This window comes from Burkholderia cenocepacia (assembly GCF_900446215.1).
GTDB lineage: Bacteria > Pseudomonadota > Gammaproteobacteria > Burkholderiales > Burkholderiaceae > Burkholderia > Burkholderia cenocepacia.
On sequence record NZ_UAQZ01000014.1, the window covers coordinates 109,303 to 166,973 of the forward strand.

51 protein-coding genes, 3 tRNA genes and 1 pseudogene (2 of these 55 only partly in view) are annotated in these 57,671 nt (G+C 65.9%); 29 read left to right on the plus strand and 26 right to left on the minus strand.

Annotation, left to right across the window (positions count from 1 at the left end; genetic code table 11):
• The 11 genes from DTA15_RS27210 to DTA15_RS27260 all read left to right on the plus strand — a co-directional run.
• Positions 1-24, plus strand: partial view of a phage tail assembly protein gene (locus DTA15_RS27210; RefSeq protein WP_006484197.1) — the end only. Its footprint begins 531 nt before the window's first position; only the last 24 of its 555 coding nucleotides appear in the window; its start codon lies beyond the left edge, outside the window; the stop codon is at positions 22-24.
• Positions 25-72: 48 nt separating this feature from the next.
• Positions 73-2,508: a phage tail tape measure protein gene (locus DTA15_RS27215; protein ID WP_006484120.1), complete on the plus strand. Its 2,436-nt coding sequence runs from the start codon at positions 73-75 to the stop codon at positions 2,506-2,508.
• Entirely contained in the window at positions 2,508-3,878 is a 1,371-nt protein-coding gene (locus DTA15_RS27220; RefSeq protein WP_012492576.1) for a DNA circularization protein, read from the plus strand. The genes DTA15_RS27215 and DTA15_RS27220 overlap by 1 nt, the downstream gene beginning before the upstream one ends.
• 5 nt (positions 3,879-3,883) lie before the next feature.
• Complete coding sequence (locus tag DTA15_RS27225; protein WP_006484189.1) at positions 3,884-5,041, plus strand: phage baseplate assembly protein; 1,158 nt, start codon at positions 3,884-3,886, stop codon at positions 5,039-5,041.
• Complete coding sequence (locus tag DTA15_RS27230; RefSeq protein WP_006484159.1) at positions 5,041-5,562, plus strand: phage baseplate assembly protein domain-containing protein; 522 nt, start codon at positions 5,041-5,043, stop codon at positions 5,560-5,562. Before DTA15_RS27225 ends, DTA15_RS27230 begins: the two co-directional genes overlap by 1 nt.
• Before the next feature lie 84 nt (positions 5,563-5,646).
• Positions 5,647-6,228 (plus strand): phage GP46 family protein, encoded by a 582-nt coding sequence (locus DTA15_RS27235; RefSeq protein WP_006484137.1) that lies wholly within the window; start codon positions 5,647-5,649, stop codon positions 6,226-6,228.
• On the plus strand, positions 6,225-7,346 hold the full coding sequence (locus DTA15_RS27240; protein ID WP_006484194.1) for a baseplate J/gp47 family protein: 1,122 nt from the start codon (positions 6,225-6,227) through the stop codon (positions 7,344-7,346). Before DTA15_RS27235 ends, DTA15_RS27240 begins: the two co-directional genes overlap by 4 nt.
• Positions 7,347-7,348: 2 nt before the next feature.
• A complete protein-coding gene (locus DTA15_RS27245) occupies positions 7,349-7,948 on the plus strand; it encodes a putative phage tail protein (protein ID WP_012492575.1) in 600 nt (199 codons plus the stop codon).
• The gene (locus DTA15_RS27250) at positions 7,948-8,925 is read left to right on the plus strand and encodes a hypothetical protein (protein ID WP_006484169.1); all 978 of its coding nucleotides are present in this window, start codon (positions 7,948-7,950) and stop codon (positions 8,923-8,925) included. The genes DTA15_RS27245 and DTA15_RS27250 overlap by 1 nt, the downstream gene beginning before the upstream one ends.
• Before the next feature lie 7 nt (positions 8,926-8,932).
• Positions 8,933-11,161, plus strand: coding sequence for a hypothetical protein (locus DTA15_RS27255; RefSeq protein ID WP_006484129.1), 2,229 nt, complete (start codon positions 8,933-8,935; stop codon positions 11,159-11,161).
• A gap of 19 nt (positions 11,162-11,180) precedes the next feature.
• Complete coding sequence (locus DTA15_RS27260; protein WP_015992885.1) at positions 11,181-11,945, plus strand: hypothetical protein; 765 nt, start codon at positions 11,181-11,183, stop codon at positions 11,943-11,945.
• 161 nt (positions 11,946-12,106) lie between these two features.
• Here DTA15_RS27260 and DTA15_RS27265 read toward each other — a convergent pair.
• The 6 genes and pseudogenes from DTA15_RS27265 to rnr all read right to left on the minus strand — a co-directional run.
• Positions 12,107-12,772 (minus strand): annotated as a pseudogene (locus tag DTA15_RS27265) (Gfo/Idh/MocA family protein); the annotation flags it as partial.
• Positions 12,773-12,876: 104 nt separating this feature from the next.
• Entirely contained in the window at positions 12,877-13,593 is a 717-nt protein-coding gene (locus DTA15_RS27270; RefSeq protein ID WP_006484155.1) for a FadR/GntR family transcriptional regulator, read from the minus strand.
• A gap of 282 nt (positions 13,594-13,875) precedes the next feature.
• Positions 13,876-14,571 (minus strand): ribose-5-phosphate isomerase RpiA, encoded by a 696-nt coding sequence (rpiA, locus tag DTA15_RS27275; RefSeq protein ID WP_006484224.1) that lies wholly within the window; start codon positions 14,569-14,571, stop codon positions 13,876-13,878.
• Between the two features lie 92 nt (positions 14,572-14,663).
• Positions 14,664-15,536 (minus strand): N-acetylmuramoyl-L-alanine amidase, encoded by an 873-nt coding sequence (locus tag DTA15_RS27280; protein ID WP_006484228.1) that lies wholly within the window; start codon positions 15,534-15,536, stop codon positions 14,664-14,666.
• A 109-nt stretch (positions 15,537-15,645) separates the two neighbouring features.
• Positions 15,646-16,389 (minus strand): 23S rRNA (guanosine(2251)-2'-O)-methyltransferase RlmB, encoded by a 744-nt coding sequence (rlmB, locus tag DTA15_RS27285; protein WP_006484150.1) that lies wholly within the window; start codon positions 16,387-16,389, stop codon positions 15,646-15,648.
• Between the two features lie 148 nt (positions 16,390-16,537).
• Positions 16,538-19,012, minus strand: coding sequence for a ribonuclease R (rnr, locus tag DTA15_RS27290; RefSeq protein ID WP_006484152.1), 2,475 nt, complete (start codon positions 19,010-19,012; stop codon positions 16,538-16,540).
• Positions 19,013-19,261: 249 nt separating this feature from the next.
• On the opposite strand from rnr, the gene DTA15_RS27295 reads away from it, so the two are divergent.
• The 9 genes from DTA15_RS27295 (at position 19,262) to DTA15_RS27335 (ending at position 27,331) form a co-directional block, all read left to right on the plus strand.
• Positions 19,262-19,348 (plus strand) — tRNA-Leu (locus DTA15_RS27295).
• A gap of 187 nt (positions 19,349-19,535) precedes the next feature.
• A complete protein-coding gene (locus DTA15_RS27300; protein WP_006484154.1) occupies positions 19,536-20,525 on the plus strand; it encodes an aliphatic sulfonate ABC transporter substrate-binding protein in 990 nt (329 codons plus the stop codon).
• A 111-nt stretch (positions 20,526-20,636) separates the two neighbouring features.
• Positions 20,637-20,723, plus strand: a tRNA-Leu gene (locus DTA15_RS27305).
• Between the two features lie 246 nt (positions 20,724-20,969).
• Positions 20,970-21,056 (plus strand) — tRNA-Leu (locus tag DTA15_RS27310).
• 292 nt (positions 21,057-21,348) lie between these two features.
• The gene (locus tag DTA15_RS27315) at positions 21,349-22,596 is read left to right on the plus strand and encodes an ROK family protein (RefSeq protein ID WP_006491498.1); all 1,248 of its coding nucleotides are present in this window, start codon (positions 21,349-21,351) and stop codon (positions 22,594-22,596) included.
• Complete coding sequence (locus DTA15_RS27320; protein WP_006485287.1) at positions 22,583-24,136, plus strand: sugar ABC transporter ATP-binding protein; 1,554 nt, start codon at positions 22,583-22,585, stop codon at positions 24,134-24,136. Before DTA15_RS27315 ends, DTA15_RS27320 begins: the two co-directional genes overlap by 14 nt.
• A gap of 42 nt (positions 24,137-24,178) precedes the next feature.
• Positions 24,179-25,216, plus strand: coding sequence for an ABC transporter permease subunit (locus DTA15_RS27325; protein WP_006485281.1), 1,038 nt, complete (start codon positions 24,179-24,181; stop codon positions 25,214-25,216).
• A gap of 100 nt (positions 25,217-25,316) precedes the next feature.
• Complete coding sequence (locus DTA15_RS27330; protein ID WP_006485275.1) at positions 25,317-26,261, plus strand: ABC transporter substrate-binding protein; 945 nt, start codon at positions 25,317-25,319, stop codon at positions 26,259-26,261.
• A 134-nt stretch (positions 26,262-26,395) separates the two neighbouring features.
• The gene (locus DTA15_RS27335; protein ID WP_006485285.1) at positions 26,396-27,331 is read left to right on the plus strand and encodes a carbohydrate kinase family protein; all 936 of its coding nucleotides are present in this window, start codon (positions 26,396-26,398) and stop codon (positions 27,329-27,331) included.
• A 33-nt stretch (positions 27,332-27,364) separates the two neighbouring features.
• On the opposite strand, the gene DTA15_RS27340 is transcribed toward DTA15_RS27335, so the two are convergent.
• From DTA15_RS27340 to DTA15_RS27350, 3 genes are all read right to left on the minus strand, one after another.
• Positions 27,365-29,095 carry a SulP family inorganic anion transporter gene (locus tag DTA15_RS27340; RefSeq protein ID WP_006485288.1) on the minus strand — a complete coding sequence of 577 codons (1,731 nt, stop codon included), beginning with the start codon at positions 29,093-29,095 and terminating at the stop codon, positions 27,365-27,367.
• A gap of 25 nt (positions 29,096-29,120) precedes the next feature.
• Entirely contained in the window at positions 29,121-29,747 is a 627-nt protein-coding gene (locus DTA15_RS27345) for a ParB-like protein (RefSeq protein WP_006485279.1), read from the minus strand.
• Between the two features lie 125 nt (positions 29,748-29,872).
• Positions 29,873-30,415, minus strand: a complete 543-nt coding sequence (locus tag DTA15_RS27350) for a GNAT family N-acetyltransferase (RefSeq protein WP_006485286.1) — start codon at positions 30,413-30,415, stop codon at positions 29,873-29,875.
• A 281-nt stretch (positions 30,416-30,696) separates the two neighbouring features.
• Here DTA15_RS27350 and DTA15_RS27355 point away from each other — a divergent pair, with 281 nt between their 5' ends.
• From DTA15_RS27355 to DTA15_RS27370, 4 genes are all read left to right on the plus strand, one after another.
• Positions 30,697-31,917 (plus strand): MFS transporter, encoded by a 1,221-nt coding sequence (locus DTA15_RS27355; RefSeq protein WP_006495319.1) that lies wholly within the window; start codon positions 30,697-30,699, stop codon positions 31,915-31,917.
• Positions 31,918-32,132: 215 nt separating this feature from the next.
• Positions 32,133-32,954 carry a TetR/AcrR family transcriptional regulator gene (locus tag DTA15_RS27360; protein ID WP_006485289.1) on the plus strand — a complete coding sequence of 274 codons (822 nt, stop codon included), beginning with the start codon at positions 32,133-32,135 and terminating at the stop codon, positions 32,952-32,954.
• Between the two features lie 157 nt (positions 32,955-33,111).
• Positions 33,112-34,866, plus strand: a complete 1,755-nt coding sequence (locus DTA15_RS27365; protein ID WP_006485283.1) for an AMP-binding protein — start codon at positions 33,112-33,114, stop codon at positions 34,864-34,866.
• Between the two features lie 29 nt (positions 34,867-34,895).
• Positions 34,896-35,813 (plus strand): DUF1571 domain-containing protein, encoded by a 918-nt coding sequence (locus DTA15_RS27370; RefSeq protein WP_006485282.1) that lies wholly within the window; start codon positions 34,896-34,898, stop codon positions 35,811-35,813.
• Between the two features lie 27 nt (positions 35,814-35,840).
• Here DTA15_RS27370 and DTA15_RS27375 read toward each other — a convergent pair whose 3' ends face one another.
• Complete coding sequence (locus DTA15_RS27375) at positions 35,841-36,125, minus strand: hypothetical protein (RefSeq protein WP_012492571.1); 285 nt, start codon at positions 36,123-36,125, stop codon at positions 35,841-35,843.
• 295 nt (positions 36,126-36,420) lie between these two features.
• Here DTA15_RS27375 and hfq point away from each other — a divergent pair, with 295 nt between their 5' ends.
• Complete coding sequence (hfq, locus tag DTA15_RS27380) at positions 36,421-36,987, plus strand: RNA chaperone Hfq (protein ID WP_012492570.1); 567 nt, start codon at positions 36,421-36,423, stop codon at positions 36,985-36,987.
• Positions 36,988-37,068: 81 nt separating this feature from the next.
• Here hfq and DTA15_RS27385 read toward each other — a convergent pair whose 3' ends face one another.
• From DTA15_RS27385 to DTA15_RS27450, 14 genes are all read right to left on the minus strand, one after another.
• Positions 37,069-37,776, minus strand: coding sequence for a DUF2968 domain-containing protein (locus DTA15_RS27385; protein WP_034178628.1), 708 nt, complete (start codon positions 37,774-37,776; stop codon positions 37,069-37,071).
• Positions 37,777-37,830: 54 nt separating this feature from the next.
• Complete coding sequence (locus DTA15_RS27390) at positions 37,831-39,222, minus strand: sigma 54-interacting transcriptional regulator (RefSeq protein ID WP_006483492.1); 1,392 nt, start codon at positions 39,220-39,222, stop codon at positions 37,831-37,833.
• 13 nt (positions 39,223-39,235) lie between these two features.
• On the minus strand, positions 39,236-41,047 hold the full coding sequence (locus DTA15_RS27395; RefSeq protein WP_006483498.1) for a TadG family pilus assembly protein: 1,812 nt from the start codon (positions 41,045-41,047) through the stop codon (positions 39,236-39,238).
• A 12-nt stretch (positions 41,048-41,059) separates the two neighbouring features.
• Positions 41,060-41,389 carry a DUF3613 domain-containing protein gene (locus DTA15_RS27400; protein ID WP_006483481.1) on the minus strand — a complete coding sequence of 110 codons (330 nt, stop codon included), beginning with the start codon at positions 41,387-41,389 and terminating at the stop codon, positions 41,060-41,062.
• A 23-nt stretch (positions 41,390-41,412) separates the two neighbouring features.
• Positions 41,413-42,240 carry a tetratricopeptide repeat protein gene (locus DTA15_RS27405; RefSeq protein ID WP_006483480.1) on the minus strand — a complete coding sequence of 276 codons (828 nt, stop codon included), beginning with the start codon at positions 42,238-42,240 and terminating at the stop codon, positions 41,413-41,415.
• A 29-nt stretch (positions 42,241-42,269) separates the two neighbouring features.
• The gene (locus DTA15_RS27410) at positions 42,270-43,268 is read right to left on the minus strand and encodes a type II secretion system F family protein (RefSeq protein WP_006483478.1); all 999 of its coding nucleotides are present in this window, start codon (positions 43,266-43,268) and stop codon (positions 42,270-42,272) included.
• 4 nt (positions 43,269-43,272) lie between these two features.
• On the minus strand, positions 43,273-44,253 hold the full coding sequence (locus tag DTA15_RS27415; protein WP_012492566.1) for a type II secretion system F family protein: 981 nt from the start codon (positions 44,251-44,253) through the stop codon (positions 43,273-43,275).
• Entirely contained in the window at positions 44,246-45,598 is a 1,353-nt protein-coding gene (locus DTA15_RS27420) for a TadA family conjugal transfer-associated ATPase (protein ID WP_006483500.1), read from the minus strand. Before DTA15_RS27420 ends, DTA15_RS27415 begins: the two co-directional genes overlap by 8 nt.
• A gap of 3 nt (positions 45,599-45,601) precedes the next feature.
• Positions 45,602-46,840, minus strand: a complete 1,239-nt coding sequence (locus tag DTA15_RS27425; protein ID WP_006483491.1) for a fimbrial protein — start codon at positions 46,838-46,840, stop codon at positions 45,602-45,604.
• A gap of 75 nt (positions 46,841-46,915) precedes the next feature.
• Complete coding sequence (locus tag DTA15_RS27430) at positions 46,916-48,247, minus strand: type II and III secretion system protein family protein (RefSeq protein ID WP_006483494.1); 1,332 nt, start codon at positions 48,245-48,247, stop codon at positions 46,916-46,918.
• Positions 48,248-48,269: 22 nt separating this feature from the next.
• Complete coding sequence (cpaB, locus tag DTA15_RS27435; RefSeq protein WP_006483496.1) at positions 48,270-49,175, minus strand: Flp pilus assembly protein CpaB; 906 nt, start codon at positions 49,173-49,175, stop codon at positions 48,270-48,272.
• Positions 49,176-49,269: 94 nt separating this feature from the next.
• Complete coding sequence (locus DTA15_RS27440; RefSeq protein WP_006483477.1) at positions 49,270-49,764, minus strand: TadE/TadG family type IV pilus assembly protein; 495 nt, start codon at positions 49,762-49,764, stop codon at positions 49,270-49,272.
• Positions 49,761-50,255 (minus strand): A24 family peptidase, encoded by a 495-nt coding sequence (locus DTA15_RS27445; RefSeq protein ID WP_006483488.1) that lies wholly within the window; start codon positions 50,253-50,255, stop codon positions 49,761-49,763. The genes DTA15_RS27440 and DTA15_RS27445 overlap by 4 nt, the downstream gene beginning before the upstream one ends.
• Positions 50,256-50,342: 87 nt before the next feature.
• Entirely contained in the window at positions 50,343-50,513 is a 171-nt protein-coding gene (locus DTA15_RS27450; RefSeq protein ID WP_006483497.1) for a Flp family type IVb pilin, read from the minus strand.
• 677 nt (positions 50,514-51,190) lie between these two features.
• Between DTA15_RS27450 and DTA15_RS27460 the strand changes: the two genes are divergently transcribed.
• From DTA15_RS27460 to DTA15_RS27475, 4 genes are all read left to right on the plus strand, one after another.
• Positions 51,191-52,864: a collagen-like triple helix repeat-containing protein gene (locus tag DTA15_RS27460; protein WP_012492565.1), complete on the plus strand. Its 1,674-nt coding sequence runs from the start codon at positions 51,191-51,193 to the stop codon at positions 52,862-52,864.
• A gap of 40 nt (positions 52,865-52,904) precedes the next feature.
• On the plus strand, positions 52,905-54,329 hold the full coding sequence (locus tag DTA15_RS27465; RefSeq protein WP_012492564.1) for a collagen-like triple helix repeat-containing protein: 1,425 nt from the start codon (positions 52,905-52,907) through the stop codon (positions 54,327-54,329).
• A 144-nt stretch (positions 54,330-54,473) separates the two neighbouring features.
• Positions 54,474-56,159, plus strand: a complete 1,686-nt coding sequence (locus DTA15_RS27470) for a ShlB/FhaC/HecB family hemolysin secretion/activation protein (RefSeq protein ID WP_006483487.1) — start codon at positions 54,474-54,476, stop codon at positions 56,157-56,159.
• 174 nt (positions 56,160-56,333) lie between these two features.
• Complete coding sequence (locus tag DTA15_RS27475; RefSeq protein ID WP_006483501.1) at positions 56,334-56,795, plus strand: DUF2147 domain-containing protein; 462 nt, start codon at positions 56,334-56,336, stop codon at positions 56,793-56,795.
• A 101-nt stretch (positions 56,796-56,896) separates the two neighbouring features.
• On the opposite strand, the gene DTA15_RS27480 is transcribed toward DTA15_RS27475, so the two are convergent.
• Both DTA15_RS27480 and zapE read right to left on the minus strand, forming a co-directional pair.
• The gene (locus DTA15_RS27480; protein ID WP_172547091.1) at positions 56,897-57,289 is read right to left on the minus strand and encodes a transposase; all 393 of its coding nucleotides are present in this window, start codon (positions 57,287-57,289) and stop codon (positions 56,897-56,899) included.
• 166 nt (positions 57,290-57,455) lie between these two features.
• Positions 57,456-57,671, minus strand: partial view of a cell division protein ZapE gene (zapE, locus tag DTA15_RS27485; RefSeq protein ID WP_012492563.1) — the 3' end only. Its footprint extends 882 nt past the window's final position; only the last 216 of its 1,098 coding nucleotides appear in the window; its start codon lies off the right edge, out of view; it ends in the stop codon at positions 57,456-57,458.

The following is a 57,671-nucleotide window of genomic DNA, read 5'->3' on the forward strand; positions in this document are numbered from 1 at the left end:
GCAGCTGATGGCGCAAGCCGCTGACCTGGAACGACTGCATAAGGCCCAGCGCGCTGAAGCGAGGAAGAGACGATGAGCAGCATGACTCTGCGGTACATCATCAACCTGACCGGCGATTTGAAGCGGCGCGCGGCCGAGAATGCGCGCGCCGTCGAGCAGGCCAGCAAGCGTCAGACGACCGCACTGACGAACACGGACAAGGCAGCGCAGAAGACCGAGAAGTCCATCGAGAAAATCGGTGCGAAGACCAACGCCAGCAAGGTCGACGCGGATGCGCGCAAGATGCAGTCCGGATTGAACAACGTGACGACCGCGGCGAATCGAACCACCGGGGCGCTCGGCAGCGTTACAGCGGCAACGCAGCGTGCCGACAGCGCACTCGCCCGGTTGGGCAGCTCGTCGTCGCTCGACCGAACGTTTCGCTACCTGGGGAGCGTGGCGCGCCGGATGAACGATATCCGCCGCGATGCCGATCGCATGGCGGCGGTGTTGGCGCGCGCCGGGCAGACGGCCGGCACGATTGCGGCCGGGACGGCTGCAGGTGGTGCAGCTGCTGTCGCTACGCTGAAACGTCCGGTCGAGTTCGACATGCGGCTGGCCAACATGGCCAACGTCGCGTATGGCGATCGCAACCTTGCTGGCCGAATGCTCGGCATGAAAGAGCTGGAAGCAACGATTAACGATGCTGTGCGACGCGGTGGCGGCACTCGTGACACAACTGCCGAAGCACTAAACAAGGTCATTTCTTCCGGCGTCGTCAAAATCGACGCGGCGAAGGCGATGCTGCCCGATCTGCAGCGCGGGGCGACCGCTGGAGACGCAGATGTCACTGATATCGGGAACATCGCGATTGCTGGCTTGCGCAACTACGGGCTTACCGAATCAAACATCGGTCAAGCGATTTCGAAGGCCGTTGTCGCGGGCCAGGAAGGCGGCTTCGAGCTGAAGGACATGGCACGTTGGCTTCCGGAACTCATGGCGGCATCGAGCGATAAGCTCGGCATGCGCGGTATGGGTGACTTCGAACGGCTCGTGTCATATGCACAGGCGTCGATGATGACCGCAGGCAGCACGGATGCTGCCGGAAACAACCTGAAGAACCTGATCCTCAAAATCAACTCGGCAGATACCGAGAAAGATTTTGCTCGCCTCGGTGTCAATTTACCGAAATCGCTCGCGCGTGCCCGTGAGCGGGGCATCGACGGTATTGCTGCGTTCGTTGATTTTTCTGAGCAGATCGCCGCCAAGGATAAGAGTTTCGTTTCGCTCCGCAATCGCGCAGCGTCCGAGCAAGGTGAACAGAAAAAGGCGACGCTTCAGGCGATGGCTTCGATTCTTCAGGGCTCTGCGATCGGCCAGGTAATTCAGGATCGCGAGGCACTGATGGCACTCGTCGGCGTCATGCAAAACAAGGCGTACGTGAAGGATGTATTGGGGAAGGTGCATGCCGATACCGGACAGGCTGTCGACTCGAACTTCGCTGGCATCTCGAATCGCGCAGGTTACAAAGCACAGCAAGTGGCCAACGAAGCCGACATGTCGCGTAGTCGCGTGTTCGAGCAGATCGATGGTCCGCTGAAGTCGGTGCTGACCAGCGCGACGCAACTGGCACAAGCATTCCCCGCCGTGACGACGGCGTTGACTGGTTTCGGCCAGGCTGTAGGCGTCGCAACGGCGGCCGGCGCTGGCGGCGCACTCGCCGCATTCCTGCTGAATCGTGGCCGCGCGGGTGCGCCAGGCGCGCCAGGTGGTGGCGGTCTCGGCGGTTTCGGGGCCGGCCCGGTGCCCGTCTATGTCGTGAACAAGGTTCCGGGCTGGACCGCGCCGACTCCCGGCGGCGGCGCTGCTGGCGCAGCCGCAGGAGGCGCAGCAGCGGCTGGCGCTGGGCGCGGGTTGATGAGCCGGCTCGGCGCGAGCGCCCCGTGGATGATCACGGCCGGCCTTGCCGCATATGACCTGCTGCCCACGCTGCTCGACAGCAGCAAGACGCCCACCGAGAAGGTGAACGCGGCCGGCCGTGCGGCCGCAGGCGTGGCAGGTGGCTGGGCCGGCGCTCAGGCCGGCGCGGCGCTCGGTGCATTCGGTGGTCCGTTCGCGCCCGTTACGGTGCCGCTCGGCGGTGCGATCGGTGGCGCGGTGGGCTACTTGGGCGCCACGTGGGCCGGGGACACTCTGTCGCGGATGAACATGCTGCCGTCGCAACGGGCCGGCTTGCTGTCCAGCGCGTCGGGTGGCCAGGTGCAGGTGCCGCAGGACATGCAGGACCGTCTGAGCATTCTGCGAACCACGCCCGCGTACATGACGAATCCGCTGATGCAGCCGACTGCCGGTCTGGACATGCTGAAGCGCATGCAGTCCGAGCCGCAGCGCGTCGAAATCGGCAACGGCCTGCTCGGCATCAACATCTCGGTTCACGACGATCGCGTGTTGACCAGCACGCAGGTGCTGCAACAACCGAGCGCGCTGCGGCTCGATCCGGGCGCGACGAATCCTGGAGGAACGAACTGATGGCGATCATCGACGACAAGGGCCGTTCCGACTGGCTCAGCCAGCTTCGCACCGCGTCGTGGCGCGACGTGCCGTTCCAGGTTGATTCGATCGAATGGTCGGCCGGCGAGAACACGGTGCTGCGGGAATACCCGTTCCAGGACTTGCCGACCGTCTTTTCGATGGGCGCGGGCGCTGACGAAATCAAGTTCTCCGCGTACGTGATCGGTGACGACTACCTCGACCAGCTCGACAAGCTGCGGGCCGTCCTGAAAGGCGATGGCGTGCTGATCCACCCCACGGCCGGCAGCATGCGCTGCTGGCTGCACGGCAAATACACGGTTCGCGAGGCACCGACCAGCATGGGCGGCGTCGCGCGCCTCGACCTGACGTTCGTTCGCGCCGAGGCACGCCGATATCCGGCAGGCGCGACCAGCACGTCGGACCAGGTGGCGAGCGCGGCGGACACGGCCGAGAAGTCGCTCATCGACTCGCTCGCCGCGAATTTCAGTCTGTCGGACCTCGCCGGGTGGGCGCACGACAACGTGCTCGACCGGATGCGCTCGGGCCTCGATGTGCTGTGGGACGGGATTTCCTACGTGAATCGGGCATTGGACACGTACAACTCGCTGGTGAGCCAGTACGTGACGTTTCCGCTGACCGAGCTGGCCGCGATTCCTGGTCAGCTCGGCAGTCGAATCGCCGATCTGCTCGCGATCCCGGAAACGCTCACGTCCAACCAGGCATGGGATGCGTTCTCTGCCGCGCGGAATCTCTGGAAGGCGCCGTCGACGAGCAGCCTGACGGTCGACGCCGGCAGCGCGCCGCAGGCCATCGCCCCGTCGATTGCAGCAGCGTACGCATCAGCTGGCTTCGTGCCGAACAACAACCAGGCGAAGCTCGCCGAAGCATTCACGCCCGATCCCAGCCCGTACGAGACGGCCACGCGCACGCAGGTCGCGCAGGCGCTGAAGACGCTGGAAGGCTTCTTCAATGGCGTGGTGACGATCATGGCCGTGCGCGCCGTCGCGCAGATCGAGCTGGAGAACTATGACCAGGCGGTCGCGCTGCGCTCGGACCTGAACCAGCAGATCAACGAACTGCTGATCGCGAGCGCGGCCGAGCCGGTCGGTGGCGTCGGCGATGTCACCACGCACGACGCGCTGGTCGCCCTGCAGACCGCTGTTCTGACCGATCTGCAGTCGCGGTCGCGCGACCTTGCGCGCTTGACCACGTACACGCCGGAATCGTGGCAACCGGCGATCTACATCAGCTATCGCATGTTCGGCACCGTGAGCTGGGCCGACGAAATCCTTGCGATGAACCCGTCTATCCGTCACCCGCTGCTCGTGCCACCTGGTATCGCGCTGCGCGTCATCAAGCACGACTGACCCCTATGGCCGAGAAATTCACCAAAGACGACGCCAAGATTTTCGTGACCGTCAACGGCCGCGATTACCAGGGCTGGCTTACCTCTTCCGTCGAGCGCTCGCTCGAAACGCTCGCGAGCCGCTTCTCTATCCCGGTGTCGCTCATTCCGGGCAACCCGCCAGACATCAAGCGCCAGGACACGATCCGCGTGCGTATCAACGACACGCTCGTGCTGAGTGGCGTCGTGCTCGCGGCCGAGCCCTTCTATCGCCGCGACGATTGCGGCATGAAGATCGAGGGGCGCAGCCACAGCGGCGATCTGGTGTCGTGCTCGGCGATCCACCAGGGAGGCCAGTGGCGCAACGCTCGGCTCGACACCATCGCGCGCGACATCTGCAAACCGTTCGGCATCGAGGTGAAGGTCGAAACCGACATCGGCGAGCCGATCCAGGATTTCAAGATTCAGCACGGCGAGAAGGCGGTCGCGGTGCTGGCGCGCGCGGCGCGGCTCCGTGGCGTGTTGGTCACGACGGATGCCGAGGGGCGTGTCGTCATCACGCGGGCCGGGCTAAAGAAGAGCCACGGCTCCATCGTGCGCGGCGTCAACGTCATCAGCATGGAGAGCGTTGGCACGGATGCCGATCGGTTCTCGGACTACTTCTGCTACGGGCAAAGCAATGTCGTCCACAAGAAAAGCCTGATCGAGCTGGAGGTTGGCGGCAGCATCGGTGATGTGCACAAGGCATTCAGCCGCGCGACCCAGCAGAAGGCGCAGGCGCGCGACCCCGAAATGAAGCGGTATTTGCCCCTGGTCATCAATGCGGACGGGAACAACGCGCCGGCCGACATGCATCGGTTGGTCGATCACACGATGCGCGTGCGGCGCGGCATGGCCTACGGTCTGAAATACGTTGTCGAGGGCTGGACGTGGAAGGGCTTGCCGTGGGAGGTCAATACGCGGGTGCCGATCTATGACGACATCGCCGGCCTGGACGGAACCGAGTGGCTGATCTGCGAGGCCAAGGCGACCGTCGACGTTCGTGAAGGTGACGTGACCGAGCTGGTCGTGCGCCCGGTCGAGTCGTACGACACGGTGCCGTTGAAAACGAAGCTGAAGCACGGCAAGGCAAAGAACAAGCGCGGCAAGGATGGTGCCGTGCTCGAAGTGACTGGAGCAAACTGATGGATCTGTTGAATCTGCTGCGGCGGGCACTGTTTCGCAATCTCCGCGAAGGCCCGGTGCAGACCGTGAGCGTTCGCGTGTTCGATACGAATGCGCGCGACGATGCAGAGCGGCACCAGGATTACGGTTTCGCCGGCAATCCGGTCGACGGCCAAGGGATCGTGATCGAGGCCGGCGGCCACACTGTCGTGCTGCGCATGGATCGTATTGACAGCCGCCCGCGCCTCGAAGCGTACGAGGTCGCCGTATGGCACAAGGATGGCCACAAGATTTTGCTGAGCGACAACGGCAAGATTTCAGTGACCTGCACCGATTTCGACGTCACCGCTGACAACATCACGCTGAACGGCAAGAACGGCGTGGCCGTCACGACGCCGAAGATGTCGACGAGCGAAGCGCTGCAGGTCGGCACCCGCGCCGAGATCGGCGAGTCGATGAAGATCGGCAACCAGGAGTTCGTCGACCACCAACATGATGCCGTGCAACGCGGCAACGATCTGTCCGGAGGCGTCGCTGGCTGACGCAAAACGGTCGATTATGAAATGCTTCACAACGATTTAAACCCGCTTTAAACCGATCATGAGGGCCTACAGACGCAGGCCATCATGATCGACATCCTGACCACCGCCCGAGCATCAGCAGACACCGGCATCCCGTTTGACTGGAGCGTGATTGCAGCTGGCCGCGTCAACGGCGCCGCGTGGCATGACTTCACCAATCCTTGCGCTGCGCCCGCCCACTTCGTTGAGGCGCTGGAGGTGCGCGCGCTGGAAATGGACGACTCGCTTTGCACGGCGGTCATCCTGTCTCTGTTCTCCGATCGGCGTGCTGACGCCGACACCATCCTGCCTCACAACCAGACCGACCGGCGCGGCTGGTGCGGCGACGAGTTCGTCAACGCCAGCACCGACGCCCCGCGCGACGTTACCGACCAGTGGGGATCGCACCTGTGGCTCTGCTACGTGACGAAGAGCACGGTCGACGTCCTGGAACGTGCGCGATTCGCGGCATACGAGTCACTGCAGTGGATGTTACGCACGGAAATCGCCAGCCGGCTCGAAGTCGATGCGAGCTGGTCGGGCGAGAACGCCGACCGCCTCGCGTTGCGCCCGCGTATCTGGCAATCCGACTCGACCCGCCCCGTATACGACGTGCTCTGGGGCACAACCCTGCGGAAAACATCATGAGCACGCCCATCCAAGTCACTATTCCCTCCATCCAGGAGGCGAAGGACAACGCCCGCCGTCAGCTCCAGCAGGCGCTGGTCGACGCGGCGTTGTCGGCCGGCACGACCTTGACCGCCGCCGACATCGAGCTGGCGCGATCGAACGTCGAGGCGATGGCATTCGTCCAGGGCGTCGGCGTGCATGGCGCCTATCGATATCTGCGTGATTTCGTTGCGAAGCAAGCGATCCCGACCAAGGCCGTCGACGAGTATCTCGACGACTGGCTGACTGCGTACGGCATCCCGCGTAAGGAAGCGAGCGTGTCACAGGGCGCGCTGGTTGGCTCGGGCGACGTCGGGCAAATCCTGAAGGCCGGCACGGCGCTGCAAAGCGATACCGGACTCGAATTCACGGTGCTCGTCGACGCTGTGGTCGCGGCCGACAAGACGCTGGCCCCAACCGTGGTTTGTACGACGCCAGGCGCGGCCGGCAATCTCGCGGCCGGCGCTGCGCTGTCGCTCATCGCGACGGTCGACGGGATCGACGCGGACTTCAGGGTCGGTGCGAACGGACTGAGCGGCGGCACAGAGCGGGAGACGGACCCCGAGGCGGTTTATCGGTTGAGCCAGCGTCTGGCGAATCCGCCGCGCGGAAGCGCGCCGACCGATTACGAGCGCTGGGCATTGTCCGTTCCGGGCATCACGCGCGCGTGGGGTGTTCGCACGCCTGGTGGCCCCGGCTCGGCCGGCGTCATCATCATGGCCGACAACAACGAATACGGCCTGCCGACCGCTGCCCAGCGTGATGCCGTCTATGCCTACATCCGCGACTCGCGGCGCGGGCCGCCCGACGAGCTGTTCGTGATCATTCCGGAACCTGTCTTCGTCGACGTCGTGCTGCAGATCGATCCCGACACGCTGGCCGTGCGGCAAGCGGTGACGCTGGAGCTGAAAGACCTGTTCTTTCGCGAGGCTACGCCGGCCGGTCGAATCGTTCACTCCCACCTGACCGAAGCCGTGTCCGCTGCGCCTGGCGAGTTCGATCACAAGTTCATTTCGCCGGTTGTGACATCGGGCGGGTTCCTTGTCGCAGGCACGAACCAGATTCTCGTGCTGCGTTCCGTCGCCTTCCAGGAGTGACCGTGGATCGCTTCTGGCAAGCCCTGACGCATCTACTGCCCCCTGGCTTTGCGTTTCCGCGCAATCGGCGCTCGGCCGTCATGGCGTGGCTTGGCGCGTGGGCAGCGGTGCTTCGCGAGCATCACGATTTCGTCGACCGTGCGATCCGACAGTGGATGCCGCATCGCACCTGTTCCCGCCTGGAGGAATGGGAGGAAGCGCTTGGCCTTCCGGATTCGTGCGTCGCGCGCGAGCTGGACGAAGAGGAACGACGCACGGCCATGCTGGCGCGCTTGCGCGGCGACCTCGACCTGACGTTCGCGGACAGCTCGGCCGACAGCATCGGTGCGATGACGAACTACCTCGCGGCGGCCGGCTACGAGTGCGAAATCTGGGTGAATTACCCGTTCCGGGTCGGCCAGAACCGGGTCGGCGACCGGCTCGGCCGCAACGGCATTTTGTATGTGTACCCGGTTGGACTGTGCCGCAAGGCACGTGTCGGCAAGGCCCGCGTCGGCGATCGCCTGGTCGCTTGCCAGCCGGAGGTGGACGACCTGTATTGCCTGCTCAAGCGGATCGTCCCGTCACGCTTTGAAATCGAACTTGTCCCGGACATCGACTGATGGATTACACGAAGAGCAACAGCTATTCGATTGCCGACAACGGCAATCGGATGCATGACGACCGCAAGCCCGTCCCAACTGCAGTTGAGGACACGGACATGAACATGGTGATCTGGAGCCTGATGCAGGTCATCAAGGCCGCAGCGCTGGAAGGTAAGTCGTTTGACCCGGCGTCGGAGGAAACCTACAGCGTGTTCCTGAATGCGCTGAAGCAGCTGTTTCCGCTTCGCGAAGACATGACAGGCGCGGTTCGCTATTACGCGGCGGTGCCGGCCCAGCGGGCCGAGCCGGTGATCTATGTGCCCGCATTCGGCCTGATGGAATGGCTTGCCGATCGGAACTATTACCGATCACTCGATTGTGGCCAGCTCGTGTTGAGCGGATCGGCCGCGCGGCGCGGAACAGTGGCGGCCGACGGCTCGGCCAAGTCGAAGACCGATCTGCGCGGACTGTACGACTGGGCGGGTGAGAACGGGCTCATCGTCGCGGCCGCCAACTGGTCACCTGGTGTCTACGCGTTCTGCGACATCGACGCCAATCAGTTCCGGTTGCCGGACGTCCGTGGTGAAGGGCTACGTCTGTGGGACAACGGCCGCGGCGTCGACCAGGCACGCACTCTTGGCTCTTGGCAAGGCGGTGCCATCGAGTCTCACGGGCACGCGGCAAACAGCGGTGACGCGGGCGCGGTTGCGGATCGTCGAACTGGCTCCGGTGGCGGCCACAACCACAATAACGGCATTTTCACGCGCCTGTTGAGGGCGCCCTACGTAGGTTCGATCACAGGCAGCGACACCACAAACAGCGGAGACGAGCAGGCCGTTGGGGGTGGTGATTCGGCTGACATTGCGGCGGTCGGAGATCACGACCACCTCATTCCGGGCGTAGGACCACACCGTCACGACATCTCGATCTCCGCGACCGGCGGCAACGAAACGCGGATGCGCAACGTCGCCGTCGCAGCGCTCATCAAAATCTGAGGCACGCATGGATTACACCACCAGTCCCGACTACGGCGTCGCTGCGAACGGCCAGCGACTGCATCAGGACGCGAAAAGCCCAGCGACGGTTATCAGCCGACGCGATTTGAACATGCTGATCTGGTCGCTGATGGAGGTGCTGAAAGCTGCCGGCATCAGCGGCAAGGAGTTCAGCCCTGGCGATCCCGACTCCTATCAGCGCTTCCTGCGCTCGCTTCGCCGGCTGTTCGCCGATGCACCGGCCACAGCCGCTGCAATCGAGGCGCTGACCGATGGGCAGGTCGCGGGCCTGATCGGCTTTCCGACGCGCGCCGAAATGGACGCCAATCTGGCGTATCCCGACAACACTATCGCCTTGGTTACGAACGACGCCGATCCCGCGAACAACTCGTATTTTCGCAAGGTCGGCGAAAGCGGCACCGGTAGTTGGGTCATGTCGGACTACCCGTCACAGGCCACGATCGAGGATTTGCAGAATCGGCTGGCGACAGCCGAGAGTCAAACAGTCGTGCTGCAGGTCGCGGACGTCGACGGCTTTGTGTTTGTGCAGATGTTGCAAGACGGAACGCTGGAGACGCCGGGACTGCGCCTTGGCCCGCGCGTACTGGCCAATGACACCTTTGGAATGGAGTCCGGCACCGAAGCTGCGTTGCGTATGGTCGACGCGGATGGTTTCTGGATCGACGTTGTTGGCGATGACGGCAAACTGCCTGGTGCACTAGAAACCGGGCGGGCTGACGGCGTGCGGGTAGTCGACTCGGAGGGCTTCTATGTCGAATTGCTTGACCCGGCTGGCAATGCGATCGGACATGGACGTGTCGACCGAGACAACGAAGTGTACGGTGCACGCAACAGCCGAAATCTGGCGTTGAGCGCGGCCGTGAAGTCCACGCTCAATTCGATTGTTTGCCCGTGGGCATGGGATTACAACCACATCGCCTTTTACGGCCAGAGTCTCGAGGCGTCGTACGAGACATGGCCCGCGCTGTCGCGCGTGAGTCGATACGCAAGCAATGTCATGGTTGGTGGCTCTGTTCGGCCCGTCACGGATACCGGTGCTTTTGACCCGGTGGGGGGCAATCCAGCGTTCCAGCCGCTCATTGCCGTTGTTCAAGATGAGTCGACCGGCGCATTGTTGTCGGATGCCCAGGTCGCAGCGCTGCCGCGTGGAAATATGGCCCGTGGGGAGTCGCCGGCCGTGGGTGCCGTCAATTTTGCGAAGCGCTTGCACAATCAGCGTGTCGGCAAGCTGGACGATGCCAGCCGGTACTTCGTCGCGACGTCTTCTGGTGTTGGCGGCCGTACCATCGAGGCGCTTTCGAAAGGCGCAGAACCGGATCTGTGGCGGCGCCTGGTCGGTGCCGTCCAGCTGGCGCGTGACAATGCGACGGCCGCTGGCAAGACCTACGGGATCGGCGCATTCGTCTGGATTCAAGGCGAGTGGAACTACGATCCGGCTATCGGGGGGGACACGACGAAAGAGGGCTACAAAGCAAAGCTGGCGCAACTCCGAAGAGATTTCCAAGCCGATTGCGTGGCCGGGATCGCTGCTCAGAATGTGCAGCCTACGTTCATTACGTATCAGACTGGCGCTGGCTATACCCGCGACGAAAATGACCTTGCCATCGGTATGGCCCAATGGGAGTTCAGTCTGGAGAATCCAGGGTGCTATCTCGCTACGCCCGTGTATCCATTCACCGATAAGAACGGCCATCTGGACTCAAACGGATCGCGCTGGTTCGGGCTCCAGCTCGGAAAGGTCATGCATCGGATCGTCGAGATGCGGCAAGACTGGCGGCCGCTATCTCCGCGTCGTGCGATCGTAACTGGCCGCGTCGTCTCGATCGATTTCCACGTTCCGGAGCCACCTCTGCGATTTTCCCTCCCGTACGTGGTGTCGGCGGCACAGGACTATGCAGACAAAGGCTTCACCGTGCTCGACGACAACGGTCGCGTGCCGATTTCGGAGGCGCGCATCGTACTCGACACTATCGTGGAACTCGTATGCACCCGCGATTTCGTCGGGCAGGTCAAGGTTCGCTACGCCGACAAGACTTATCACTGGGGCAACGGATGCTTGTGCGACTCCGATGCGACGATTGCCCCTGACAACTACGAGTACGAGGCCGGACGTGGCTTCTATCCCGAAGCCAACGTGCAGGCGCTTGTCGGCAAGCCATACCCGCTGAGCAACTGGTGTGTCGCATTCAGCATCACGCCTGATACAACCTACTAACGAACTGATCGAGGTACAAATGGGCATTCTTCTTCGTGACGACCAAGCATCCTACCGAGCCAACGCTAAAGGGATGATTTTTCCAATTTCGGACGCTGGCCTTGAGTTCGTCGGCGTATTCGGGGGCGATCTGACGGCGAGCAGCCGAAATTTCGCGGCCAACAAGCCGGCACTCGCTCCAGTCGGATCGCCGACCGTGAACGAGGACAGCATCGTCCTGACTGGTTCCAGCGCATTTCTGCAGACCGAGATGGCCGACTCGATCGACCTGACGTTTATCGCGATCGCTCGGCCGCTGGAAATGGTAGGCCACGTGCTCATCTCGAACTATCGATCGGTGTCCCTTGCCCATTCCGGCACGACGATCGGTGCGAGCTTGTATACCGTGCCCGAACCGGGGCCTGACAACGATGGGCTGAAGACCGTCGTTTTCGAGCGAGCAGTGACGGACGGGAACGCGTCAATTTTCGCGGGCGTGAGCCTCGAAAACGATCAGGGACTTGGTGTCTACCAGTTCCTCTGTGGGCGGTTCGACTCGTCGGCCAAGGCGCATCGTGTGAACAACCTCACGACCGGCCATTCATTCACATCGGGTCCGGAACCCCGCGCCCTCGATCTCGGCGGAACCTTTCGCATTGGAGCGGGCTACGCTGCCGGCGAGTGGGAAGGCAAGTCTGAGTTTGTCTCTGCGATCGGGATGTCCCGCTGCATTACCGATCATGAGCTGACGACCCTGTACCAGTTCTGGAAAGGGTACTGCTCGCGGCGAGGGATCGTGATCTGAGTTTTGGGGCCCCTCAAACTGGTTTTGAGGGTGCTTCAAAGCGGTGTTGCAGGCCGGTTGGAGGTTTCCCCCCCGGCCGGTTGTCTTTCCGGGATTTTTCCCCGGAAATTGCTGGGTCAAATTAAACGTCGGCGCGGGTCAAATTAAACGGCGCGCTACTCGCCGTTCGCATGCACGCTGTTCAGGCTCGCGAACAGGTCGACGCCGGTCGCGCCGACGCGGCCGAGCGTCTGCACGTCGCGCGCCGCGCCGAGCCAGTCGACGGCCAGGAACGCCTCGTAGATGCCGATATCGAGCAATGCGCCGCCCGCACGATCCAGGCGATAGACGGAATGATCCTCCGGCACCGACGACGATGCGCAGCCCGCCCGCACGAGCCGGATCTCGCCGATCGGATCGTCGCGCAGATGCGCACGTAGCTGACGGTACAGCGGGAAGAACGGCGGCTTCATCGCCTCCATGAAGAGCAGCCCGGCATCGCGCGCCGCGTGCAGCACCGTGTCGAGTTGCGCGGCGTTCAGCGCCGCGGGTTTCTCGCACAGCACGGCCTTGCCGGCGGCCAATGCGGCCAGCGTGTACTGCGCGTGACTGTCATGGAGCGTCGCGATGTAGACGGCGTCGAGATCGCTCGCGAGGAGCGCGTCGGGGCTCGCGGCAGGCGTGCCGCCGTATGTCTCGCAGAAGGCGGCCGTTGCGTCGGCGCGGCGGGCCCAGGCACCGGCCAGCATGGCGCCCGGCACGTACGCGAGGCTTTGCGCGAAGCGGCGCGCAATGCTGCCTGCACCGACGATGCCGAAGCGCACCGGGCGATGGTCGTTGTCGTTCATCCTGATCTTCCGTGTCGGTCGTATGACGGTAGCCGGCACGCTGCCGGCCGGACGTCATGATAAACGGCCCGGCGGCACCAGGATGAGCAACGACACGCGCCGCGTCAGGCACGCACCGGCACGTCGACCGAGAAATCGCGCGAAATCTCGTCCGCGCTGAAGTCGATCAGCGCGAGCGAGGCCGCTTCGGCTTCGCGCGGGTCGCGCCGCTCGATCGCATCGACGACGCGCGCATGCGCCTTCACTGCGATGTCGTGCGCGCCTTCCTTCTGCACGACGCGCGGATTCACGAGACGCACGGCCCCGCGCACGATCGCCGCCATCTGCTGGAAGAACTGGTTGCCGCTCGCCTGGACGATCCGCGTGTGCAGCAACTCGTCCGCCGTGTCGTAGCCGGGGTCGCCGGGCTGCAGCACCTTGAACGCGTCGAACGCTTCGCGAATGCCGGCGATATCGGCCGCCGTCGCACGCACCGCCGCCTGCGCGGTCGCACGTGGTTCGATCAGCATCCGGAATTCGATGACGTCGCGCATGAACTGCGGATCGGGCTTTGCCCGAAAGCGCCAGCTCACGACGTCTTCGTCGATCATCCGCCAGTCGCGCATCGGCCGCACGCGCGTACCGACTTTCGGACGCACGTCGAGCATGTCGCGCGCAAGCAACATCGACAACGCTTCCCGCATCACCGTGCGGCTCACATCGAACTCTTTCGACAGCACGTCCTGCGGCGGCAAGATGCCGCCATACTTGTCTTCGACGATACCCGAGACAAGCCCATCCATCACTTTGGCGACCAGTGACCGGTCTTTGCCCTGCTCCATGACACCTCCCCGTGCGTCGATTTGCGAACACCTGCTCCGCAGTTCCGCCGGCCCTGGTTACTACTCTGTTCTTATGATCTATAAGTTGATGAGTTCGAGGATATTTCGCTATCTGGTAAACACCTGACAGGGTTATCCCTCTTTTGAACGGGGTAGATTTATACGGCTAAAAAAAAGGCCCGGGAAGCGCGTCGCGCCTGCCGGACCCCGGTTTACACAAGATTTAAACATTCAATCCATGACGGCGCTACCGCGCCATTACGGACTGCTTCTCATTCAGATTCAAGCAGCCGGATAAACGATCGTTTCAACGCCGTTTTCCGTGCCGAGCAAGCACAGATTCGCGCCGCGCTCGGCGAACAGGCCGACCGTCACGACGCCCGGCCATGCGTTCACCCGCGCTTCGAAACCGCGCGGATCGGCAATCTGCAGGCCCTTCACGTCGATGATCTCGTTGCCGTTGTCGGTAATGTACGGTGCGCCGTCCTTCGTCACGCGCAGCACGGGCACGCCGCCGAGCGCGGTCACGCGCCGGCCGATCGCCGTACGCGCCATCGGCACGACCTCGATCGGCAGCGGGAACGCGCCGAGCACCGGCACGCGCTTGCTGCCGTCCGCGATGCAGACGAACGTATCGGCCACCGACGCGACGATCTTCTCGCGCGTGAGCGCGCCGCCGCCGCCCTTGATCATCGCGCCGCCGGCGTCGATCTCGTCGGCGCCGTCGACGTACACCTGCAGCGCGTCGATCTCGTTCAGGTCGAACACCTTGATGCCGTGCGATTTCAGGCGTTCGGTCGTGGCGACCGAGCTCGACACGGCGCCGCGATAGCGCGACTTGACGGCGGCGAGTGCGTCGATGAAGCAGTTGGCGGTCGAGCCGGTGCCGACGCCGATCACGGCGCCTTCCGGCACGTTCTGGATCACGTAATCGGCGGCGGCCTGGCCGACGAGGCGTTTGAGTTCGTCTTGAGTCATGGCGTGGTAATGCTGCGGGATTGCGGAAAACCGCCAGTTTACCGGAGTCGGCGGACGCCCCCGCGTTTTTCGGCGTGCGGGGCGTCGCGTATTCAGCGCGTATCGGCCGCCGGCGCGTGGTCCGCCGCTTGCGTGCCGGGGAAGTACTTGTCGAGCAGCGCCTGCGCGATCGCGTCGCTTTCGGCATCCGGATTGCCCGCGTAATCGGACGGCCGGAAATGCATCTGGAACGCCGCGAACACGCGCCGCGTGCGCGCGTCGAGCACGCCGTCGGTCGGCACGTCGTAGCCGTAGCGCGCGAGCTTGAGCTGCAGGTCGCGCACGTCGACCGGCGCATGCGGGTCGCGGCCGCCGAGCCGCGCGGCGACGGTCGCGTCGTCCGGCCATGCGCCCACGCCGGCTTGCGCGAGCGCATGCCATGGGAACAGCGGGCCGGGATCGATCTTGCGTTGCGGCGCGATGTCGCTGTGCCCGACCACGCGCGTCGGCGCAATCCCGTAGCGCGCGACGATGTCCTTCGCCAGGCGGGTCAGCGCGTCGACCTGTTCGGGCGAATACGGCTGCCAGGTGCGATGCTGCGGATCGAGCGGGCCGCGGTTCACGTTCTCGATGCCGATCGACACCGCGTTCAGCTCGGTCGTGCCCTGCCACTCGCTGATGCCCGCGTGCCACGCACGCTGCGCCTCCGGAACGAGCTGGTAGACGACGGGCATGCCACGCTCGGTGCGCGGCTGCGGCGGGACGACGTAATGCACGCTGACCGAATCGCCGGTCAGCGTGCGCAGCGATTTCGTCTCGTCGCTTTCGGTGTAATGCATCACGAGAAAGCGGATCCGCGAATCCGCGCCGCGCGCATGCAGGCTCGTATCGGCGTAGTAGGTGCCGCGTTCGACGAGCGACGGCGACGTGCAGGCCGCCAGCAGGCCGAGCACGGTGCAGGAGACGCCAACGCGGAACAGGGTCATCGGTCGCGGGTTCCGGAGAACCGCGTGCCGCCTTGCGTCGCGGCACGCGTCGTTCGGGTCATTCGACGCCCGCGCATCGCGCGCGGGACGGGTCGGGTCGGCCCCGAGATCAGCCCTTCACGCGCCGCTGGCGCACGGCTTCGTACAGGCACACGCCGCTCGCGACCGACACGTTCAGGCTTTCGACGCTGCCGGCCATCGGGATGCTCATCACTTCGTCGCAGGTGTCGCGCGTGAGCCGGCGCATCCCTTCGCCTTCCGCGCCCATCACGAGCGCGACCGGGCCGTCGAGCTTCGTTTCGTAGAGCGTCGCCGGCGCCTCGTCCGACGTGCCGATGATCCACACGCCGGCTTCCTTCAGCTCGCGCAGTGCGCGGGCGAGGTTCGTCACCGTGATGTACGGCACCGTATCGGCCGCACCGCTCGCCACCTTGGCGGCGGTCGCGTTCAGCCCGACCGCCCGGTCGCGCGGCGCAATCACCGCGTGCGCGCCGGCCGAATCGGCCACCCGCAGGCACGCGCCGAGGTTGTGCGGATCGGTGACGCCGTCGAGCACGAGCAGCAGCGCGGGCCCGTTGATGCCGTCGAGCAGCTCGGACAGGTTCTGTGCAAGCGGCATGTCCTCGACGCGCGCGACGACGCCCTGGTGACGCTCGGTGTGCGCGAGGCCCCACAGGCGCGTTTCGTCGGCTGCGATCAGCCGCACGCCCGCTTCCTTCGCGGCGTGCAGGAACTCCTGCATGCGGCGGTCGCGGCGCGTCTGGTCGTACAGCACCTCCGCAACCGTCGATGCATCGTGCCGCAAACGTGCGGTCACCGCATGAAAACCGTAAAGAACCTTCAGACGTGACATGACTGGAACAACCTTCGATCAAACGTGCGGTCGCGCGACGTGCGCAGCCGCGATCCATGGAAAAGGAAAGCGCCGCGTGGCCGGCCGATGACCGGTGACGCGGCGTCTCTCGATACTGCAGGGCGTGCGCGTACGCCGCCCCGAACGCTCAATACTTCTTGCGGGCGCGGGTCTTCTTCGCGGTCGGCTTCGCCGGCGCGCCACCACCGCCCTTCTTCTTCGCGGCGCCACGCGCGGCGCGCGCTTCCTGCACCGCGACGCTCGGCGCGCTCGCGGCCTTCTTGCGACGCGGCACGGTTTCCTCGACCGGCGGCAGCGCGCGCACGCGCGGGCCATTGCCGTTGCCGTTGCGATCGACGCCGGCAGCCGGCGCGGGCGACGGACGCGGCGCCTTCACCGGCGTATCGCGCACGAGGCGGAAATCGATCTTGCGCGCATCGAGATCGACGCGGCTCACCTGCACGCGCACGCGATCCGACAGACGATAGCGGATGCCCGTGCGTTCGCCGCGCAGCTCGTTCTTGATCTCGTCGTACTGGAAATAGTCCGAGCCGAGTTCCGTCACGTGCACGAGGCCTTCGATGAACAGCGTGTCGAGCTGCACGAAGATGCCGAACGACGTCACGCCGTTCACCATCCCGCCGTACTCCTCGCCGAGCTTGTCGCGCATGAAGTAGCACTTGAGCCACGCCTCGACGTCGCGCGACGCTTCGTCCGCACGGCGCTCGTTCGCCGAGCAGTGCAGGCCGAGCTCTTCCCAGATCGCGGTGTTCGAGCGCGAGCGGCCGCGCGCTTCGTCGTCGGCCTGCTGCATCGCGCGGGCGCGCGGCGACAACGCGGTGTTCAACTCGAAGCCTTCCGGCGCCTTCGGCGTGTACTTCTTGCCCGACAGGATCGCGTAGATCGCGCGGTGCGTGAGCAGGTCCGGATAGCGACGGATCGGGCTCGTGAAGTGCGCGTATGCCTCGTACGCCAGGCCGAAGTGGCCGATGTTGTCCGGGCTGTAGACGGCCTGCTGCATCGAGCGCAGCAGCATCGGCTGCAGCATCTGCGCGTCCGGGCGGTCGCGGATCTGCGCCATCAGCGCCGCGTAGTCGCTCGCGTGCGGCTTGTCGCCGCCGCCGAGCGACAGGCCCATGCCGCGCAGGAACGCCCGCAGGTTCTCGAGCTTCTCCGGCGTCGGCCCCGCGTGCACGCGGTACAGGCCCGGATGCTTGTTGCGCTTCAGGAAATCGGCCGCGCAGACGTTCGCGGCCAGCATGCATTCCTCGATCAGCTTGTGCGCGTCGTTACGCTGGCGCGGCACGATCTGCTCGATCTTGCCCTGCGAGTTGCAGACGATGTAGGTCTCGGTCGTGTCGAAGTCGATCGCGCCGCGCTTCTGACGGGCGGCGAACAGCGACTTGTAGACGCCGTACAGGTCCTGCAGGTGCGGCAGCAGGTCCGCGCGGCGCGCGGCCTCCGGCCCCTTCGTGTTCGACAGCACGGCCGCGACTTCGGTGTACGTGAGGCGCGCCGCCGAATGGATCACGGCCGGGTAGAACTGGTAGGCCTTGATCTCGCCGCGCGCGGTGATCACCATGTCGCATGCGAGCACGCAGCGATCGACCTGCGGATTCAGCGAGCAGAGACCGTTCGACAGCTTCTCCGGCAGCATCGGGATCACGCGGCGCGGGAAGTAGACCGATGTGCTGCGCTCGAGCGCGTCAGCGTCGAGCCCGGTACCCGGCTGGACGTAGTGCGACACGTCGGCGATCGCGACGATCAGCCGGAAGCCGTCGCCGCGGCCGACCTTGACCGGCTCGCAGTAGACGGCGTCGTCGAAGTCGCGCGCGTCCTCGCCGTCGATCGTCACGAGCGGCACGTCGCGCAGGTCGACGCGGAAACGCAGGTCGGCCGGCCGCACCTTGTCGGGCAGCGCGGCGGCTTCGTCGAGCGCCGGCTGGCTGAATTCGTGCGGCACGCCGTACTTGCGCACCGCGATTTCGATTTCCATGCCCGGATCGTCGATATCGCCGAGCACTTCGACGACACGGCCGAGCGGCTGCGAATGGCGGCTCGGGAAATCGGTCAGCTCGACGACGACGACCTGCCCGACCTTCGCCTTCTTCACGTTCTGCGTGATCAGGATGTCGTGGCCGATGCGCTTGTCTTCCGGCGCGACGATCAGCGCGCCGTTCTCGTTCAGCAGACGGCCGATCACGCGCTTGTTCGCGCGGTCCGTGACTTCGACGACATGCCCTTCCGGCCGGCCGCGGCGATCGTAGCCGACGATCCGCGCGAGCACGCGGTCGTTGTGCATCACTTTCTGCATTTCGCCGTTCGGCAAGAACAGGTCGTCCTGGCCGTCGTCGCGGATCACGAACCCGTAGCCGTCGCGATGCCCCTGCACGCGCCCGGCGACGAAATTCGACGGATGGGTCAACTGGTAGTGGCCACGCTTGTCGAGGCGGATCTGGCCGTCGCGCTCCATCGCGGCGACACGCCGGAAGAACCCCTCGCGCTCCTGACGCTTGATCGACAGTGCTTCGGCGATGTCGTTGGCGGCCAGCGGCGCGTCGCTCGTACGCAGCACGCCGAGAATCTCTTCACGGCTCGGAATGGGGTACGGATATTTGCTCAAGGGTTTGTCGATGATTGTTCTCGTTGCGTTGACTGATGGTGCACGGCATCAACATAGAGGTGTCCGTCAGACAGTTCTATATTGACGGCGGCGGGTCATTCTATCACCCGCCTGTGTCGCCAAAAGACGGGAATGCCGCCAGCACGCGCGGCGACGGCCTGTTTGCGGCGCATCGCAAAAAAGTGTTGACAGGAATAATTGGGGCGCTATAATTTCGCTTCTTTGCAGCAAGCAGCTACTGCAAAACGTGCCCAGGTGGCGGAATTGGTAGACGCACTAGGTTCAGGTCCTAGCGGTGGCAACATCGTGGAGGTTCGAGTCCTCTCCTGGGCACCACTTGATTTATAAAAAAGGTCGGCTTTTGCCGGCCTTTTTTCATTTCCGCGCTTGCGTCGCGAGCGTCCGTCCCCTGCCCTTATGTCGGCCGCTCCGATCGATAGCAGAATTTATCGGTTATCAATCGTCGTCCCCGTTGTTACGTTAGCCGCCTCGCTTTCAACGCATCCAACGAGGAGCCCCCTTCATGACGTCGATGAACCGCCGCGCATTCGCGCGCGCGATGTTGGCCGCGGGCCTCACTGCCGCCGGCGTCCGCGCGCACGCCGAGAACGCGCCGGCCACCCTGCGCATCGGTTACCAGAAGTCGTCGACGCTGATCACGCTACTCAAGACGCGCGGCACGCTCGAGCAGGCGCTGACGCCGCTCGGCCTGCGCGTGTCATGGCACGAATTCGCGAGCGGATTGCCGCTGACCGAAGCGCTCAACGTCGGCGCCGTCGACTTCAGCGCCGACGTGGCCGATACGGTCCCGGTCTTCGCGCAGGCCGCGCATGCGCGTTTCGTGTACATCGCGCAGGAGGCGCCCTCGCCGAAGGCGCAGGCAATCGTCGTCAAGCAGGACAGCCCGCTGCGCACGCTTGCCGATCTCAAGGGCCGACGCATCGCGGTCACGAAGGCAGCCGGCAGCCACTACTTGCTGCTTGCCGCGCTCGCCCGCGCGAAGCTCGCGCCTGCCGACGTGGCGATCCATTACCTGACGCCCGCTGACGGCCGCGCCGCATTCGAGCGCGGCAGCGTGGACGCATGGATCACGTGGGATCCCTATGTCGCGTCAGTCGACCGGAATTCCGACGTGCGGATTCTGGCCGACGGCAACGGACTCGCGTCGTACCAGCGCTATTACCTCGCATCGAGCAGCTTTGCCGCGGCGCGCCCCGACGTCGTCCAGATCCTGTTCGACCAGTTGTCGCTGGCCGGTACGTGGCTGCGCGACCATCCGCAGGAAGCCGCGACCACGCTCGCACCGATCTGGGGACTCGATGCCACGACGATCGCACGTGCGAATGCGCGACGCAGCTACGTCGTCCGCGCGGTGGCCCCGCAAAACTTCGGCGAACAACAGAAGATCGCGGACACGTTTCTGGCGGCCGGACTGCTACCCGCTCGCGTCGATACGGACCAGGCGCAGCGCTGGAATTTTGCGACGAAGCGCGCGGAGCCGATCGGCGGGTGACGGTCGGTTCCGCAAGGTGCGCAGTATTTTTAGCGTGCCGGATGAAATTGTGTTGACAGACTTCGTCAGCACGCTACAATAGCGGTCTTCGCACTGCAGTAAGCGAAACGTGCCCAGGTGGCGGAATTGGTAGACGCACTAGGTTCAGGTCCTAGCGGTGGCAACATCGTGGAGGTTCGAGTCCTCTCCTGGGCACCACTCGATTTGTAAAAAAGGTCGGCTTTTGCCGGCCTTTTTTCATTTCCGGCGCTCAAATAAATATCTGCGCTCGCGTCGACGTATCGCCTCCCAACATCACACTCGGAGGTCGTCGCGGCTCGCACGCCCTCCCGCGCGGGACAATCACGCCGCCAGATTAATATTTTCGTCCGCCCCTCAAATTCTATTGACAGATTCTCCCGGCACGCTAGAATAGCGGTCTTCGCACTGCAGCAAGCGAAACGTGCCCAGGTGGCGGAATTGGTAGACGCACTAGGTTCAGGTCCTAGCGGTGGCAACATCGTGGAGGTTCGAGTCCTCTCCTGGGCACCACTCGATTTATAAAAAAGGTCGGCTTTTGCCGACCTTTTTTCATTTCCGGCGCCCAGCACCGGGCGCGCTTACGGAATCTCCGTATCGCGTATCTTCCCTCTCCCCGCCTCACGTACCGTCGATCGGCACACGACTGCATTCGGCCCCTTCACATCACTCCGCCCCACGCGAACCCTCCGTCGTAGAAAAACCGGGATTTCCCTAGGCTGACAGGCCGTCCCTCACGCGGTTAAATAAATCAACGTGATTTATTTAATGCGCCGCCGAGCGGTGCGACATGGAAGGAGACGCCATGAGAAGCCCGCACTTCGGCCAGGGAAGCAATTCGGCCAACGTGCGCCGTTACAACGAGCGCCTGCTGCTGAAGACGCTGCGCCGCGCCGGCAGCGCGTCGAAGGCCGACCTCGCGCGTCTCGCGAACATGACGGGCACGGCGGTCGGCAGCATCATCGGGGCGCTCGCCGACGCGAAGCTGATCGAATTCGCGGGTCGCACCGAAGGCCAGCGCGGCCAACCCGCTTCGCTGATCCGCCTCGATCCGCGCGGTGCATTCGGCATCGGCGTCCATCTCGACCGGATGCGCATCGAGACGGCGCTCGTCAATTTCGCGGGCGACGTGCTCGGCCGCCGCTCTCACGACACGCTGCTGCCGCCGCCCGCCGACGTGCTCGAGATCGTCCGTCACGACATCGACGCAATGCAGGCCCTGCTCCCCGACCATGAACGCGCGCGTCTGACCGGCATCGGCGTCGCGCAGCCGTACAACCTCGGCGCGTGGATGCGCGAACTCGGCCTCGCACCCGACACGTTCCGCGCGTGGGAAGACGTCGACTTCGCGGCCGACCTCGGCCGCACGCTGTCGCTGCCCGTGTTCGGCGAAAACGACGGCAACGCGGCCGCGATCGCCGAACTGTTCTACGGATATGGCCGGCAGTGCGACGACTTCGTCTACCTGTTCATCGGGCCGGCGATCGGCGGCGGCATCGCGATCGACGGCGACTGCCTGCGCGGCGTGACCGGCAATGCGGGCGACATCGCGGTGATTCCGGTGCCGCCGAGCCGGCTGGCCTCCGCGCCGCCGCCGCGCGGCCCGTGGGACATCCTGCTCGCGCGCGCCTCGCTGCATGCGCTCGTGCGCCACCTGCGCCATCACGGCGAGACGGTCGAGAACCGCGCCGATCTCGAAGCCTGCATCGCGCGCGGCCTGCCGGCCGTCGACGAATGGATCGACGACTGCGTCGACGCGCTCGCACCGGCGTTGCGCGCGGTGCTGTGCGTGATCGACGCGCCGGTGGTCGTGCTCGACGCCGACACCGACGCGGGCCTGCTCGACGCGGTCACGAGCCGCCTGCGCGCGGCGCTCGTGGCGACTGCACCCGAAGCGCGCGGCACGCCCGTGCTCGTACGCGGCACGTTCGGCGCCGACGCCGGCGCGATCGGCGCCGCCACGCTGCCGATGTTTTTCAACTTCTCCCCGCGGGCCGGCATCCTCAAGGGCGCCCGCACCGACTCGCAGGAGGTCAACCATGTCGCGATCTGAGTCGCCCCGTCCGTTGCTCGAGATGCGCGGGATCAGCAAGACGTTCCCGGCCGTCCGCGCGCTCGACAACGTCAGCCTGACCGTCTATCCGGGCGAGATCCATTCGCTGATGGGCGAGAACGGCGCGGGCAAATCGACGCTGATGAAGATTCTGTCGGGCGCGTACCGCGCCGACGCCGGCGGCGAGATCCTGATCGACTGTCAACGCATCGACATCGACGGCCCGCTCGCCGCGCGCGATGCCGGCGTCGCGGTGATCTACCAGGAGCTGTGCCTGTCGCCGAACCTGACCGTCGCGGAAAACATCTACGTCGGCCGCGAACTGCGCCGCGGCAACCGGCGCTGGGGCACGATCGACCGCGCGGCGATGGCGCGCGGCTGCCAGGACGTGCTCGCGCGCCTGGGCGCGCCGTTCGGGCCCGACACGCTCGTCGACACGCTGTCGATCGCCGAACAGCAGCTCGTCGAAATCGCGCGCGCCGTGCACACCCGCGCCCGCATCCTCGTGATGGACGAGCCGACCACGCCGCTGTCGTCGCGCGAAACCGAGCACCTGTTCCGCCTGATCCGCCAGTTGCGCGAGGAAGGTCTCGCGATCATCTACATCAGCCACCGGATGGCGGAGATCTACGAGCTGTCCGACCGCGTATCGGTGCTACGCGACGGCACGTACGTCGGCACGCTCGAACGCGCGGCGCTGTCGGCCGAGCGGCTCGTCGCGATGATGGTCGGGCGCGACATCTCCGGTTTCTACAAGAAGGAACACGCGCCGTACGACCCCGGCCACCTGCTGCTGTCGGTCCGCGACGTCGCCGACGGCGCGCGCGTACGCGGCTGCAGCTTCGATCTGCATGCCGGCGAAGTGCTCGGCATCGCCGGCCTCGTCGGCGCGGGCCGCACCGAACTCGCGCGGCTGATCTTCGGGGCCGAGCCGCGCGTGCGTGGCGACGTGAAGCTGGGCGAGCGCACGTTCGGCGCGCACTCGCCGCGCGACGCGATCGACGCGGGCCTCGTCTACCTGACCGAGGACCGCAAGCGCCAGGGCCTGTTCCTCGACATGAGCGTGCGCGACAACATCAACATCTCGGTGTGCAACCGCGATGCGCGGCTCGGCGCGCTCGACCTCGCGCGCGGCGCCGAACGGGCGCGCGACGCGATCGCGTCGCTGTCGATCCGCGTGCCGCACGCCAACGTCAACGTCGGCGCGCTGTCGGGCGGCAACCAGCAAAAAGTGCTGCTGTCGCGCCTGCTCGAGACGAAGCCGCGCGTGCTGATCCTCGATGAACCGACACGCGGCGTCGACATCGGCGCGAAATCCGAGATCTACCGGATCATCAACGAATTGGCCCGTGCCGGCGTGGGCGTGATCGTGATCTCGAGCGAACTGCCGGAAATCATCGGCGTCGCCGATCGCGTGCTCGTGATGCGCGAGGGCGAGATCGCGGGTGAACTCGGCGGACACACGCATACGCCGATCACGCAGGAAGCGATCATCGCGCTCGCCACCGGCTCGCAGGCCGAACTGGCCGACGCGCACTGAGCCCCGCCCTTTTCATTTCACTCTCACTTTCAGGTTACCGAAATGATCAACCCGACCAAGCAGCGGAACCTCGCTTCCGCGACCGCCCATCCGGTCGCCAACCGCACGCCCCTGATGCGCGGCGCCGATCATCGCGCCCGCATGCAATCGCTGATCCGCACGGCCGGCATGCTGCCGGTGCTGCTGGTCCTGTGCGTCGGCTTCGGCTTCCTGACCGATGGCTTCTTCACGTTGCAGAACCTGTCGATCGTCACGCAGCAGGCGTCGATCAACATCGTGCTCGCCGCCGGCATGACGTTCGTGATCCTGACGGGCGGCATCGACCTGTCGGTCGGCTCGGTGCTCGCCGCCGCGGCCGTCGCGGCGCTCATCGCGTCGACCCTTCCCGGCTGGGGCTGGCTCGGCGTGCCGTTCGCGCTCGCGGTCGGCCTCGTGTTCGGCGCGATCAACGGCGGACTGATCTCGTTCCTGCGCCTGCCGCCGTTCATCGTCACGCTCGGCGCGATGACAGCCGTGCGCGGCGTCGCGCGCCTGATCGGCAACGACACGACCGTGTTCAACCCGCAACTGCCGTTCGCGTTCATCGGCAACGGCTCGATCCTCGGCGTGCCGTGGCTCGTCGTGATCGCGTGCGCGGTGATCGCGATCTCGTGGTTCATCCTGCGCCGCACGGTGCTCGGGATGCGGATCTATTCGGTCGGCGGCAACCCGGAAGCCGCACGGCTGTCGGGCATCAACGTACGGGCGATCCAGATGTTCGTATATGCGGCGTCGGGCCTGCTCGCCGGCCTCGGCGCGGTGATGTCGGCCGCGCGCCTGTATGCGGCCAACGGCCTGCAGCTCGGCCAGTCGTACGAGCTCGACGCGATCGCCGCGGTGATCCTCGGCGGCACGAGCTTCGTCGGCGGCGTCGGGTCGATCGTCGGCACGCTGATCGGCGCGCTGATCATCGCGGTGCTGACCAACGGCCTCGTGCTGCTCGGCGTGTCCGACATCTGGCAGTACATCATCAAGGGGCTCGTGATCATCGGCGCGGTCGCGCTCGACCGCTATCGCCAGCGCGACTCGGCCCGTACCTGACACCGTTCCCTCACCGCGCATTCCTGACCATTCAACCATCGGCGCGCAGGCAGGTCCTCCTGCGCGCGTTCGCCAACAGACCTCACGGAGACACAACGACATGTTCAAGCACACCGCCGCCCTGACCGCCGTCGCCTGCGCACTCGCGTTCGGCGCCGCCGCCGCCCACGCAGCCGACAAGCCGCTGAAATCGATCGGCGTCACGGTCGGGTCGCTCGGCAACCCGTACTTCGTCACGATCGTGAAAGGCGCCGAAGCGCGCGCGAAGCAGCTCAACCCGAATGCGAAGGTCACGGCCGTCTCGGCCGACTACGACCTGAACAAGCAGTTCACGCAGATCGACAACTTCATCTCCGCGCACGTCGACATGATCCTGCTCAACGCGACCGACCCGAAGGCGATCGAGCCGGCGGTGAAGAAGGCGCAGGCGGCCGGCATCACGGTCGTCGCGGTGGACGTCGCGGCGGCCGGCGCGAACGCGACCGTGCAGACCAACAACGTGAAGGCCGGCGAGCTCGCGTGCGACTACCTCGCGAAGAAGCTGAACGGCAAGGGCAACGTGATCATCGAGAACGGCCCGCAGGTGTCGGCCGTGATCGATCGCGTGAACGGCTGCAAGGCCGTACTCGCGAAAAACGCCGGCATCAAGCTGCTGTCGAGCGACCAGGACGGCAAGGGCTCGCGCGAAGGCGGGATGAACGCGATGCAGGGCTACCTGACGCGCTTTCCGAAGCTCGACGGCGTGTTCACGATCAACGACCCGCAGGCGATCGGCAGCGATCTCGCGGCGAAACAGCTGAACCGCCCGAACATCGTGATCACGTCGGTCGACGGCGCGCCCGACATCGAGGTCGCGCTCAAGTCGAACACGCTCGTGCAGGCGTCGTCGAGCCAGGATCCGTGGGCGATGGCGCAGCAGGCGGTCAACGTCGGCTACGGGATCATGAACGGCCAGAAGCCGGCCAATCCGATGATCCTGATCGAGCCGACGCTCGTCACGCGCGACAACGTGAAGACCTACAAGGGCTGGAGCTCCCCGCGCTGATCGCGCCGAGCGCGCCGCCCGTCTGCGAGCCGAGCGGCGCCGGGCCGCGTCGCCGCGCGCGACGGCCGGTACTGCCGCCTGTTCAGATCAACCACTGTACGGCCGCGCGCGACGCCGCGGCACAAGGTTTCCACATGACGACGACGTTTCCCCGCCTGATCGTTTTCGGCGAAGCGCTGACCGATTTCATCCGCGACGACGCACAGCACTGGCACAGCGTCGCCGGCGGCTCGTGCTGGAACGTCGCGCGCGTCGGGGCGCGACTCGGCGTGCCGACGGCCTTCGCCGGCACGGTCAGCCGCGACACTTTCGGCGACGAGCTGATGCGCAAGAGCGCCGATGCGGGGCTCGACATGCGCTTCATCCGGCAGGTCGACCGCGCGCCGCTCCTCGCGATGGTCGTATCGAAGCAGCCGCCCCACTATTTCTTCATCGGCGAAAACAGCGCCGATCTCGCGTTCGATCCGGCCGACTTGCCGGCCGGCGCGTTCGACGCGGCCGAGATCGTGCACGTCGGCTCGCTCGGCGTCGTGCGCGAGCCGCTCGCAGCGCGCCTGATCGAACTCGCGCAAGCCGCGCGGGCGGCCGGCAAGCGGATCTCGTTCGACCCGAACTTCCGCGCACCGATGGCCGCGCCGTCGTATCGCGACACGCTGCGCCGCCTGACCGCGCTGGCCGACTGGATCAAGGTCTCCGACGAGGATCTGCGCGGGCTGTTTCCCGAGCTCGACGAAGCGGCCGCGCTCGCGCAACTGCGCGCGTGGGCGCCCGCCGCGACGATGCTCGTCACGCGCGGCGCAGCCGGCATGCAACTGCTGCATCGCGATACCGAGCTGTTCCAGCCCGCGCTCCCGACCGAGGTCGCCGACACGGTCGGCTGCGGCGATGCGAGCATCGGTGGCTGGCTCGCGAGCCAGCTTGCTCGGCCCGATGCGTCGGCCGCCGAGCATCTGCGTTACGCGGCCGCGTGCGCGGCCGTCGCCTGCGCGCATGCGGGCGCCTATGCGCCGACGGCCGCGGAAGTGGCCGACATGATCGGTCGCACCGCCAGCGCCACGCTGTCGCACTAGACGGCGCCGACGCGCCGCGCCGTCATGCAGCCCTCACGCGGCGGCCGTGCCGTCGCTGCCGTCCGGCGGACGGCCGGCCTGCAGCAGTTGCAGGCTCTCGTCGACGCTCAGTTCCGACATCGCATCGTCGTGCAGCGTGCCGTCCGCCGCGCGGCGCAGTGCATGCAGCGCGTGCGTCTTGAGCCGGACGAGCGCGAGCCGCAGCCCGCGCGCCGCGCATTCGGCCGCGAACGTGCGCAACGATTCGATCGTCGTGCCGTCGACATCCGGCGTTTCCTCGAGGCTCAACATCACGGTATGCGTGTCCGGTGCAGCCTTCATCAGCGCCCGCACGCGATTGAGCATCCGGTCCGCATTCGCGAAGAACAGCTGCGCCTCGGGCCGCACGATCAGCACGCCCGGCACCGGTTTCGCATCGGCATGGCTCGCGACGTCGACGAAATCGTGGCTGTCGCGCAGCCGGCCGAGCACGCTGACGTTCGGCTCGGACAGCTTGCGCAGCGTCAGCAGCAGGCTCACGCCAATGGCCGCGAGCAGCCCGTGCAGCACGCCGAGCACGAGCACCGCGAGCAGTGCCGCGATCACGACGAGCCGGTCGCGATGCCAGGCCCAGTACGGCCGGAACACGGACGGATGCAGCGAGTGGCTGACCGCGAAGATCACGATGGCCGCGAGCACGGGCTCGGGCGTGCGCGCGAGCTGCGGCAGCAGCAGCCAGACGATCAGCGCGACCACGCCGGCCGCCCAGAGGCCCGCAAAGCGCGACTGCGCGCCGGCCGCCTCGTTCGCCGACGTCGCCGAATAGCCGGCGCCGACCGGCATCCCGTGCAGCAGGCCCGACACGAGATTCGCGCAGCCGAGCGCAACGAGGTCGCGGTTCGGCGACACGCTATCGCCATGCTTCAGCGCGAAGTTGCGGATCGATCCGTACGACTCCGCATACAGGATCAGCATCAGCGCGAACGCGAGCTCGACCGTCTGCATCCATGCGTTGCGGTCGAGATGCGGCAACCCGAATTCGAGGTGCCGGAAGTCGATATGGCCGACGATCGCGATTCCGTACCGCTGCCAGTCGATCGCGTAACCCGCCGCGATCGACAGCACGATCACGACGAGCGTCGCGGGCACGCGCGCGCCGCGGCCGAGCAAGAACAGCAGCGCGAGCGCGGTCGCGCCGAGCACGACGCTCGCGAGATTCGCGTGCGGCGCGCCGGTGATCAAATCGAGCGCGACGTGGGGCGCATCGCCGTGCTGCACGGCAATCGCGAGAATCTTCGGTAGCTGCTTGATGACGATCGTCAGCGCGAGACCGAACGTGAAGCCGCGCAGCACGGGCCGCGCGACGAAATCCGACATGCCGCCGAGCCGCGCGACGCCGGCCAGGATGAACAGCACGCCCGTCATCGCGACGAGCGCCGCCGCCAGCGCGAGCTGCGCGGCGAGCGCCATCCCCGATTCGGCGAGCACGGTCGCGGCGAGCACCGCGGCCGACGACGACGTCGACGACACGATCGCGAAGCGGCTGCTGCCCGTCAGCGCATAGACGACGAGCCCCGACAGCAGCGCGATCAGGCCGGCCTGCGGCGGCAGGTTCGCGAGCCCCGCATACGCGACCGCCTCGGGAATCAGCAGGCCGGCAATCGACAGGCCGGCCTGCGCATCGAGGCCGATCCGTTGCGTACGCGGTGCCGGCGGCGTGTCGAGCGCCGCAAAATGGTCCGGATGTTGCGGGCCGGCGTCGGGGCGGATCGGGGCGGTCGTCATGAGGCGGTTGGCGTCGTGGGCCCGGTCAGGGCTTGACGGCGATCACGCCCGACCAGCCGGGCAGATAGCGCGCATCCTGGTCGTGCGCACGATGCAGCGCGACATCGAGCGCCTTCGCGAAATTCTTGCGGATCTGGTCGAGCGACACGTGCTGGCGCAGATAGTCGGCCCACAGGAATTCGCTGAACGGCGTCGCGTCCTTCGCGTACCCGCCCGCCGTGCGCAGTTCGCCGGCGAGGCTGCGATACGGATCGTCCTCGAGCCCCGTCAGCGCCTTCGGCAAATGCGCATAGTCGCGCCGCGAGCCGTCCGGGCCGAACGGATGCACCCACTGGTTGTGTTCCATCATCCGCCAGAAGATCGTGTCGTCGAGCCACGACAGATCCTTCAGCAGCATCGCGTTCACGCGCGACTCGCCCTCCTCGATCAGTGCGAGGCCGAGATGATGGTGATCGGTGATGTAGTGCAGCCCGTCCGGGCCGAGGACGGCCGGGAACCAGTGCGATTCGATCGCGGCCTTGCGGGCGCGCTTGTTCAGCGCCTTCCAGTGCTTGCGCTTCGCCTTGACTTCGCGGTAGCCCACCGTCATCTGGGTCGGACGCAGCGCGTCGAGCCTGACGGGAATGAGATGAACGTCGGTGCCGAGTGCCATGGTCGTACCCCATGTTGCGAAATTCCGGCAACGATACTCCGGATCGCGCGCGCCGTTAATCCGTCATCACCGCGATGCGCGTCCGGTTGACCCTCTCTGACACTTGCCGCACGCACGACGCCACGCTACGCCCGCAAATCGTTGCGTTCGAGGCGGTGACGAATGTAAGGAATGCCGTCGTGCACGACGCTCACGCGCCGCATGCCGAGCTTGCGCGCCACGTTCAGCGAGCCGCTGTTGGCCTCCGCGATATCGGCGATCACGCGCGGCAGGCGCACGGTGTCGAACGCGTGCCGCACGACGGCCGCCGCGGCTTCACTCGCGATGCCGCGCCCCCACGTCGCACGCACCAGCCGCCAGCCGATCTCGACGTCGCGCGATCCGTCCTTGTAATCGGGAATCAGCAGGATCCAGCCGATGAACAGCTCGGGCGCGGCCTTCTCGAAGATCGACCAGTAGCCGAGGCCCGGCGGATAGTCACGCGTGATCCGGTGCGTGACGAAGCGACGATGCTCGACGGGGTCGTGCCACGGGCCCGCGATGTGGCGCGTGACCTCGGGATCGCGATCCATCTCGATGCACGCATCGAGATCGGCCAGCACGCGCGGACGCAGCCACAGCCGCGCGGTTTCGAGCACGGGCAACGGGTCGGCGGAACGGTCGTTCATCTGGACTCCTGATACGGGGGCGATGCGCAACGAGCGCATTACAGAACTGATACAAACAGCCTTCCGGAATGATACAGAGTCCTGACGCGTGCCTCGCGCGGCTCCGTTTCCGTTTCCGAAACAGTGCATTTCGTAGGGATTATTCCCGATTCGGCGCTATCGCGCCCCACATCGCGCGACGCGGAAGCCTACACTCGATCAGTGCCCCCGCGCCGCGCGCGAGCCGGGCCGGCATCCGCATGCACATCGTGAGCGCGCAAGCCAACGAGGAGACCCCGGACATGAGCTGGACCCGCGAGCAACGCAACGTCACGATCGCCGCCTACCTGGGCTGGACGCTCGATGCGTTCGATTTTTTCCTGATGGTTTTCGTGCTGAAGGACATCGCCGCGGAGTTCGCGTCGACGATTCCCGCCGTCGCGTTCGCGCTTACGCTGACGCTCGCGATGCGCCCGCTCGGCGCGCTGATCTTCGGCCGGCTCGCCGACCGCTTCGGCCGCCGCCCGACGCTGATGGTCAACATCGCGTGCTATTCGCTGCTCGAACTCGCGTCGGGTTTCGCGCCGAGCCTGACCGCGCTGCTCGTGCTGCGCGCGCTGTTCGGCATCGCGATGGGCGGCGAATGGGGCGTCGGCTCCGCGCTGACGATGGAAACCGTGCCGACGCATGCGCGCGGCTTCGTGTCCGGGCTGCTGCAGGCCGGCTATCCGAGCGGTTATCTGCTCGCGTCGGTCGTGTTCGGCCTGTTCTACCAATACATCGGCTGGCGCGGGATGTTCATGGTCGGCGTGCTGCCCGCGCTGCTCGTGCTGTACGTGCGCGCGCACGTGCCCGAATCGCCGGCATGGAAACAGATGGAGAAGCGCCCGCGCCCGAGCCTCGGCGCCACGCTGAAACAGAACTGGAAACTCACGATCTACGCGATCGTGCTGATGACCGCGTTCAACTTCTTCTCGCACGGTACGCAGGATCTCTATCCGACCTTCCTGCGCGAACAGCATCACTTCGATCCGCATACCGTGTCCTGGATCACGATCGTGCTGAACATCGGCGCGATCGTCGGCGGCCTGTCGTTCGGCACGATCTCCGAGCGGCTCGGCCGGCGCCGCGCGATCTTCATCGCCGCGCTGATCGCGCTGCCGGTGCTGCCGCTGTGGGCGTTCTCGAGCGGCCCGGTCGCGCTCGCCGCCGGCGCGTTCCTGATGCAGATCTCGGTACAGGGCGCGTGGGGCGTGATACCGGTTCACCTGAACGAGATCTCGCCCGACGAGATCCGGGCCACCTTCCCCGGCGTCGTCTACCAGCTCGGCAACCTGCTCGCGTCGGGCAACGCGACGATGCAGGCGTCACTCGCCGTGTCGAACGGCAACAACTACGGCTTCGCGCTCGCGCTCGTGGCCGGCATCGTGGCCGTCGCGATCGCCGTGCTGATCCTGTTCAGCCGCGAACGGCGCGGCATCGACATGACGCAATCGGTCAATACGCGTAGCACCGTCGGGTGAACCCGCGCGTTGCGGCACCGCATCATGGCGCGCGCCCCGCCCCGCCGCGAGCGGGTGCCGCGCTTTCCGCACCTGCACATCGAACTAGAGGAATTGGTCCAGACGCCGCGCTTGCCCGCGCCGCCCGCGTTTTTTTATCTTAATGAAAACGACTGTTTGAATCAGATAATCAAATCACCTGTTCGCGGCCGGGAAACCGGCATGGGAGGCGGAACATGGCAGTAAGTCAGGAGGGGCGGCCATCGGCGGGACGGCCGTCCGGGGCGCGGTCATCCGGCACGCGGCAGACCGGCGGGACGAAGGCGCGCATTCTCGATGCGGCCGAGGATCTGTTCATCGAACACGGCTTCGAGGCGATGTCGATGCGGCAGATCACCTCGCGCGCGGCGGTCAACCTCGCCGCGGTCAACTACCACTTCGGCAGCAAGGAAGCGCTGATCCACGCGATGCTGTCGCGCCGGCTCGACCAGCTGAACCAGGAGCGCCTCGGCATCCTCGACCGCTTCGACGCGCAGCTCGGCACCCACATCACCTGCGAGCACGTGCTCGGCGCGATGTTCATTCCGGCGCTGAAGGCCTCGCGCGATCCCGAACGCGGCGGGCCCGGGTTCCTCCGGCTGATCGGCCGCGCGTATACCGACCCTTCGCCGTTCGTGCGCAACTTCCTGACCGCGCACTACGCGAGCGTCGCGGGCCGCTTCTTCGATGCGTTCCAGCGCGCGCTGCCGCACCTGCCGCGCACCGAACTCGGCTGGCGGCTGCACTTCGCGATCGGCGCGCTGTCCGGCGCGCTCGCGGGTGCCGAAACCGAAAGCCTGATCGACGAATTCTCGCAAGGCCGCACGATGAACGACGTGCAGATGATCGCGCGGCTGTCGTCGCTGATCGTCGCCGCGCTGAAGGCGCCGATGCCCGACAGCGCGCAACTGTCGATCTTCGCGGCGGTGCTCGACGATGCCGGCGCCAGCGAAGCGTTCGGGCTGCCGCAGTCGGGCGCGACGGCCGCCGAGGCGGCAACGCTGCATTCCACGAGCTGAACGCGCGAGGCCACGCGCGGCTTCCTGTTCACGATTTGATTGATACGCGCGGTCAGGCGCGGCGTCGAGACGCCCGCGCCGGCCGGCCGCGAAGCACGGGGCATGGGCTGGCGCTGACGCGCCGACCCGCGCCGAGCGCCAAGACCGGAGACACGTCATGTCATCATCCGCAGCAACCACCTCGGCCCAGCTTCCGCCGAACACCGACGCCATCTGGTACGCGTCGTACCCGCCCGGCGTCCCGCACGAGATCGACGTCACGCAATACGCGTCGCTCGTGCAGTTCTTCGACGAATGCACGACCCGCTTCGCCGACCGCGTCGCGTATGTCAGCGCCGGCGCGTCGATGACCTATCGCACGCTCGCGCAGAAGGTCGACGCATTCGCGTCGTATCTGCAAAGCCTCGGCGTGAAGCCCGGCGACCGCGTCGCGATCATGCTGCCGAACACGTTCCAGTATCCGGTCGCGCTGTTCGGCACGCTGAAGGCCGGCGCGATCGTCGTCAACGTGAATCCGCTCTACACCGCGCGCGAACTCGCGCACCAGTTGAAGGACAGCGGCGCGCAGACGATCGTCGTGTTCGAGAACTTCGCGCGCACGCTGCAGGACGCGCTGCCGGAAACGCAGGTGAAGCACATCGTCGTCACCGCGCTCGGCGACCTGCTCGCCGACGGTTTCAACGCGAAAGGACGCCTGATCAATTTCGTGCTGAAGCACGTGAAGAAGCTCGTGCCGGACTACCACCTGCCGCAGGCGATCCGGCTGCGCTCCGCCCTCGCGCTCGGCGCGCGCGGCACGCCGCAACCGGTGCAGACCACGCGCGACGATCTCGCGTTCCTGCAATACACCGGCGGCACGACCGGCGTCGCGAAAGGCGCGATGCTCACGCACGGCAACCTGATCGCGAACCTGCTGCAGGCGAAGGCGTGGATCGCCGACCAGGTGTCGGGCGACGTCGAAACCGTGCTCACGCCGCTGCCGCTCTATCACATCTATTCGCTGACGGTGAACGCGTTCATCTTCATGGGGCTCGGCGGGCGCAACATCCTGATCGCGAACCCGCGCGACATGAAGATGGTGATGAAGATCATCCGCCACGAGACGTTCACGGGCATCACCGGCATCAACACGCTGTACAACGCATTCCTCGACAACGAGGAATTCCGCAAGCGCGACTTCTCGAAGCTCAAGCTCGCGATGGCGGGCGGGATGGCGATGCAGCGCGCGGTCGCCGAGCGCTTCCAGCAGGTGACGGGCCGGCCGGTGGTCGAAGGCTACGGCCTCACCGAGTGCTCGCCGATCGTCACGATGAACCCCGTGGACCTGAACGACATGGCCGCGTTCAGCGGTTCGATCGGCCTGCCCGCGCCATCGACCCTCGTGCGCTTTCGCCGCGAGGACGGCACCTGGGCCGCCGTCGGCGAGCCGGGCGAGCTGTGCGTGCGCGGCCCGCAGGTGATGCGCGGCTACTGGCAGCGCCCCGACGAGACCGCCAAGGTGATCGACGCCGACGGCTGGCTCGGCACCGGCGACATCGGCGTGATGGACGAGCGCGGCTTCATCCGCCTCATCGATCGCAAGAAGGACATGATCCTCGTGTCGGGCTTCAACGTGTATCCGAACGAGATCGAGGAAGTGCTGGTGATGCATCCGGGCATCAGCGAAGCCGCGGCGATCGGCATTCCCGACGAGGTGCAGGGCGAACGGATCAAGGTGTTCGTCGTGCGCCGCGACCCGTCGCTGACGGCCGAGGACGTGCTCGCGCACTGCCGCAAGAACCTGACCGGCTACAAGATGCCGAAATTCGTCGAGTTCCGCGACGTGCTGCCGCAGACGAACGTCGGCAAGATCCTGCGCCGCGCGCTGCGCGACGAGGAACTCGCCAAACTCAACGCCGCGAAGCAAGGCTGAACGATCCATCGCTCCGGGAGACGCTGTCGATGAACGAAGGAATGAAACGCCGCGCGCGGCATGCCGCCGCGGCGGCGCTCGCGTGCGCGCTGTCGCTCGCACAGGCCGGCCTGCATGCACAGGAAACGGCGAGCGCCGCGAGCGCGGCACCGGCCGTCGCGCTGCCCGCGGATCTCGCGAAGGTCACGCACGAGCCGCTCGAGCAACAGGCGCGCTGGCTGCGCACGGCGGCCCAGCGCGGCACGCTCGCGCAACTCGACGACGCGACGCTCACCGCGCTCTTCAAGGCACTCGATCCGCTCGCCGTGCCGCTCTATATCCGCAACGGCCCGAACGGCTACCCGTCCTACCAGTTCACGATGGTGCGCCAGGAGCGCATCAGCGGAAAATGGTCCGACACGCCCGACCGCATGCTCGTGAAGACGACCCGCGAGCCGCTGCGGGTGTATGCGAAATGGCTGCCGGGCGGCGCGCATGCCGGACAGGAGACCATCTACGACACGACCCAGCGCAAGGACGAGATGTATGGCCATCTCGGCGGCCTGCTCGGCAAGATTCCGCTGTGGACGGCGATCGACGGCGCGCTGGCGCGTGCCCAGTCGAATCACCAGGTGAAGGATCTGGGCACCGAGTTCATCACGAACCTGTACCTGACCGAAGGGAAGAAATACCTGGAAGCCGGCGTGCAGCGGCCGACCGACGTGCAGGCCAAAACGATCGACGGCGTGCGCGTCGTCGCGCTCACCTACGAAACGCCGACCGGCCGGCCGCAGTTCTATGCGAAAAAGGAAGTGCTGGGGCTCGACCTGCACGCCCCCTATTTCCGGACCGTCGAGTCCTATGACAACGACGGCAAGATCTTCGAGCGGATCGTCATCGAGAAAATCGCGCCCGCGACCCTCGACGACACCGCATTCGACCCGAAAAACCCCGACTACGCGTTCTGACACGCGCTGACGGGGCCGATCACGGGCTCAATCGTCATCGTCGTCGCCGTGGTGCCGATGCCAGTGCTTGTAGTAGTGCTTGCGCCACTTGCGGTAGCGATCGTCGTCGTCATCGCCGTAATAGCCGTATCCGTAGCCCGGATAGGCGACGACGGCGGGCTGCGGCGCCACATAGACCGGCGCCGGTTCGACATAGACCGGTGCGACCGGTACGCCGATGCCGACCGACAGGTCGACATGCCCCGCCATTGCACTACCGGAAACGAGCAACGCCATGCCCCCGATTACCCCTGCCACTTGCCTCTTGTTCATGCTCCGGATCCCTGATAAGCCGGCCCGCCCGGCTCACGCAACCAATGTAAGCGCGCCGCCCGCGCCGAGGTGATACGGGGCTGCGAGAGTCGTAACGCGACGTAACGAAACGGCTTTGGCCATTCGGCCGGATCGCGAAAATGCGCCGGAACGTCTATAGTGGGTTACGGTTCGACACAATCACGACTGCGCGCTCCCCTATCGAACAGGGTAGAATTCCGCCAAACGGCTTGTGGACGAACACGCCACACACACGCACAACATATTCTCTGACGCAGGCTCCTGCCGCACCTCAATGGCCAATCCCGCAGAATCCCATCCGCAAAACGACTTCATCAATTCGGCGCGCAAGGAACGTAAGCGTGTTGAAATCTATCTCGTCAACGGCATTCGTCTGACGGGGTGTATCGAGTCGTTCGACCAGTATCTGGTGATGCTGCGCACCCCCGTGGGTCTGCAAGGCATCTACAAGCGTGCGATTTCCACGATCCAGCTCGACACGGGCGGTTCGCGCCCGGGCGGCGGCCCCCGCGGCCCGCGCACCGGCGGTCGCCCCGGCGGCCGTGAAGGCGGCGGCCACAGCCCGTACGGCTCGCACGGCGGTCCGCGCGAATCGCGCGGCGACGGCGGCTACGGCTCCCGCGAGCCGCGTGAAGGCTACGGTTCACGCGAACCGCGCGAGGGCTACGGCTCGCGTGAGCCGCGCGAAGGCTACGGCGCACCGCGTGAACCGCGCGAAAGCTACGGCGCGCCGCGCGACACCGGCGACGCATCCGGCAACGCCGCGCCGTCGGATTCCCGCGGCGGCAACGGGCCGGTCATCGTGACGCGCCGTCGGCGAATCGTGCCGGACGGCCAGTAAAACAAAAAGGGCAAGCCAACCGGCTTGCCCTTTTCACTTGTACGGCCGGCGCGGCATGTCGCCGCACCGCCGTTACCGAATTCAGCGTGCCGTCGTCGGCAGGCCCGCGTCGGCTTCGCGCTGCAGCGAACGCACCTGCTGCTGCAACGCCCGCAATTGCGACTGGAGCTGCGCCTGTTGCGCCTGCAACGCCGCCGTTTCGCTCCGCACGCTCTTCTGACGATCCGCCACCGCCGCCTGCTGCTGGCGGGCGATCGAGATGTCCGCCTGCAGGCGCCGCGCGCGGTCCTGCGTGACTTCGATCTGCTTGTCCATTTGCGCCTTCTGCGATTCCAGCTTCGCCGCCCGCAGTTCGTTGACGGCCAGCCGCTCCGCCTGATGCGAGAAATCGCGATAGATCGCTTCCGCGCGCGTTTCGTCGTAAGTCTTGATCACGCGCCAGAACGCCTTTTGCTGGAACAACGCGACGAAATACGCACCGTCCTTGACGTTGAACAGCAGGCTGGCGCCGTAGCTGCCGTTGTAGCTCGTGCGCATTTCCGTCAGCGAGTGCGCCTGGATCTGGCGCTGCAAATCGTCGACCGTGCTCGGTCCCGTCGTCTCGCCGGCCTGCGGCTGCACCGACGTCTGCGCCTGCGAATCGATCACCGGAATCGCGGCCACCGGCGCCGATGCCTGCTGCACCGCCGACGGATCGCCGCCTGCCAGCCCCTGCGCGAACGCGCCTTGCATGCCTCCCACCAGGGCGAGCATTACGCTCACCCGCCCCAACCCCGTCATATGGCTCATGAAGTTTTATTCCCGCCCGAGTCGTTGTAATTCACCGCGATTTTATCTCATTAATTACTCGCTTTCGCGGGTCTCGGGCTCTTCGTCGAAGATCTGATATTTGCGCATTTTTTCCCACAACACCTTGCGGCTGATGCCGAGCTGCTGGGCCGTGTCCTGACGCCGCCAACCGTTTGCGTCGAGCGCCGCGATCACGCGGTTGCGCTCGTTCATGTCCCACTTGCTGCGATCGACGAACACCTCGGCCGCACTCTCCGCCGGCACCGGCTGGGCCGCGCTGCGCGCGTGCGCGATCAGTCGCTGCAGTCGCGCGGCATCCCAGCCGCCCGTCTGTCGCACCGTCACGCCGACGCGCTCGGCGAGGTTGCGCAGCTCGCGCACGTTGCCGGGGAAATAGCTGTCGGCGACCGAATCCGTGAGCCAGTACGGCAGGTCGGACAACTCGGCGAGCCGCTCCTCGCCCACCACCTGGGCGACGAACGACTTGAACAGCGCGATCTTGTCGACCGCACCGCGCTCTTCCAGCGACGGAATGCTCAGCTCGATCACCGCGAGCCGGTAGTAGAGATCGGCGCGGAACAGTCCTTCCTTCACGAGCTGCGGCAGCTTCTTGTTGCTTGCCGCGACCAGACGGAAATCGACCTTGACCGGCGCCGTCGCGCCGACGCGCAGCACCGCGCCGTCCTCGAGCACGCGTAGCAGCTTGACTTGCTGGTACAGCGGCAAATCGCCGACTTCGTCGAGGAACAGCGTGCCGCCGGCCGCCTGCTCGAAATAGCCTTTATGCGCAACAACCGCGCCCGTGAACGACCCTTTCGCATGGCCGAAGAACAACGATTCGAACAGGCCGTCCGGAATCGCGCCGCAGTTCACCGGCACGAATTCGCCGTGCCGGTAGCGTGAATGCTTTTCGTGCAGCAGTTGCGCGATGCGCTCCTTGCCGACGCCGGTTTCGCCGTGCAGCAGCACGTTGGTGTCGCAGTCGGCGAACGTATCGACTTCGTGCAGCAGCGCCTGCATCGATTCGGAGTGCGCGACGAGTTCCGACGGCTGCAACGTCTCGGCTGCGTGCGCACGCAGTTGCGTGACGAGCTTGCCGATCATGCCGCGCAGTTCGGCGCACGTGAAGTCGAGCGGCAGGATATGCGAATACTCGGGCGGATACTGCGACGCGTCGTGGTCGCGCGCCGCGCCGACCCAGACCACCGGCATGCCGATGTTGGCCTGCCAGTCGCGCAGGAATGCCGCGCCGCCTTCGATCATCGTCACGCTGATGATCGCCAGCGAGCGCCGCAGCGCGGCACGCTCGGGCGAGACCGCCGCGTTGTCGGCGCGGATCACTTCGACGTCGAAGCTCGCCATGCACCGGGCGACGCGGTCGACGATGTCCGCCTTGCCTTCCCAGACGTACAGGTCGAGCTCTTCGATTGCGGGCGTATTTCTCATCTGATCTGCTTCTTCAGTAAACCGTTTGGGCGACCCCGCAATTGAGCGAGATCTGGTGGACCGTCGCCGCGCCGACCTGGACGCCGAGCAGATTCAGCAGCGGAACGAGGACTGCGTCGAGGCTCGACAGGAGTGGGCTGAGCAGGCCGGTCAAAAACGTGAGCAAGGTGGACACGAAGGTTGACGGCAGCGACAGAAGGTTCACGCCCCCGAGTCCGATGTTGGCCGTGATCGTTGCGGCCGCGAGTTGGCTCAGTGCAGAGCTCAGCGCTGAACCGAGCGCATTCGAGTTGACCGTCCAATAGTTTGCGTCGATTCCGGGTACGCCGTTGAATGTGTGCGATTGCTCAGCGCCCTGCACCTGAACCGATATATTGGACAGGCTGGCCGTCAACTGTGCGAGCCCGAGCACGTTAACGTTGATGATCTGGGCAGGCGATTTGCAACTGTAAGTCGACGACAGATTGATTTTGCCTGACGCATCGAGCGGAGGCTGGCCGATGCATAAATTGGCTACACCGGGTCGCGCAGTGATAACGACGGTGCTAGTTGCCTGTGTCGACGTGCATTGCGTCGAGTCCAGCCGCGCCGTGCCGGTACCGGCCTGCAGGTAGATCGGCAGATTGACGTCGACACCGACGTTGAGCGCGCCAAGCAACGCCCCGACGATGGGCAACTGTGTCGTACCAAGATCGACATTCAGGTACACGCCTACCGCCGCCGTCGACGCCGTTGTCCGCCACGTTCCCGTTGCCGGATCGATCCCGCCCTCGCCAACGCCGATCGACGGCGGGCTGATGATCTGCACCTGCAGTTGCGTTCCCGTCAGCCCGCCGAGATTCAGCGACGGCACATTGACCGTGACCGCCGGCTTGCCCGTTGCCGCGATCTCCGCGCCGACCATCAGGAGGTCGAGCAGATCCACCTGCGCATTGAGGGCCGCCTGCGTATCCGCGAGCGCGACGTTCAGCAACCCGCCCGCGCCGCCGAGACCGATCGACGTTCCCGGAATGTTGGCGTTCAGGATCGCCTGCAGCGTGGCGAGGCTCGCCTGCAGGCTTGCGTTCACGACGGACGTCTGGGTGGCCGCCTTCACCATCAACTGGATCAGTTGCGGCAACGTGAGCTTCAGCGCGAGCAGTTGATCGACCGTGCCGACGCCCGCCGCCACGACGAGATCGCCGACCGTCACGTTGGTGCAGGCAAGCGCTTGGTATGACCCGATGTTCAGGTTCAGGTTGGCGCCGAGCAACCCGCCGATCAGTCCGTTGACGAGCCCCGGATTGCCGGACGTCGGTGCGGATCCGCCCGAGCAGCCGACGCCGCCGAGCGCGGCCAGGGTTGCACCGACCGAGAACGTATCGATGTTCGTCGAACGCGCGGTTGATACCGCGGACACCGTCTGCGGCGGTCCGACGAAGAAGAACGGCACCTGACGCGTGACGACCACCTTGGCGGCGTTCAATTGCGTGGTTCCGGCTGCCGCGGCAGCGTAGTAGCTGGGTGCCGGGTTGACGGACGTATCCCAGCGGCCACATTCAATGTTGATCGTGTCGCCGTTCGACGCATTGAGACCGTTGGACTGCGCATTGCTGGTCGCGGTGGCAGTCGGCTGCGAACAGGCATCGTCCATCCGCTGCACGGCCGCGAGCGCGGCCATGTCGGCAATGCGTTGCACGTCCCGACGCTGGTAAAAGAGATTACCGACGCCAATGGCGCCAAGCGTCGTGATGGCGATCAGCGTCGCGACGATCGCCATCACCGAGAACGCGCCGCGCTGTCGTGACGCGCGGCGGATCGTGCCGCCACTGTGTCGGGTAGTCACCGTGCTGCTCCGTCAGCGCGCGAGATCGCCGCCGGACAGCCCGCCGCTGCCGCCGCCACCGCTACTGCCACCGCCCGACGCCGACATCGTGCCGAACCACTGCGGAATCGGCGTCTTGAACGAGTCGATATAGCGCTGATACGCATACGTACCCGCCGCGCCGTCGATCGGTTGCGGCGTGGCGGCCGAGCGATTCGAGCGCTGCAGGTCGAGCAGCGCGGTGGTCGCATGACCGATTTCGGACGCCGGCGTGTCGCTTTGCGCGTGCGCGACGCCCGCGCCCAGCGAGCACACGAACGCGATGCCCACGGCCCGCACGCGGATTGAGGAAAGGTGAAACATGATGGCCTCCGTGAATATCGTCGTTATCGCGCGAAACGCTGCAGCAGCGGCACGGCGAGATCGAAATTGTCGCTGCTCGCCACCGACGGCACGGACACACTGGCCGGCGCACGTGCGATGGCGCGCTGCTTCGCACGCATCGCGGCCGCGACCTTCGTCTCGTCGTCACGAATCTGGCCGCGCACCGCGGGCGACAGCTTCTGCTGATCCATCAGCCGCCGCGCGTCCTTCGCATGGCCGGTCGCGAGCAGGTACAGCACGAAGTTGCTGAGGATCTTCGGGTTCTTCTGCTCGAGTTCGGCCGCCTTCAGCAGCGGCACGCGTGCACCCGCCAGATCGCCGTCGCGCATCTTCGAATACGCAAGGTCGGACAACGTCGCCGCATCGGTCGGCGCAAGCGCCGTCGCCTGCTCGAGCTGCTGCGCGGCCAGCGCAAAATCGCCGCGGGCGCCGGCGGTCAGCCCCAGCCCGCGATAGCCGCGCGCCGCGAGCGGCGTCGTCAGCAACTTGGTATAGGCGGCCACGCCGGCGTCGTACTGGCCGGTCGCGCGCAACGCGTCGGCGCGCAGCAAGATCGTGTCCGGCGACGCGCCATATTGCTTCTCGTACTGATCGATGTGCGCCAACGACGCGAAATACAGTCCCTGCCCCTGCATCCGCTCGATCAGGCCCAGATACATGCCTGGAGTATCGGGCGGCGCATTCTTGTCGGCCGCGGCCTGCATCAGCGCGCCGCGTTCGGCCTGCGCGCCGACGCCGTATCCGGATTCCTTGAACATCGCGCACCCGCTGGCCAGCAACGCGCATGCCGTCGCGCCTGCGATCGTGCGAACCCAACCCAATCGATTCATCTTCTGTCGCTCCTTCCCTTCGTGCCGCATCAACGGTGAATCGCGGCGAGCGCGGCCAGCACGGTCATGATCCCGGGCCCCGCCGTCACTATCAACAGTGCCGGCAACAGCGTGACGATCATCACGCCGGTCATCTTCACCGTCAGGCGGCCGATCTGCTCGCGCAGCGTCGCGCGACGCCCTTCACGCAGACGGTCACCGAATTGTTTCAGCGGCTCCTGCACCGCACCGCCATGCTTGTCGACCTGAATCAGCAAGCGCACGATCGCGCGCAGGTCCTCGTTGTCGAAACTGTTCGTGAGGCGTTGCAGCGACTGTTCGCGCGTACGACCGGCCGCGAACTGCCGCTGTGCAACGCCGAGTTCCCACGACAGCACGGGCAGCATCGTCTGGAAATCGTGCGTGACGACCTGGATGCTCTGGTCGAGCGACAGGCCGACGCCCTGCAGCAGCCGCAACATGTCGACGAGCAGCGGCAATTCGGCCGCAATGCTTTGCCGGCGAGCAGTGGCACGGCGCCGCACGTAGATTTTCGGCAGCATGTAGCCGGTCACGAGCGCGACGGAGATCCACAGCGGCCAGCGCGTCTGCTGTCCGCGACCGATCAGGACCAGCACGGCAAGCGCCGGCAGCAGGATCGCGCAGACGATGCGCGCGCCGACGAACAGCGCTCGCGCGCGCACGTCGACGAAACCGCACTGTTCAAGCAACTGACGATCTTCGTCGGCGATCAGATATCGGCTGAAGCCGGTCTCGAGCCAGCGCATCCCGACGTCTTCGAAGCGTGCGCGCAGCCCTGCGAAACGCACGCGCGGCGCGGCAGGCGCCACCGCGTCGCGCGCAGGTTCGGCGGCACCGGCGCGTGCGGCGGCCGCTTCCACTGCCGCGGTCCGGCGATCGAGCGCATTCACCAGCGCGCGCTCGGCACGCTGCACGAGCACGATGCGAACGATCGCGAGCGCGGCAAGCAGCAGCACGCCGACCGATCCGAGCACCAGCGCAAGTGCGCCTAAACGGTTTGCATCCATCGATTCACCTCAGCCGCGCGAGCCGGTACAACCAGAAACCACCGATCGCCTGCAACGCGAACGCCAGGTAAATCAGCTGGCGTCCGTTATCGTCGCCCCACATCGCCGTGAAATAGCGCGGACTCGTGGCGATGACGAAGCTGCCGACTGCGATCGGCAACAGTGCCAGTACCCACGCGGACAGCCGGGTCTCGGCCGACATCGCGGACAGTTCGCGTTCCGCCTGCTCGAGATCGCGCATGAAGGTCGACATCCGATCGAGCATCACGTCCGCCCGCCCGCCGTAGCGGACCGACAGCCGCAACACCGCGCCGACCAGTTCGAATTCGCGGATGCGATAGGTATGCGCGATGTGCAGCATCGCGCGATCGATCTCGACACCGGAGCGCAGCATCTGCGACACGTCGTCGAGGCAGCGGCGCAGCGGCATCTCGGCCGTCTGCAGCGCAGACTGGAACGCCGCCGGCACGCTGTTGCCGAGCGTCACGAGCCGCACGATCCCGTCGAGAAACGACGGCAACTGACGGACGATCTTCAGGCGGCGCCGGCTGATGCGCGACGTGATCCACAGCACGACGAGCACACTGCCCGCGACGAGCGCGGCCACCGCGGCGAGCACGCCGCCGGCCATGCCGGCCCACAGCGCGAGCAGCACGACGACCGCCAGCGCCAGCACGAGGCCAGTGCGTACTTCATCGAGGCCCGCGCGGTCGGACAGCACGGTCCACGCGCCGAGCGCCGACGCGCGCCAGCGCGCGATCCCTTGTTCGGACGCCTGCCCGTTCGACGTACCGGCCGCCGGGGCACGTGCGGCGCGCGTATCGGCCGCCGGGGCGGCGGAACGCGCGCCCTGTCCCACGCGGCTGTCAAAGAATCGCTGCGTATGCGCGCGCCCTTCCCGCACCTGGCTTCCGCGCCACAGCAGCAACCCGGCCGCCGCGCAAATCAACGCGAACATCAGCGCGAGCAAGGTGGCGCTAGACATTGAAGCCCCCGCCTCGCCCGAAGCTGCCACCGAACCCGCCGCCACCGCCACCGGCCGACACCAACGTGCTGCGGAAACGTGCGAGCTTCGGCGAATGCGGATGAATGCCGAGCGATTCCCAATGATCGATTTCTTCGCCCTCCGGCGTGACCCGCGCCTCGTAGCGATACAGCTCCTGCGTCGATACGATGTTGTCCGACATGCCGGTGACTTCGGTGATCGACAGGATGCGGCGGCGGCCGTTGGACAGCCGGCCGATCTGCACGATGAAGTCGATCGCGTTGGCGATCTGCCGCCGCAGGCTTGCTTCGGTACCCTGAAAACCGGCGAAGCCGGCCAGCATCTCGAGCCGGTACAAACATTCGCGCGGCGAGCTGGCGTGCACGGTGCCCATCGATCCATCGTGGCCGGTATTCATCGCCTGCAGCATTTCGAGCACTTCGCCGCCGCGCACTTCGCCGACGATGATCCGGTCCGGCCGCATCCGCAGCGTGTTTCGCAGCAGGTCGCGAATCGTCACGACGCCGCTGCCGTCGAACCCGCCGGGACGGCTCTCGAGGCGCACGACGTGCGGGTGATTCAGCGACAGTTCGGCCGTATCCTCGATCGTCACGACGCGTTCCGCCATCGGGATGTGGAACGCCAGCGCGTTCAGCAGCGACGTCTTGCCCGAACTGGTGCCGCCCGACACGAGCACGTTGCAGCGCGCGTCGACCGCCGCCTCGAGCAGCCGGCCGATTTCCTCGTTGTAGGTACCGTTGCCCAGCAGGTCCTCGGGCTTCAGCGGGTCCTTGCGGAACTTCCGGATCGACACGACCGGGCCGTCGATCGACAACGGTTCGATCACGACGTTGACCCGCCCGCCGTCGGGCAGCCGCGCGTCGACCATCGGGTTCGATTCGTCGAGCCGCCGGCCGACCGGGGCCAGAATCCGTCGCACGATCCGCAGCAGATGCGCGTTGTCGGTAAAACGGATCGGCAGCTTCGACAGGATCCCGTGGCGCGACACGTAGATGTCGTTGTAGCCGTTGATCAGGATGTCCTCGACGTGCGGGTCCGCCAACAGGTCCTCGATCGGTCCGAAGCCGGCGAGCTCCTTCGTCAGCGCCTCGGCCACCGCACGCACCTCGCTCTCGTTGAGCGGGATGCGCCGCAGCCGCACGAAGCTGTCGATTTCGAGATCGACGAACTGGTTGATCGCCTGTCGCGACCAACGGCCGAATTCGGCGCCCAGTTCCTCGATCCGCGTGAGCAGATGCTCGTGCGCGGCATTCTTGATGTCGTGGAACTGTTGCGTTTGCGAGAACGGCGCTGCGCCGTCGGCAAATTGAATGTCGTGTGCCATCGCTTACGACCGCTTCGTTGAGGATTGAATGATGCGCCTGAGCGCCGAGAGGCCGCCGGCCGCACGCTGCGTCGCGCCCGGCGCCGGCGCGCCCGCAAGGCGCTCGACCAGCGGCCCGAGCGCACGGACGTACGGGTCGCGTTCCGCGACCTCGGCGATCAGCTTGCCCTGGTTCGCGGCATGCCCGATCGACACGCGCCGCGACGGCAACGTCGCGAGCAGCGACAGTTCCAGCCGCTCGGCGATCTGCGCGGGCAGCAGCCCGAGCTCGGCGTCGAACTGATTGACGACGAGCCGAATCCGGTCGGTCGCGGCACCTGCCTCGCGTAACCCGTCCAGCATCTCGACCGCCGACACGACCGACGCCACGCCCTGGTCGCAAACCAGCCATGCTTCGTCCGCCAGGTTCACGACCTGCGCAATGAATTCGCGATTCGGGAAGCCGCCGAGATCGACGATCTGGTGATCGAAGAACGCCCGCAGCCGGTTCAGCAATGCCGCGCACGACGCCGTCGCCACATCCCGCAGCTCGGCGAGATTCGGCGGCAGCGTCGTCAGGGCGACGCCGCTCGAATGGCGCGCCAGCGCGGTCGTCACGAACGTACGGTCGATCCGGCGCAGGTTGCGCACGGCCTCGACGAAATGGAATTCGCAACGCGTATTCAGGAACAACGCGCCGTCACCGGCCGGCAGCCCGAGATCGAGCAGTGCCGCCGTGCGGGCGGGATCGGCCGGCCGCCGCTGCATCAGTACCGACAGGTTCGCGGCGAGCGTGCTCACGCCCATCCCGGCACGCGCGCCGAGCAACGCGGTGACCTTCCCGTGGCGATTCGCCGGCTCGCCGACGTTGTCGAGCAACACGCGCGTGATCCGCAGCGCCTCGTCCGCCGGTGCGGAGAAATCGACGAAATCGCGCACCCCCGCGCGCAGCGCGGCGAGTGCGCCTTCCGGTTGCGCGAGCGAGCCCAGCGCGACGACCGGCACGCCCGGATGCGCGACGCGTATCGCGGCGACCACCGTGCTCGCAGCCGCGCAATCACCGGAAAAATCGATGAAGACCAGTGCCGGATTCAACACGCCGATACGCTGCGACAACGCGGCGCCGTCGAGCGGCACCCCTTCGACGGCGCCGGCGGACACCAGCGATTGCGACAGCCAGTGCACATGCTCCGCGACCGAGGTGGCGCAGACGAAGTGGTCGGTGACGGCGGGCTCAGCCAAAGAATAGGTTCTCGCGTTCATCTTGGATACTCACAATGAAGCAAGGCATCGCGTCGTGCGCGACGGCCTGCGCGGTCCGGTAACGATTCGGCGCGCTCATTTCGAGAACCCCGGCCCCGCGTCCGGCGATGCCATGCCGCCCAGGTACGAACGCCACACCGGACCGTCGCGCTGCTCGGACAGCTCGCCCGGCGTCGCCGGCAGCGGCGCGCCCTGCGCGATCGGCGCAACGAGATGCGGCGTCACGATGATCACGAGCTCCTTGTCGTTCTGCTGGTAGCTCAGATTCTTGAAAAACGCGCCGATGATGGGCAGGTCGCCCAGGAACGGCACCTTGTTGACGTTGGACGTGGTTTCTCGGTCGATCAGGCCGCCGATCACGAAGCTTTCGCCGTCGCCGAGCTCGACCGTCGTGTCCGCGCGCCGCGTCGTCAGCGCCGGCACCTGCACGCTGTTGATCGTGATCGAATGCACGAAGTCGAGCTGGCTCGACTCGGGCGCGACCTTCAACGCGATCCGCCGCGGGCTCAGCACGGTCGGCGTGACCGTCAGCCCGACGCCGTAGGGTTTCCATTCGATCGAGATCGTGCCGAGCGATTGCGGCACCGGCACCGGAATTTCGCCGCCAGCGAGGAAGTTCGCGCTCTGGCCGGACAATGCGACGAGCGTCGGCTGCGCGAGCACGCGCGCCAGGTTGTTCGCCTCGAGAATCGACAGGTCAGCGAACAATCCGCGCGACACCGAATTGACGACGAGGTTGAACGCCGACGAGATCGGTACGCTCGTGTTGTACGTGAGCGAACCGCCCGGCGTACCGGAAATCGAGGTCAGCCCCGTCGGCGCGAACGCGCCGAACGAAAAGCCGTTGCTCTGCTTGAAGAAGTTCAGGCCCGCCTGCTTCAGCACCGAACGGCTGAATTCGACGACACGCACGTCGACCTGCACGACGTTCTTGCCGGAAATCGTCGACGCATCGAGCGTCGTTCCGTCCTTGCCGCCGACCGTCTTCGCCGCATGGACCGCCCGCTGATGCCCGTCGAGCGTTCCGGCCGCACCGCCGATCACCGTCGTGCCGCCATACGTGTTCACGCTCGGCGACGTGCCGTCGAGCAGTGCCCGCGCCGCGCCGCTCGTGACGTTCACGTTATAGACGGTCGGCTCGTCACGGCCGCGCTCCCAGATCATCACGTTCGTCGCACCGGCATTCTTCGCCACCAGCAGCACGCCGCCACGCCCGCCCTTCACGACGAGCACGTCGGCCACCGACGGGTCACCGACCGCGACCCGCTGCAGCGCGCGCCCCGTCGCAATCTGCCGCTGCGCGCCGATCGCAAGGCTGATCGTGCCGCTCGTGTCGGCCGCGTCCGACAGCGGCGGCATCGCCAGCGCGCTCAATGCAATAGCCAAACCAATCAGTTTCTTTTTCATTGTTTTGCCGTCGTCGTCCCGCTCAATAAGCGACCGTTTCGGTCCGCCCACCCCGAATCACTTCGATGCTGCCGCCGCCCGGATGCCGAGCGACCACCCGCGGCACCGCACGCGGGGCCGGCGCCGCCGTCGTCGCACTCTTCGACAACTCGCCCAGCACCATGCCGGCAGCGGCAAGCGCCGACGGACTCTTGTCGTCGCCGACGCGAACCGCGACGGTTTGCGTCGCGACATCGTCGTCGCGCGGGTTACGCAGCGCGAGCACAAGCCGACCGCTCTGCTCGGCGAGCGTCAGCGCGTCGACCTGCGCGGTCGGCACGGCCAGCACCGCGGTCCGCGTCCCGACCACCGAGCCGTTCGAACTGTCCCGCTCGGTCGTTGCATCGCCGAACGACAGCACGCGGACTTTCGACATCAGCAGCCGCGCCTGGGTATTGACGATCTCGGCCGTCGACGTCCCGCCGATCGCCACGCCGGTCCCGTCGCGCTTCAGGTTCAGGAACACGTCGACATAGTTGCCGGGCCGCACGCGGTTGCCGACCGCGTTGGTCTCGTCGACCTTGATCGCGACGGCGCGTTCTCCCGGCGCGATCTGCTCGGCGAGGCCGGACGACAAGGCGCTCGCGACGACGGCCGCCTGCGCCGGAATGTCGGCTGCCGGCGTGCGGCCGACCAGTTGCAGCGGATCGGCGAACGCCCCCTGCGGCGCGGCGGTCGACTGCTGGACCTTCAGCGCATCGGCTGGAATCGGCTGGCCGGCTTGCAACGGCCGCGTCGTCACGACGACCGGCACGCTCTGCGTCGCGACCGTCGCGGCAACCGGCGCGACGTCGCCCGGCTTGCGACCGAGCATCCATGCATAGACGCCGAGCAGGATCGCGATCGCGATCAGCAAGCCCGCAATGATCTTCGTCAGGTTGTTGGCCATGATGTTGTTATGTTTCCCCGCTACTCACGATTGAATTCTCCGCACAACGTGCCGACCGGGCGCCCTCGACCCGGCACGACGCCGTCGCTGCCGTCTATATGATGTTGACCGGGCTGATCTGGACCATCGCGGTGCCGGTGAGTGTCGACGGCACCGGCAACAGCGAACCGAGCAGCGGGAACGACGGAATCAGCGGGCTCTGCGAGTAGGGGTAGGTCAGCGTGATCTGCACGCACAACATTGTCGGGTCATACGAACAGTTGCCTTGCTGTGTGGGCGAACATGTCGACCCTTTCAGCCAAGTGGTCAGGTTCGTCGCGGCCGTGCATGCGGCTTGGGCCCGCGCCGCCAGCGCGGCTTGCTGGGCCGCCTGCACCGACGCGGCCGCGCCGACCTGCTGATAGTTCAACGCGGCGCGAGCGCCTTCCGTGGCGGCAAGCGTCAGGTTTTGCTGAGCCGCGAAGATCATCCCGTACGTGATGATCGCGTACAGGATCAGGAAGAACACCGGCAACATCAGTGCAAATTCGATCGCGGTTGCGCCGCGCTCGCGGCGCCGCATGCCGGATACCGGCCGGGCCGCCTTCATTGCATCCCCCCCACCGCGATCCGGTACAGGCACCACAGCGCCGCCGGGATCACGAGAAACGCGGCATACGGCGACGCGCGGAAACCGGCAATCTGCATCGTCGGGGAACGCCGCTGCCACAACGCCGACACCGGCGTACGGGTGGCGAAGACCAGCGTGCCGGCATGCGCGAATGCCAGCAGGCTCGCAATGATCCAGAGCCACAGCAACGCATACGGGCCGCACCACGCGCCCAGCACCGCGAATACCTTGACATCCGCGGCACCCATTACGCGCAGCACAAAAAACGGGAAAAGACTGAGAAAGCCGACCAGTGCGCCAATGAGCGCCTGATTCACGGATATGCCGAATGGATTATGCCCGGCGAGCACAAATGCAGATACGAATCCACCGATCACCAGTGAATTCGGTATACGCCTATGACGGATGTCCTCGAGCGCGACGAGCACCGCCCACGCGAGGAAAACCCCGACGCCAGTTAGCAGGATCATTTACGCCCCGAACGGCAAAACTTACCGCGCGGGTTGCCGAAGCAACCCGCGCCCCTAACAACAGGGAAATGAGCAAAAGCTCGTTCGTTATGCCTTCGGCAGCTGGTTCGCGATGTAGGTGAACGCCCCCGAGATGCCGCCCGTCAACGTGCTCATCGCACTGACGAGAGCGACTGCGATAAGTCCCGCGATGAGTCCGTACTCGACTGCGGTAACCCCGTCTTCTTCCTTAAGGAAACGCTTGATGATTGCTTTCATTTTATTCCTCGTGCCTGTATTTACGTTTTCTGGCCTTTTATACGTATACGTCCCCGCATATCTGGCCGTTTGCCCCAACCGTTCGCCACATCTGCTGTAACGACAACCGGGTGCGCTTTCTTTATAGGTCGCCCCGAAGGGCCTTGCTCACGATTTGATGCAAGTTAACATTCGCGATAGCGCTCCTCCTCGAACGTAGTGTACCGAACCGTACATTTCCTTACATCTGCTCCGGATTCTATATCCGATCCTATTTAAGTTCCAACCTCTTTTAACCACTCTGACGGAAAAAAATGACCAGGAGCACAACGTATTTGTACGGCGTTTCGGTACGACTTACACATAGGATTTACGATAGGTTAGATGTGCACACCTAATCCACCAGTAAAACAATTGCCTCGTCCACCAAGCCTGCGCGGGCCCCACGTTACGCCGCACGCGTAACGCCAATGTTGTGACGTTACGTTACGAAACGGCCGAAACCGTTCTCATTCATCTGCACTTAAACAGATTCAACAATCTTTCAATTTCCGGAACTTCCTTTTCCGACAAGGAATTGCCTCGTTTAAAACCGGTTGTCGAACCGTCGAGCCTCGAAATGGCACGACAGTTGCAGAGTAGTCCTCGCACCACTCAACACAACGCAGTTCACAACACATTTTTAATGCGAGGACGAAATGGACATTAAGGTTATCCCTCATGGCGTGTTCCGGACGACTCTGATCGCGGCCACCGTTGCAGCCATGCTTTCCCTCTCCGCGTGCGGCGGTTCCGGCTCCATCAGCCAGGGTCTCGGCGGCGGCGGCTCGAGCTCCGGTGGCGGCGATACGATCTCCACGTCGGGCGGCAACGGCTCCAGCGGCACCTCGGGTACGAGCGGCACGTCCGGCACCAGCGGAACCTCGGGCACGAGCGGCACGTCGGGCACCAGCGGAACCTCGGGCACGAGCGGCACGTCCGGCACCAGCGGAACCTCGGGCACGAGCGGTACGTCCGGCACCTCCGGTGTGTCGGCGAACCCGGTGGGAAATGTCCTCGCACAAGGCAGCAACATCATCACGAATGCCGGCGACACCGTCTCCGGCCTCGGCTCCGTCATCGGCAGCCAGACGCTGCCGGGCGTCAATCCGGCCACCACGCAAGCCGCGGGCGGCATCGTGCAAAGCGTCGGCGGCGCGGTTACCGCACTCGGCAACGGCCTCGGCAGCGGGCTCGGCCAACTCGGCGCGACGAAGGATCCGGTCGGCACCACGGTCGCCAGCACCGGCGGCGTGGTGAATCAGCTCGGCGGCGCAGTCACGCAAACGGGCAACTTGGTCACGAGCCTCGGCAGCGGCCCGCTGTCACCGCTCGCACCGGTCACGGGCGCGGTCGGCGGCCTCGTCACGACGCTCGGCGGTGCCGTGTCGAACGGCGGCACCACGCTCACCAACGTGCTGTCGACCGGCCCGATCCAGCAGGTCACGCAGACGGTCAGCTCGGCCATCACGCCGATCACGACCATGGTCGGCCAGACGACCCAGACGATCGGCACCGCAACCGGCCTCGGCGCGCCGGTCAACACGCTGCTCGGCACGGTTGGCAACGGTCTGAACCAGGCTGGCGCCCTGCTCGCATCGACGGGCGGCAACCCGGTCACCACGGGCCTCGGCAACACCGTCTCGTCGACGGGCAACACCGTCAAGGCCGTCGGCGGCCTGCTCACCGGCGGCGTGACCAACCCGCTCGCCCCGCTCACGGGTCTCGTGTCGACGGTGACCGGCGCACTCGGCGGCGCAACGGGTGGCGGCAGCGGCCCGCTCGCCCCGGTCACGGGTCTCGTCTCGACGGTCACGGGCGCGCTCGGCGGCGCAGCCGGCGGCAGCGGCGGCCCGCTCGCGCCGGTCACCGGTCTCGTCTCGACGGTCACGGGCGCGCTCGGCGGCGCAGCCGGCGGCAGCGGCGGCCCGCTCGCGCCGGTCACCGGTCTCGTCTCGACGGTCACGGGTGCACTCGGCGGCGCAGCAGGTGGCAGCGGCGGTCCGCTCGCGCCGGTCACCGGTCTCGTCTCGACGGTCACGGGTGCACTCGGCGGCGCAACGGGTGGCGCAGGCAGCGCAAATCCTCTGGCGCCCGTCACCGGTCTTCTCGGCGCAGTCACGGGCGCCCTCGGCGGCGCGACGGCTGGCGCAGGCGGCGGCAGCCCGCTCGCCCCGGTGACGAACGTCGTCTCCACGGTCACGAGCACGGTGGGCGTGCCGGCACTGAGCGGCGGCACGGGTGCCGTCACGAATTCGGGTTCGTCGTCGAATCCGCTGGCGCCCGTCACGTCGCTGATCGGCGGCCTGCTCGGCGGCACGCACGGCAAGTAATCCGACATCCATTCATCGAAAAGACAGCGAGGAGTCCATCATGTCCCAGCAACGTTCCCTCCCGACGGTCGCCCTGCGCCATTGGCGCGTGCCCCTCACCGCCTTCGCCGCGGCGTGCCTGCTGGCCGCTTGCGGCGGTGGCGGCGTCAGCTCGCCGCCGACCAGCAGCAACGACAACAACAACCCGAGCACGAGCGGCACGTCCGGGACGAGCGGCACCAGCGGCTCGTCGACCGGCACCAAGGGTGTCATCAGCACGGTCGGCCAGACGGCTACCGACCTCGGCAGCACGGTCGGCAACATCAGCCTGCCGGGCCTCGGCGACGGCGTGCCGAAGGGTATCGGCAGCACGCTGTCCAGCACCGGCACGATCGTCGGTGCGGCAGCCGATGCGGTGAGCAACGGGCTGGGACAGATCGGCTCGACGAAGGACCCGGTCGGCACCACGGTGGCCGGTCTCGGCAACGTCGTCGGTGCGACCAGCAACACGGTGTCCGGCCTGAGCTCGACGGTCAAGGCGCTGGGCACGGGCCCGCTGGCGCCGCTCGCGCCGGTCACGACGCCGGTCGGCACCGTGCTCGACACGGTCGCCAACGGCCTGACGGCCGCCGGCACGACGATCGGCTCGACGCTGTCGTCGGGCGCCGTGCAGCAGGTCACGCAACCGATCAGCTCGGCGATCACGCCGCTCGTGATCACCGCCGGCCAGGTCACGCAGCAGGTCGGCACGACGACCGGCCTCGGCCAACCCGTCTCGGGCCTGCTCGGCCAGATCGGCGGCGCGATCAGCTCGGCCGGCAAGCAGGTCGGCGGCACGTCGAGCCAGCCGCTCGTCGGCGACGTCGGCCAGCTCGTGACGGCAGTCGGCAACACCGTGACCAACGCGGGCGGCCTCGTCAATCCGAACGGCCCGAATGGCGCGGCGCCGATCCCCGGCCTGATCACGAGCCTCGTCGGCGGCTCGACGGCAACCGTCCAGAACGGCTCGTCGTCAGGTTCCGGTTCGACGAACCCGCTCGGCGGCTTGTTGTCGGGTCTGGGCTCGACGCCGCTCGGCTCGCTCACGGGCGCGCTCGGCGGCGCAGCAGGCGGCTCGGGCAGCGGCCCGCTCGCGCCGGTGACGGGCCTGGTCTCCACGGTGACCGGCGCACTGGGTGGCGCAGCAGGCGGCAGCAGCGGCCCGCTCGCACCCGTCACGAATCTCGTGTCGACGGTCACGGGCACGCTCGGCGGCGCCACGGGTGGCGCAGGCAGTGCAAACCCTCTCGCGCCCGTCACCGGTTTGCTGAATACTGTCACCGGAGCAGTTGGCGGTGCGGCAGGGTCCGGGGGGGCGAGCCCGCTCGCGCCGGTCACGTCGCTGGTCGGCAGCGTGTCGGGTACGGCATCGTCGAGCAGCGGCTCGACGGGCCTGCTGGCACCGGTCACGGGGTTGCTGGGTACGCTGGGTAGCGTTGGCAAGTAAGGAGGACGGTCGCGTCATCGCAGCCGGAGCGAATGGCGCGGCCGTACAAACACAACCGGCATTGCGGCACGCGGCGCGCGACACCCCGGGGTCGCGCGCCGGCATTACAAAGAAGACGAAAAGCAAGGCCTACGAGGAAGAACAATGAAATCCAGACTCGACAGATGGATGATGCTGCTCGCCATCGCGGCAGCAGGTACGGCACAGGCACAAACGCGCGTCGGCGGTAACCCGCTCGACTCCCTTCCCCAGATCAACGCGCCGAAGACGGGCCCGAACGTCACCGTGCAGGTCGCGCCGCAGGCGCCGCAATTGCAGGAGCTGCTGTCGCGGCACCTGACGCCGAAGACGTTCCAGGTCGAAGGCGTGAAGTCGATACCGTTCGAAGAAATCACGCGCCGCTTCACACCGCTCGTCGGCAAGGACATCACGATCGGCGAACTGATCGAAACCGCCAACGGCGTGACGACGCTGTACCAGGAACGCGGCTACGCGCTGTCGTTCGCGTTCGTCCCCGCGCAAACGTTCGAGAACGGCGTCGTGCGCATCACGGTGGTCGAAGGCTATGTGTCGGACGTCAAGGTCACCGGCAAGCCCGGCGCGATGGAACCGAAGATTCGCGCGATTGCCGCGCACATCACGGCCGATCGCCCGCTGCGCCGCGCGACGTTCGAGCGTTACGTGAACACGTTCGGCCTGCTGCCCGGCCTCACGGTGAAGGCGAATGTCCCGCCGCCGCAGACCACCGACGGCGCGACGACGCTCGAGCTCGCGGTCGATCGCAAGCCGTTCAACGTCAGCACGGGTATCGACTTCAACCACCCCGGCGTGCAGGGCCTCATCACCGCGACCGAAAACGGCCTGACGCGGTTCGGCGAGCAGTTGAGCATCTCGGCGCTCGCGCCGCCGGGACGCGACAAGCAAACCTACTTCGCGTTCAGCGGCGCGGTGCCCGTCGGCAGCAGCGGCCTGATCACGCGCCTCGACGCCAGCACGTATCGCGGCAAGCCGACCGACAACCCGGGGTTGCCGTCGTACGTCGAGCGGACGGTCAAGAACGAAAAACTCGGTCTTTCGGCTTCCTATCCGATACTGTTGAACAATCAGCGCAGCCTGCTCGGCACCGTGTCGGGCTATGCGTCGCACAACGAGGACCGCTACCAGAACCAGATCAACGGTGCGAGTCTCGATACGCGCTCGCAGGTCCGCGTGCTGCAGATGCAGCTCGACTACACGAGCGTCCAGCCGAAACAGGTACAGAAGCTGAGCGTTAACGTCGCGAAAGGCTTCAACATCCTCGGCGCATCGAAAGCGCAGGACATCACCGTCGGCACGACCACGACCTCGGTGGACAGCCCGATCTCGCTGACCTTCGTGCGCACCGGCGCGACCTTCACGCAGACGAACGAATGGCCGTTCCGGATCGGCACGTCGGTCTCGCTGACCGGGCAATACAGCCCCGACTCGCTGCCGACGTCCGAACAGATCTCGTTCGGCTCGACCCGTTACGCGCTCGGCTACCAGCCGGGCGAGACATCGGGCGACTCGGGCTGGGGGATGTCGCTGGAGGTCAACCGCGGCTTCACGCCGGGCTGGACGTATCTGAAATCGATCACGCCGTACATCGCATACGACATGGCGCGCGTGTATCTGCACTCGGGCACGCCATCGCCGAACCGCATGTCGTCGGTCGGCATCGGCGTGCGGCTCACGGACAGCCGTTACTACAGTCTCGACCTGAACGTCGCCAAACCGGTGGGCGACGCACCGGTCGAAAGCGCATCGCGTAGCCCACGGATCAATGCGGCGTTCTCCTATCAGCTCAACTGATCGGCCACCCAAGTCACGAAACAGCCCGCGTCACGCGGGCTGTTTCGATTAGAGTCCCCTCTATCAAACGTGGCGCGCGGTTTCACGTATTCTGGCGAAGCTCGCAACATGCCCGCCCCATGCAGACGGTCGTGCGGGCGAATCGAACAGACATGCAAAACAAGGAGGATGACAATGATTCAACTGACCCGCCCGTTGCGTGCAATCGCCATTGCCGGCGCCCTGCTCGCGTGCGCAGCCCCCACGTTCGCGCAAGCCGATAGCCCTATCGGCATGTGGCAGACGATCGACGACAACACCCATCAACCGAAGGCACTCGTACAGATCGCCGAAGATGGCGACGGCTCGCTGACGGGCAAGGTCGTCAAGGGCCTCGGCGCGAACGATACGCCCGATCGCCGCTGCACCGCGTGCACGGACGAGCGCAAGGATCAGCTCATCAAGGGCATGACGATCATCAAGGCGATGAAGAAGGACGGCGACCACTGGGACGGCGGCAACATTCTCGACCCGGAGAACGGCAAGGTCTACAAGTGCAAGATGACGCTCGAAGACGGCGGCCAGAAGCTCGTGGTGCGCGGCTACATCGGCGTGTCGCTGCTCGGTCGTTCGCAGACCTGGGTTCGCCAGCAATAACGCCGTACGCGCCGAAACGCGCGGCTCAATGAAAAAATCGGCCTGCGACGACGTCGCCAGGCCGATTTCTTTTGGTGCGCGCACAACGAAACGCGACGGCATCACGCCGCGTGCTTCATCGCATCCGCTGCATAGCTACCCGGTGCACGATACGCGGGCGCTGCGTTGCTACGCGCCTCCGCCGCCTTCGATTGCGTGTGCTTGCGCATCCGCGCGGACAGTTCATTGCACAGATTCATGCCGGCGTCGCCATAAAGCTCACGCATCACGTTCATCAGCGTACCCGTTTCGTGCCACACCTTGAAGCGGCGATGGCATGTTTGATACGACGGGTAACGGCGCGGCATGGCCGACCATGTTGCGCCACTGTAGATCACCCAGAGCACGCCGTTCAGCACGGCCCGCGTATTGGCTAACGGCCGGCCGCGCAACTCGGTGCGCGGTTGCATTTCGGGCAGAAGCGGCGCGACGCAGCGCCATTCGTGGTCGGTCAAATCGCGATACGGGGTCATGGACATCTCCAGCCTTAATAACCATGACACCACAATATCGGCTCACCTCAACGATGAATATAAGACAAATCCGAAAATACCCGGAGATCGGCAGAATTTAACCGAAATTGACGTTTAAATCCCGCTAATTACCAAGCTCACCATCCGCTCAGGTCAACGACGTATCGACGATGCGGCGCGGTGTTTCGAGATACTCCTTCGACTGCATCTCGACGATGCGCGAGACCGTACGCGCGAATTCGTTGGCCATCGGGCCTTCGACGTACAACTCCTCGGCCGGCACCGCAGCGGACATCAGCAGCTTGACCTTGTGGTCGTACAGCACGTCGATGAGCCACGTGAAGCGGCGCGCTTCGGATGCCAT

Coding starts and splice junctions, on each gene's coding strand:
- rpiA (WP_006484224.1), bottom strand. CDS start 14,571: ATGACTCAAGACGAACTCAAACGCCTCGTCGGCCAGGCCGCCGCCGAT.
- DTA15_RS27385 (WP_034178628.1), bottom strand. CDS start 37,776: ATGAGCCATATGACGGGGTTGGGGCGGGTGAGCGTAATGCTCGCCCTG.
- DTA15_RS27470 (WP_006483487.1), top strand. CDS start 54,474: ATGAAATCCAGACTCGACAGATGGATGATGCTGCTCGCCATCGCGGCA.
- DTA15_RS27410 (WP_006483478.1), bottom strand. CDS start 43,268: ATGGATGCAAACCGTTTAGGCGCACTTGCGCTGGTGCTCGGATCGGTC.
- DTA15_RS27350 (WP_006485286.1), bottom strand. CDS start 30,415: ATGAACGACCGTTCCGCCGACCCGTTGCCCGTGCTCGAAACCGCGCGG.
- cpaB (WP_006483496.1), bottom strand. CDS start 49,175: ATGGCCAACAACCTGACGAAGATCATTGCGGGCTTGCTGATCGCGATC.
- DTA15_RS27345 (WP_006485279.1), bottom strand. CDS start 29,747: ATGGCACTCGGCACCGACGTTCATCTCATTCCCGTCAGGCTCGACGCG.
- DTA15_RS27315 (WP_006491498.1), top strand. CDS start 21,349: ATGAGAAGCCCGCACTTCGGCCAGGGAAGCAATTCGGCCAACGTGCGC.
- DTA15_RS27320 (WP_006485287.1), top strand. CDS start 22,583: ATGTCGCGATCTGAGTCGCCCCGTCCGTTGCTCGAGATGCGCGGGATC.
- DTA15_RS27240 (WP_006484194.1), top strand. CDS start 6,225: ATGAGCACGCCCATCCAAGTCACTATTCCCTCCATCCAGGAGGCGAAG.
- DTA15_RS27230 (WP_006484159.1), top strand. CDS start 5,041: ATGGATCTGTTGAATCTGCTGCGGCGGGCACTGTTTCGCAATCTCCGC.
- DTA15_RS27300 (WP_006484154.1), top strand. CDS start 19,536: ATGACGTCGATGAACCGCCGCGCATTCGCGCGCGCGATGTTGGCCGCG.
- DTA15_RS27215 (WP_006484120.1), top strand. CDS start 73: ATGAGCAGCATGACTCTGCGGTACATCATCAACCTGACCGGCGATTTG.
- DTA15_RS27280 (WP_006484228.1), bottom strand. CDS start 15,536: ATGACCCTGTTCCGCGTTGGCGTCTCCTGCACCGTGCTCGGCCTGCTG.
- DTA15_RS27260 (WP_015992885.1), top strand. CDS start 11,181: ATGGGCATTCTTCTTCGTGACGACCAAGCATCCTACCGAGCCAACGCT.
- DTA15_RS27440 (WP_006483477.1), bottom strand. CDS start 49,764: ATGAAGGCGGCCCGGCCGGTATCCGGCATGCGGCGCCGCGAGCGCGGC.
- DTA15_RS27390 (WP_006483492.1), bottom strand. CDS start 39,222: ATGAGAAATACGCCCGCAATCGAAGAGCTCGACCTGTACGTCTGGGAA.
- DTA15_RS27420 (WP_006483500.1), bottom strand. CDS start 45,598: ATGGCACACGACATTCAATTTGCCGACGGCGCAGCGCCGTTCTCGCAA.
- DTA15_RS27255 (WP_006484129.1), top strand. CDS start 8,933: ATGGATTACACCACCAGTCCCGACTACGGCGTCGCTGCGAACGGCCAG.
- DTA15_RS27330 (WP_006485275.1), top strand. CDS start 25,317: ATGTTCAAGCACACCGCCGCCCTGACCGCCGTCGCCTGCGCACTCGCG.
- DTA15_RS27250 (WP_006484169.1), top strand. CDS start 7,948: ATGGATTACACGAAGAGCAACAGCTATTCGATTGCCGACAACGGCAAT.
- DTA15_RS27450 (WP_006483497.1), bottom strand. CDS start 50,513: ATGAAAGCAATCATCAAGCGTTTCCTTAAGGAAGAAGACGGGGTTACC.
- DTA15_RS27465 (WP_012492564.1), top strand. CDS start 52,905: ATGTCCCAGCAACGTTCCCTCCCGACGGTCGCCCTGCGCCATTGGCGC.
- DTA15_RS27220 (WP_012492576.1), top strand. CDS start 2,508: ATGGCGATCATCGACGACAAGGGCCGTTCCGACTGGCTCAGCCAGCTT.
- DTA15_RS27475 (WP_006483501.1), top strand. CDS start 56,334: ATGATTCAACTGACCCGCCCGTTGCGTGCAATCGCCATTGCCGGCGCC.
- DTA15_RS27415 (WP_012492566.1), bottom strand. CDS start 44,253: ATGTCTAGCGCCACCTTGCTCGCGCTGATGTTCGCGTTGATTTGCGCG.
- DTA15_RS27445 (WP_006483488.1), bottom strand. CDS start 50,255: ATGATCCTGCTAACTGGCGTCGGGGTTTTCCTCGCGTGGGCGGTGCTC.
- DTA15_RS27430 (WP_006483494.1), bottom strand. CDS start 48,247: ATGAAAAAGAAACTGATTGGTTTGGCTATTGCATTGAGCGCGCTGGCG.
- DTA15_RS27270 (WP_006484155.1), bottom strand. CDS start 13,593: ATGGAGCAGGGCAAAGACCGGTCACTGGTCGCCAAAGTGATGGATGGG.
- DTA15_RS27335 (WP_006485285.1), top strand. CDS start 26,396: ATGACGACGACGTTTCCCCGCCTGATCGTTTTCGGCGAAGCGCTGACC.
- DTA15_RS27405 (WP_006483480.1), bottom strand. CDS start 42,240: ATGAATCGATTGGGTTGGGTTCGCACGATCGCAGGCGCGACGGCATGC.
- DTA15_RS27235 (WP_006484137.1), top strand. CDS start 5,647: ATGATCGACATCCTGACCACCGCCCGAGCATCAGCAGACACCGGCATC.
- DTA15_RS27400 (WP_006483481.1), bottom strand. CDS start 41,389: ATGTTTCACCTTTCCTCAATCCGCGTGCGGGCCGTGGGCATCGCGTTC.
- DTA15_RS27225 (WP_006484189.1), top strand. CDS start 3,884: ATGGCCGAGAAATTCACCAAAGACGACGCCAAGATTTTCGTGACCGTC.
- DTA15_RS27460 (WP_012492565.1), top strand. CDS start 51,191: ATGGACATTAAGGTTATCCCTCATGGCGTGTTCCGGACGACTCTGATC.
- DTA15_RS27360 (WP_006485289.1), top strand. CDS start 32,133: ATGGCAGTAAGTCAGGAGGGGCGGCCATCGGCGGGACGGCCGTCCGGG.
- DTA15_RS27375 (WP_012492571.1), bottom strand. CDS start 36,125: ATGAACAAGAGGCAAGTGGCAGGGGTAATCGGGGGCATGGCGTTGCTC.
- DTA15_RS27355 (WP_006495319.1), top strand. CDS start 30,697: ATGAGCTGGACCCGCGAGCAACGCAACGTCACGATCGCCGCCTACCTG.
- DTA15_RS27340 (WP_006485288.1), bottom strand. CDS start 29,095: ATGACGACCGCCCCGATCCGCCCCGACGCCGGCCCGCAACATCCGGAC.
- rlmB (WP_006484150.1), bottom strand. CDS start 16,389: ATGTCACGTCTGAAGGTTCTTTACGGTTTTCATGCGGTGACCGCACGT.
- DTA15_RS27365 (WP_006485283.1), top strand. CDS start 33,112: ATGTCATCATCCGCAGCAACCACCTCGGCCCAGCTTCCGCCGAACACC.
- hfq (WP_012492570.1), top strand. CDS start 36,421: ATGGCCAATCCCGCAGAATCCCATCCGCAAAACGACTTCATCAATTCG.
- DTA15_RS27425 (WP_006483491.1), bottom strand. CDS start 46,840: ATGAACGCGAGAACCTATTCTTTGGCTGAGCCCGCCGTCACCGACCAC.
- DTA15_RS27325 (WP_006485281.1), top strand. CDS start 24,179: ATGATCAACCCGACCAAGCAGCGGAACCTCGCTTCCGCGACCGCCCAT.
- DTA15_RS27370 (WP_006485282.1), top strand. CDS start 34,896: ATGAACGAAGGAATGAAACGCCGCGCGCGGCATGCCGCCGCGGCGGCG.